Annotated in this window: 41 protein-coding genes and 2 pseudogenes (1 of these 43 cut by a window edge); 30 read left to right on the top strand and 13 right to left on the bottom strand. The window is 71.8% G+C overall.

Annotation, left to right across the window (positions count from 1 at the left end; all coding sequences use genetic code 11):
* From ACIRQ9_RS23955 to ACIRQ9_RS23940, 4 genes are all read left to right on the top strand, one after another.
* Nucleotides 1-1,698 (top strand): ATP-binding protein (locus ACIRQ9_RS23955; protein ID WP_404176914.1); only part of this gene is annotated, 1,698 nt, incomplete at its 5' end.
* Nucleotides 1,695-2,381 carry a response regulator gene (locus ACIRQ9_RS23950; RefSeq protein ID WP_404176911.1) on the top strand — a complete coding sequence of 229 codons (687 nt, stop codon included), beginning with the start codon at nt 1,695-1,697 and terminating at the stop codon, nt 2,379-2,381. The genes ACIRQ9_RS23955 and ACIRQ9_RS23950, both read left to right, overlap by 4 nt.
* Before the next feature lie 56 nt (nt 2,382-2,437).
* On the top strand, nt 2,438-2,836 hold the full coding sequence (locus ACIRQ9_RS23945; protein WP_404176908.1) for an OB-fold nucleic acid binding domain-containing protein: 399 nt from the start codon (nt 2,438-2,440) through the stop codon (nt 2,834-2,836).
* A 3-nt stretch (nt 2,837-2,839) separates the two neighbouring features.
* Nucleotides 2,840-3,595 (top strand): DUF3159 domain-containing protein, encoded by a 756-nt coding sequence (locus ACIRQ9_RS23940; RefSeq protein ID WP_404176905.1) that lies wholly within the window; start codon nt 2,840-2,842, stop codon nt 3,593-3,595.
* A 233-nt stretch (nt 3,596-3,828) separates the two neighbouring features.
* On the opposite strand, the gene ACIRQ9_RS23935 is transcribed toward ACIRQ9_RS23940, so the two are convergent.
* Nucleotides 3,829-4,500 carry a potassium channel family protein gene (locus ACIRQ9_RS23935; protein ID WP_404176902.1) on the bottom strand — a complete coding sequence of 224 codons (672 nt, stop codon included), beginning with the start codon at nt 4,498-4,500 and terminating at the stop codon, nt 3,829-3,831.
* Entirely contained in the window at nt 4,500-5,171 is a 672-nt protein-coding gene (locus ACIRQ9_RS23930; RefSeq protein ID WP_351325777.1) for a TrkA family potassium uptake protein, read from the bottom strand. Before ACIRQ9_RS23930 ends, ACIRQ9_RS23935 begins: the two co-directional genes overlap by 1 nt.
* A 363-nt stretch (nt 5,172-5,534) precedes the next feature.
* Between ACIRQ9_RS23930 and ACIRQ9_RS23925 the strand changes: the two genes are divergently transcribed.
* The 6 genes and pseudogenes from ACIRQ9_RS23925 to ACIRQ9_RS23900 all read left to right on the top strand — a co-directional run bounded on the left by ACIRQ9_RS23925 (nt 5,535) and on the right by ACIRQ9_RS23900 (nt 13,910).
* Nucleotides 5,535-7,580, top strand: a complete 2,046-nt coding sequence (locus ACIRQ9_RS23925) for an APC family permease (protein WP_404176899.1) — start codon at nt 5,535-5,537, stop codon at nt 7,578-7,580.
* 116 nt (nt 7,581-7,696) lie between these two features.
* Nucleotides 7,697-9,025 carry a class I SAM-dependent RNA methyltransferase gene (locus tag ACIRQ9_RS23920; protein WP_404176896.1) on the top strand — a complete coding sequence of 443 codons (1,329 nt, stop codon included), beginning with the start codon at nt 7,697-7,699 and terminating at the stop codon, nt 9,023-9,025.
* Nucleotides 9,026-10,729: 1,704 nt separating this feature from the next.
* Complete coding sequence (locus tag ACIRQ9_RS23915) at nt 10,730-12,154, top strand: RHS repeat-associated core domain-containing protein (RefSeq protein WP_404176893.1); 1,425 nt, start codon at nt 10,730-10,732, stop codon at nt 12,152-12,154.
* Between the two features lie 435 nt (nt 12,155-12,589).
* The gene (locus ACIRQ9_RS23910; RefSeq protein ID WP_404176890.1) at nt 12,590-12,955 is read left to right on the top strand and encodes a hypothetical protein; all 366 of its coding nucleotides are present in this window, start codon (nt 12,590-12,592) and stop codon (nt 12,953-12,955) included.
* Nucleotides 12,880-13,392: pseudogene (locus tag ACIRQ9_RS23905) on the top strand (phosphopantetheine-binding protein); the annotation flags it as partial. The gene ACIRQ9_RS23910 and the pseudogene ACIRQ9_RS23905, both read left to right, overlap by 76 nt.
* 158 nt (nt 13,393-13,550) lie before the next feature.
* Nucleotides 13,551-13,910 (top strand): hypothetical protein, encoded by a 360-nt coding sequence (locus tag ACIRQ9_RS23900; RefSeq protein ID WP_404176944.1) that lies wholly within the window; start codon nt 13,551-13,553, stop codon nt 13,908-13,910.
* Between the two features lie 366 nt (nt 13,911-14,276).
* On the opposite strand, the gene ACIRQ9_RS23895 is transcribed toward ACIRQ9_RS23900, so the two are convergent.
* The 3 genes from ACIRQ9_RS23895 to ACIRQ9_RS23885 form a co-directional block, all read right to left on the bottom strand.
* Entirely contained in the window at nt 14,277-16,406 is a 2,130-nt protein-coding gene (locus tag ACIRQ9_RS23895) for a xanthine dehydrogenase family protein molybdopterin-binding subunit (protein WP_404176887.1), read from the bottom strand.
* 63 nt (nt 16,407-16,469) lie between these two features.
* Nucleotides 16,470-17,459 carry an FAD binding domain-containing protein gene (locus ACIRQ9_RS23890; protein WP_404176884.1) on the bottom strand — a complete coding sequence of 330 codons (990 nt, stop codon included), beginning with the start codon at nt 17,457-17,459 and terminating at the stop codon, nt 16,470-16,472.
* Nucleotides 17,456-17,998, bottom strand: a complete 543-nt coding sequence (locus tag ACIRQ9_RS23885) for a (2Fe-2S)-binding protein (RefSeq protein ID WP_404176882.1) — start codon at nt 17,996-17,998, stop codon at nt 17,456-17,458. The genes ACIRQ9_RS23890 and ACIRQ9_RS23885 overlap by 4 nt, the downstream gene beginning before the upstream one ends.
* 195 nt (nt 17,999-18,193) lie before the next feature.
* Here ACIRQ9_RS23885 and ACIRQ9_RS23880 point away from each other — a divergent pair, with 195 nt between their 5' ends.
* A complete protein-coding gene (locus tag ACIRQ9_RS23880; protein ID WP_404176941.1) occupies nt 18,194-19,084 on the top strand; it encodes an AraC family transcriptional regulator N-terminal domain-containing protein in 891 nt (296 codons plus the stop codon).
* Here the strand turns inward: ACIRQ9_RS23880 and ACIRQ9_RS23875 are convergent.
* The gene (locus ACIRQ9_RS23875) at nt 19,036-19,677 is read right to left on the bottom strand and encodes a class I SAM-dependent methyltransferase (protein WP_404176879.1); all 642 of its coding nucleotides are present in this window, start codon (nt 19,675-19,677) and stop codon (nt 19,036-19,038) included. The two genes, ACIRQ9_RS23880 and ACIRQ9_RS23875, sit on opposite strands and share 49 nt — an antisense overlap.
* 270 nt (nt 19,678-19,947) lie before the next feature.
* On the opposite strand from ACIRQ9_RS23875, the gene ACIRQ9_RS23870 reads away from it, so the two are divergent.
* The 7 genes from ACIRQ9_RS23870 (at nt 19,948) to ACIRQ9_RS23840 (ending at nt 25,136) form a co-directional block, all read left to right on the top strand.
* Nucleotides 19,948-20,265, top strand: coding sequence for a putative quinol monooxygenase (locus ACIRQ9_RS23870; protein ID WP_234538805.1), 318 nt, complete (start codon nt 19,948-19,950; stop codon nt 20,263-20,265).
* A 104-nt stretch (nt 20,266-20,369) separates the two neighbouring features.
* Nucleotides 20,370-21,338, top strand: coding sequence for an alpha/beta hydrolase (locus ACIRQ9_RS23865; RefSeq protein WP_404176876.1), 969 nt, complete (start codon nt 20,370-20,372; stop codon nt 21,336-21,338).
* Nucleotides 21,339-21,394: 56 nt separating this feature from the next.
* Nucleotides 21,395-21,532 (top strand): hypothetical protein, encoded by a 138-nt coding sequence (locus ACIRQ9_RS23860; protein WP_404176873.1) that lies wholly within the window; start codon nt 21,395-21,397, stop codon nt 21,530-21,532.
* A 720-nt stretch (nt 21,533-22,252) separates the two neighbouring features.
* A complete protein-coding gene (locus ACIRQ9_RS23855; protein WP_014145516.1) occupies nt 22,253-22,456 on the top strand; it encodes a cold-shock protein in 204 nt (67 codons plus the stop codon).
* 347 nt (nt 22,457-22,803) lie between these two features.
* A complete protein-coding gene (locus ACIRQ9_RS23850) occupies nt 22,804-24,312 on the top strand; it encodes a DEAD/DEAH box helicase (protein WP_404176870.1) in 1,509 nt (502 codons plus the stop codon).
* A gap of 46 nt (nt 24,313-24,358) precedes the next feature.
* Nucleotides 24,359-24,760, top strand: a complete 402-nt coding sequence (locus ACIRQ9_RS23845; protein ID WP_404176867.1) for a CBS domain-containing protein — start codon at nt 24,359-24,361, stop codon at nt 24,758-24,760.
* A gap of 49 nt (nt 24,761-24,809) precedes the next feature.
* Nucleotides 24,810-25,136, top strand: a complete 327-nt coding sequence (locus ACIRQ9_RS23840) for an SCO5918 family protein (RefSeq protein WP_404176864.1) — start codon at nt 24,810-24,812, stop codon at nt 25,134-25,136.
* 840 nt (nt 25,137-25,976) lie between these two features.
* On the opposite strand, the gene ACIRQ9_RS23835 is transcribed toward ACIRQ9_RS23840, so the two are convergent.
* The gene (locus ACIRQ9_RS23835; RefSeq protein WP_404176861.1) at nt 25,977-26,336 is read right to left on the bottom strand and encodes a hypothetical protein; all 360 of its coding nucleotides are present in this window, start codon (nt 26,334-26,336) and stop codon (nt 25,977-25,979) included.
* Nucleotides 26,337-27,170: 834 nt separating this feature from the next.
* Here ACIRQ9_RS23835 and ACIRQ9_RS23830 point away from each other — a divergent pair.
* Nucleotides 27,171-27,509, top strand: a complete 339-nt coding sequence (locus ACIRQ9_RS23830; RefSeq protein WP_184971319.1) for a MerR family transcriptional regulator — start codon at nt 27,171-27,173, stop codon at nt 27,507-27,509.
* Nucleotides 27,510-27,837: 328 nt separating this feature from the next.
* Here ACIRQ9_RS23830 and ACIRQ9_RS23825 read toward each other — a convergent pair whose 3' ends face one another.
* Nucleotides 27,838-28,314 carry a MarR family winged helix-turn-helix transcriptional regulator gene (locus ACIRQ9_RS23825; RefSeq protein ID WP_404176856.1) on the bottom strand — a complete coding sequence of 159 codons (477 nt, stop codon included), beginning with the start codon at nt 28,312-28,314 and terminating at the stop codon, nt 27,838-27,840.
* Nucleotides 28,315-28,381: 67 nt separating this feature from the next.
* Here ACIRQ9_RS23825 and ACIRQ9_RS23820 point away from each other — a divergent pair, with 67 nt between their 5' ends.
* From ACIRQ9_RS23820 to ACIRQ9_RS23805, 4 genes and pseudogenes are all read left to right on the top strand, one after another.
* Nucleotides 28,382-29,305 (top strand): alpha/beta hydrolase, encoded by a 924-nt coding sequence (locus ACIRQ9_RS23820; RefSeq protein WP_404176853.1) that lies wholly within the window; start codon nt 28,382-28,384, stop codon nt 29,303-29,305.
* Nucleotides 29,306-29,470: 165 nt separating this feature from the next.
* Nucleotides 29,471-29,910 (top strand): annotated as a pseudogene (locus ACIRQ9_RS23815) (transposase); the annotation flags it as partial.
* 280 nt (nt 29,911-30,190) lie between these two features.
* On the top strand, nt 30,191-30,751 hold the full coding sequence (locus ACIRQ9_RS23810) for a hypothetical protein (RefSeq protein ID WP_404176850.1): 561 nt from the start codon (nt 30,191-30,193) through the stop codon (nt 30,749-30,751).
* A 621-nt stretch (nt 30,752-31,372) separates the two neighbouring features.
* Nucleotides 31,373-33,058, top strand: a complete 1,686-nt coding sequence (locus tag ACIRQ9_RS23805) for a ribonuclease J (RefSeq protein ID WP_404176847.1) — start codon at nt 31,373-31,375, stop codon at nt 33,056-33,058.
* A gap of 95 nt (nt 33,059-33,153) precedes the next feature.
* On the opposite strand, the gene ACIRQ9_RS23800 is transcribed toward ACIRQ9_RS23805, so the two are convergent.
* On the bottom strand, nt 33,154-34,398 hold the full coding sequence (locus ACIRQ9_RS23800; RefSeq protein WP_404176845.1) for an NADH:flavin oxidoreductase/NADH oxidase family protein: 1,245 nt from the start codon (nt 34,396-34,398) through the stop codon (nt 33,154-33,156).
* Nucleotides 34,399-34,493: 95 nt separating this feature from the next.
* On the opposite strand from ACIRQ9_RS23800, the gene ACIRQ9_RS23795 reads away from it, so the two are divergent.
* Nucleotides 34,494-35,105: a TetR/AcrR family transcriptional regulator gene (locus tag ACIRQ9_RS23795; RefSeq protein ID WP_404176842.1), complete on the top strand. Its 612-nt coding sequence runs from the start codon at nt 34,494-34,496 to the stop codon at nt 35,103-35,105.
* Nucleotides 35,106-35,141: 36 nt separating this feature from the next.
* Here the strand turns inward: ACIRQ9_RS23795 and ACIRQ9_RS23790 are convergent, their stop codons facing one another.
* Nucleotides 35,142-37,508 carry a SpoIIE family protein phosphatase gene (locus ACIRQ9_RS23790; protein WP_404176840.1) on the bottom strand — a complete coding sequence of 789 codons (2,367 nt, stop codon included), beginning with the start codon at nt 37,506-37,508 and terminating at the stop codon, nt 35,142-35,144.
* 132 nt (nt 37,509-37,640) lie between these two features.
* Nucleotides 37,641-40,424 carry an AAA family ATPase gene (locus ACIRQ9_RS23785; RefSeq protein WP_404176837.1) on the bottom strand — a complete coding sequence of 928 codons (2,784 nt, stop codon included), beginning with the start codon at nt 40,422-40,424 and terminating at the stop codon, nt 37,641-37,643.
* 260 nt (nt 40,425-40,684) lie between these two features.
* Between ACIRQ9_RS23785 and ACIRQ9_RS23780 the strand changes: the two genes are divergently transcribed.
* The 5 genes from ACIRQ9_RS23780 to ACIRQ9_RS23760 all read left to right on the top strand — a co-directional run bounded on the left by ACIRQ9_RS23780 (nt 40,685) and on the right by ACIRQ9_RS23760 (nt 47,215).
* Complete coding sequence (locus tag ACIRQ9_RS23780; RefSeq protein ID WP_404176834.1) at nt 40,685-43,627, top strand: AAA family ATPase; 2,943 nt, start codon at nt 40,685-40,687, stop codon at nt 43,625-43,627.
* Entirely contained in the window at nt 43,624-44,625 is a 1,002-nt protein-coding gene (locus ACIRQ9_RS23775; protein WP_404176831.1) for an alpha/beta hydrolase, read from the top strand. The genes ACIRQ9_RS23780 and ACIRQ9_RS23775 overlap by 4 nt, the downstream gene beginning before the upstream one ends.
* 72 nt (nt 44,626-44,697) lie before the next feature.
* Nucleotides 44,698-45,729 (top strand): helix-turn-helix domain-containing protein, encoded by a 1,032-nt coding sequence (locus ACIRQ9_RS23770; protein WP_404176828.1) that lies wholly within the window; start codon nt 44,698-44,700, stop codon nt 45,727-45,729.
* Nucleotides 45,723-46,754, top strand: coding sequence for a helix-turn-helix domain-containing protein (locus ACIRQ9_RS23765; RefSeq protein ID WP_404176825.1), 1,032 nt, complete (start codon nt 45,723-45,725; stop codon nt 46,752-46,754). The genes ACIRQ9_RS23770 and ACIRQ9_RS23765 overlap by 7 nt, the downstream gene beginning before the upstream one ends.
* Nucleotides 46,751-47,215 (top strand): DUF5709 domain-containing protein, encoded by a 465-nt coding sequence (locus ACIRQ9_RS23760; RefSeq protein WP_404176822.1) that lies wholly within the window; start codon nt 46,751-46,753, stop codon nt 47,213-47,215. The genes ACIRQ9_RS23765 and ACIRQ9_RS23760 overlap by 4 nt, the downstream gene beginning before the upstream one ends.
* A gap of 18 nt (nt 47,216-47,233) precedes the next feature.
* Here ACIRQ9_RS23760 and ACIRQ9_RS23755 read toward each other — a convergent pair whose 3' ends face one another.
* The gene (locus ACIRQ9_RS23755) at nt 47,234-48,088 is read right to left on the bottom strand and encodes a LysR family transcriptional regulator (RefSeq protein ID WP_404176819.1); all 855 of its coding nucleotides are present in this window, start codon (nt 48,086-48,088) and stop codon (nt 47,234-47,236) included.
* Nucleotides 48,089-48,249: 161 nt separating this feature from the next.
* On the bottom strand, nt 48,250-49,482 hold the full coding sequence (locus ACIRQ9_RS23750) for an MFS transporter (protein ID WP_404176816.1): 1,233 nt from the start codon (nt 49,480-49,482) through the stop codon (nt 48,250-48,252).
* A 252-nt stretch (nt 49,483-49,734) separates the two neighbouring features.
* On the opposite strand from ACIRQ9_RS23750, the gene ACIRQ9_RS23745 reads away from it, so the two are divergent.
* A protein-coding gene (locus ACIRQ9_RS23745) for an alpha/beta hydrolase (protein WP_404176813.1) crosses the window boundary here: on the top strand, nt 49,735-50,629 show its 5' portion. 77 nt of this gene lie beyond the right edge of the window; 895 of the gene's 972 nt are visible here — the first part of the coding sequence; its start codon is at nt 49,735-49,737; its stop codon lies beyond the right edge, outside the window.

The following is a 50,629-nucleotide window of genomic DNA, read 5'->3' as shown; positions in this document are numbered from 1 at the left end:
GACCTCGGCGGCACCTTCCACCAGGTCGTCGGCGAGGACGTCCCGGCGGCCCTGCTCGACTTCGCACGCGGCGTCAACGCCACCCAGATCGTGCTCGGCTCCTCCCGCCGCAAGGCCTGGCAGTACGTCCTGGGCCCCGGTGTCGGCGCCACCGTCGCCCGCGAGTCGGGCCCCGACCTCGACGTCCACATCGTCACCCACGGCGAGGTCGCCAAGGGACGCGGCCTGCCGGTGGCCCGCGGCGCCCGGCTCGGCCGCGGCCGGATCATCGCCGGCTGGCTGTTCGGCCTGGTCGGCCCGGCCGTCATGGCGGTGGTCCTGAACACCGTCGACCTCGGCCTCGCCAACGACATGCTGATCTTCCTGACCTTCACGGTCGCGGCGGCGCTGCTCGGCGGCCTCTTCCCGGCGCTCGCCTCGGCCGCCTTCGGGTCCCTGCTGCTGAACTACTTCTACACCCCGCCCCTGCACCGGCTGACCATCGCCGACCCGAAGAACATCGTGGCCATCGTGGTCTTCTTCGGGGTGGCGCTGTCCGTCGCCTCCGTCGTGGACCTCGCCGCCCGCCGCACCCACCAGGCCGCCCGGCTGCGCGCCGAGTCCGAGATCCTCTCCTTCCTCGCCGGCAACGTGCTGAGAGGCGAGACGGGCCTCGAAGAACTCCTGGAGCGGGTGCGGGAGACCTTCGGCATGGAGTCCGCCGCCCTCCTGGAGCGGGCCGGCGACGTCGAGCCGTGGAGCTGCGCGGGCCGGGCCGGCACCGGACCCGCACTGGCGCGGCCCGAGGACGCCGACGTCGACGTGCCCATAGGCGACCACATGGCCCTCGCGCTGACCGGCCGGGTGCTGCCCGCCTCCGACCGCCGGGTGCTCGCCGCCTTCGCCGCCCAGGCGGCCGTCGTCCTGGACCGCAGGCGGCTCCAGGAGGAGGCCGAGCGGGCCCGCGCGCTCGCCGAGGGCAACCGGATCCGCACCGCCCTGCTGGCCGCCGTCAGCCACGACCTGCGCACCCCGCTCGCCGGGATCAAGGCGGCGGTGTCCTCGCTGCGCTCGGACGACGTCGAGTGGTCCGAGGAGGACAAGGCCGAGCTGCTGGCGGGCATCGAGGAGGGCGCCGACCGGCTGGACCACCTGGTGGGCAACCTGCTCGACATGTCCCGCCTGCAGACCGGCACCGTCACCCCGATCGTCCGGGAGACCGACCTCGACGAGGTGGTCCCGATGGCCCTGGTCGGGGTGCCCGAGGGCAGCGTGGAACTGGACGTCCCCGAGACCCTGCCGATGGTCGAGGCCGACGCCGGGCTCCTGGAACGGTCGGTGGCCAACCTGGTCGAGAACGCCGTCAAGTACAGCCCGGCCGACCGGCCCGGCCACGTCGTCGCCGTCTCCGCCAGCGCCATCGCCGACCGCGTGGAGCTGCGGATCGTGGACCGCGGGCCCGGCGTGCCCGACGACGCCAAAGAACGCATCTTCGAGCCCTTCCAGCGCTACGGTGACGCTCCGCGCGGCGCCGGTGTCGGCCTGGGGCTCGCGGTCGCCCGGGGCTTCGCCGAGGCGATGGGCGGCACCCTCAACGCCGAGGACACGCCCGGTGGCGGCCTGACCATGGTCCTCACCCTCCGCGCGGCAGGACCGGCCGGCGCGGCAGCACGACCCGTGGCGCGAGCCGTGGCAGAACCGGAAAGGCAGGCCTCATGACCCGTGTGCTCGTGGTCGACGACGAGCCGCAGATCGTGCGCGCCCTCGTGATCAACCTCAAGGCGCGCAAGTACGACGTCGACGCGGCCCCCGACGGCCGTACCGCCCTGGAACTGGCCGCCTCCCGCCATCCCGACGTGGTCGTCCTCGACCTCGGCCTGCCCGACATGGACGGCGTCGAGGTGATCAAGGGGCTGCGCGGCTGGACCCGGGTGCCGATCCTGGTGCTGTCCGCCCGGCACTCCTCCGACGAGAAGGTCGAGGCCCTCGACGCGGGCGCCGACGACTACGTCACCAAGCCCTTCGGCATGGACGAACTGCTGGCCCGCCTGCGGGCCGCCGTCCGCCGCGCCGAGCCGGTCGCCGGAGGCGGCGAGGACGACGTGCTGGTGGAGACCGAGGGGTTCACCGTCGACCTGGCCGCCAAGAAGGTCAACCGGGCCGGCAAGGACGTCCGGCTGACCCCCACCGAGTGGCATCTGCTGGAGGTGCTGGTCCGCAACACCGGCCGGCTGGTCAGCCAGAAGCAGCTGCTGCAGGAGGTGTGGGGGCCGTCGTACGGGACGGAGACCAACTACCTTCGGGTGTACATGGCGCAGCTGCGCCGCAAGCTGGAGACGGATCCCTCGCACCCCGAGCACTTCATCACCGAACCGGGGATGGGTTACCGCTTCGAGAAGTGAGCCGGGACGTGAGCTGGGCTACGGCGCTGTCGGCGGGCCCCGGTAGGCTTTCAGACATGAGTGCTGTCCCTCGTTCCGAAAAGCCGGCCGGCCGGTTCCGGCGCATGCTGGGCCGGCTGTCCTCGTCGCAGGAGGACCTGGAGTCCGAGGAGCTTCGCGAGGACGCCGACACGGCGGGCTGTGTCCGGATCGGCGACTGCCGGGACCGGCAGATCGTCACCGTTACTGGTACCTTGCGCACGGTCACCCTGCGACCGCGCGCCGGAGTCCCGGCCCTGGAGGCCGAGCTGTTCGACGGCTCCGCGGCGCTGGACGTGGTGTGGCTCGGCAGGCGCTCCATCGTGGGCATAGAACCGGGGCGCAGGCTGATCGCGTCGGGCCGGATCTCGCTGAGCCGGGGCCGCCGGGTGCTGTTCAACCCCAAGTACGAACTGAGACCCCTCGGTAGGGAGTAGCCGGTGACGTCGCTCGACAAGCCGACCGAAGACACCCAGGCCACGGACGATGCGCGGGCGGTGACCGAGGCCGCGCTGTTCGAGGCCTTCGGCGGCGTGCGCGGCATGGTCGAGACGGTGCTGCCCGGCCTGCTGTTCGTCACGATCTTCACCATCAACAAGGACCTGCACTGGTCGGCCATCGCCGCCCTCGCGGTCTCGGTGGTGCTGGTCGTGGTCCGCCTGGTCATGAAGGACACCGTCAAGCACGCCTTCAGCGGCGTCTTCGGCGTGGCCTTCGGTGTCGTCTTCGCGATGATGACCGGCAACGCCAAGGACTTCTACCTGCCCGGCATGCTCTACACGCTGGGTCTGGCGGTGGCCTACATCGTCACCACGCTGTGCGGGGTGCCGCTGATCGGCCTGATCCTCGGCCCGGTCTTCAAGGAGAACCTCTCCTGGCGCACCCGCAACCCCGGCCGCAAGAAGGCGTACGCCAAGGCCAGCTGGGCCTGGGGCCTGATCCTGCTCGCCAAGTGCGCGGTCCTCTTCCCGCTGTACTGGTGGGCCGACACCGCCCAGCTCGGCTGGGGGCTGGTCGCGCTGAAGATCCCGCCGTTCCTGCTCGCGGTCTGGCTCACCTGGGTCTTCCTCGCCAAGGCGCCGCCGCCGATCGACGTCTTCGCCGAGATGGAGGCGGAGGAGAAGGCCGAGGAGGAGCGCAAGGCCGCCCTGGCCGCGGAGAGCGGCGAGCCCTCCGCCGGACGCCACCGCAGGTAGCGCACCGGGCTTCGTACGGGAGAAGGGGGGCCCCCCGCCGCGGGGGGCGCCCCTCACCCCGACACGGCCCGGGCGACGAGTTACCCCCGCCCCCCCCCCAGGTGCACCCCCGCCGGGGCGGGGGCGCGGGGCGCCCCCCCCGCCGCCCCCCCCCGCTGGTCGCCCCCGGGGCTTCGTCGGGGTTAGGGGCCCCCCCGGGCCGGGGGGGCCCCCCTTCTCCCGTACAGGCCCTGTCAGACGTCTTCCCGCCGCACCGACAGCAGGTCCTCCAGCTGCTCCTCGCGGGCCTGGGCCGCCACGAACAGCAGTTCGTCGCCCGCCTCCAGGGAGTCCTCACGGGACGGGGTCAGGACCCGGGTACCGCGGATGATCGTGACCAGCGAGGTGTCCTCGGGCCACTCCACGTCACCGACCTGGGTGCCGGCCAGGGCCGACTCCTCGGGCAGCGTCAGCTCCACCAGGTTCGCGTCACCGTGGCTGAAGCGCAGCAGCCGCACCAGGTCGCCGACGCTCACCGCCTCCTCGACCAGGGCGGACATCAGACGCGGGGTGGAGACGGCGACGTCCACGCCCCACGCCTCGTTGAACAGCCATTCGTTCTTCGGGTTGTTGACCCGGGCGACGACGCGCGGAACGCCGTACTCCGTCTTCGCCAGGAGCGAGACGACCAGGTTCACCTTGTCGTCGCCCGTCGCGGCGATCACGACGTTGCAGCGCTGCAGCGCCGCCTCGTCCAGGGAGGTGATCTCACAGGCGTCGGCGAGCAGCCACTCCGCCTGCGGGACCCGCTCCACCGAGATGGCGGTGGGGGCCTTGTCGATCAGCAGGATCTCGTGGCCGTTCTCCAGCAGCTCGCCCGCGATCGAGCGGCCGACGGCGCCGGCTCCGGCAATGGCGACCCTCATCAGTGACCGCTCTCCTCTTCCGGACCCCCGGCGAAGGCGGCCTCGACCTTGTCGACGTCGTCCGTGCGCATCATCACGTGCACGAGGTCGCCCTCCTGCAGCACCGTCTGCGAGGTCGGCAGCATCGCCTCGCCGAGCCGGGTCAGGAACGCGACCCGGACGCCGGTCTCCTCCTGGAGCGTGCTGATCTTGTGGCCGACCCACTTCGGGGACGCGTGCACCTCGGCGAGCTGCACACCCCCGGTGGGGTCGCGCCACAGCGGCTCCGCGCCCGAGGGCAGCAGCCGGCGCAGCATCTGGTCGGCGGTCCAGCGGACCGTGGCGACGGTCGGGATGCCGAGGCGCTGGTAGACCTCGGCGCGGCGCGGGTCGTAGATACGGGCCGCGACGTTCTCCACGCCGAACATCTCGCGGGCCACCCGGGCCGAGATGATGTTCGAGTTGTCACCGCTGGAGACGGCCGCGAAGGCGCCGGCCTCCTCGATGCCCGCTTCGCGCAGGGTGTCCTGGTCGAAGCCGACCCCGGTGACCCGGCGGCCGCCGAATCCCGGGCCCAGCCTGCGGAAGGCGGTGGGGTCCTGGTCGATCACGGCGACCGTGTGCCCCTGTTGCTCCAGGGTCTGGGCGAGAGCGGAACCCACTCTTCCGCAGCCCATGATGACGATGTGCACGACCGTCCTTCCGGTGTCCAAAAGTTACTGCTCAGCCCCATCAGGGTCTCAGACCGACGCCCAAGCTACACACGCACCGTCCCGGCCGTGCACCCCTCGGCCAAGGTCATCGCCGAGTGATGCTGCGCACGCTCCAGGCGGTGAGGATTCCGAGGCCGAGCAGGGTCACCGCCGCACCGATCAGTTCTGCGGTCGCGGGCATGGGACCTCCGAAGTGCGATGACAGGCGGGATCTGTCATCTAGGCACGGATCGGGCGTAAGCTGCGGAATCCGCAGTTCCAGCCGTCACCTTTTTCACTCAAGAGGCAGATCCCGCCCCGCGGCTGGAGACCTGGCAGGTGAAAGGCCTACGATCCTCTCTCGTGTCCAAACTGACCGACGTGCCCAAACGGATCCTGATCGGGCGCGCTCTGCGCAGTGACCGGCTGGGCGAAACGCTCCTGCCGAAGCGCATCGCCCTCCCCGTCTTCGCCTCCGACCCGCTGTCCTCCGTCGCCTACGCGCCGGGGGAGGTCCTGCTGGTCCTGTCCATCGCGGGTGTGTCGGCCTACCACTTCAGCCCGTGGATCGCGCTCGCGGTCATCGTGCTGATGTTCACCGTCGTCGCCTCCTACCGGCAGAACGTGCACGCCTACCCGAGCGGCGGCGGCGACTACGAGGTCGCCACCACCAACCTCGGCAACAAGGCCGGCCTCACCGTGGCGAGCGCCCTGCTCGTCGACTACGTCCTGACCGTCGCCGTCTCCATCGCCTCCGGCATCGAGAACCTCGGCTCGGCGATCCCCTTCGTCGTGGAGCACAAGGTCTTCTGCGCGGTCACCGTGATCGTGCTGCTGACCCTGATGAACCTGCGCGGCGTGAAGGAGTCCGGAAAGCTCTTCGCGATCCCGACGTACGTGTTCGTCGGCGGCGTCTTCATCATGATCGCGTGGGGCGCGTTCCGGGGCCTGGTCCTCGGGGACACCATGCGGGCACCGACCGCCGCCTTCCACATCAAGGCCGAGCACCAGGGCCTGGCGGGCTTCGCGCTCGTCTTCCTCCTGCTGCGCGCCTTCTCCTCCGGCTGTGCCGCCCTGACCGGCGTCGAGGCGATCTCCAACGGCGTGCCGGCCTTCCGCAAGCCCAAGTCGAAGAACGCGGCGACCACCCTGGCCATGATGGGCCTGCTGGCGGTCACCATGTTCTGCGGCATCATCGCGCTCGCCATGGTCACCAAGGTCCGCATGGCCGAGAACCCGGCCACCGACCTGATCCACAACGGCGTCGGGGTCGGCTCCGGCTACGTCCAGAACCCGGTGATCTCCCAGGTCGCCGAGGCCGTGTTCGGCAAGGGCAGCTTCCTGTTCATCGTCCTCGCCGCCGCCACCGCCCTGGTCCTGTTCCTGGCCGCGAACACCGCGTACAACGGCTTCCCGCTCCTCGGCTCGATCCTCGCCCAGGACCGCTACCTGCCCCGTCAGCTGCACACCCGCGGCGACCGCCTCGCCTTCTCCAACGGCATCGTGCTGCTCGCCGGCACCGCCGCCCTGCTGGTGGTCATCTACGGCGCCGACTCGACCCGCCTCATCCAGCTGTACATCGTCGGCGTGTTCGTGTCCTTCACGCTCAGCCAGACCGGCATGGTCCGGCACTGGAACCGCCACCTGGCGACCGAGAAGGACCCGGCCAAGCGCAGCCACATGACGCGCTCCCGCGCGATCAACGCGTTCGGAGCCTTTTTCACCGGCCTGGTGCTGGTCGTCGTCCTGGTCACCAAGTTCACGCACGGCGCCTGGGTGGCCCTGCTCGGCATGTGCATCTTCTACGCCACGATGACCGCGATCCGGAAGCACTACGACCGGGTGTCCGAGGAGATCTCCGCCCCCCAGGAGCCCGACGACGACCTGGTCCGGCCCTCCCGCGTGCACTCGGTCGTCCTGATCTCCAAGATCCACCGCCCCACCCTGCGCGCCCTCGCCTACGCCAAGCTGATGCGCTCGGACACCCTGGAGGCGCTCACCGTCAACGTCGACCCGGCAGAGACGAAGGCGCTGCGCGAGGAGTGGGAGCGGCGCGGCATAGACGTACCGCTGAAGGTCCTGGACTCGCCCTACCGCGAGATCACCCGGCCCATCATCGAGTACGTCAAGGGCCTGCGCGCCAAGTCCCCGCGGGACGCGGTCTCCGTGATCATCCCTGAGTACGTGGTCGGCCACTGGTACGAGCACCTGCTGCACAACCAGAGCGCCCTGCGCCTCAAGGGCCGGCTGCTGTTCACCCCCGGCGTCATGGTGACCTCGGTGCCCTACCAGCTGGCGTCCTCGGAGGCCGCGAGGAACCGGGCCCGCAGGCGTCAGGACTGGAACGCCCCGGGCGCCGTACGGCGCGGTCCCGCGGAACACCGGGCCAAGGAGCACAGCGGCGGCTGAACCGGGCGGGGCGCCCGCGCCGGGGCCGGCGCGCTCCGCGAGCACGTAGACTGGTGGGCTGTTGTCGGCCCGCGCGGCCGTACCCCCCTCTCTCGCTGATCTGGAGTCACCCCGCCATGCAGGCAGAACCGAAGAAATCTCTGGTGGGGACGGAGTACGAGGTCGAGGTGGGGCCGGTCGCGCACGGCGGCCACTGCATCGCCAGGACCGCCGAGGGCCAGGTGCTCTTCGTCCGGCACGCGCTGCCCGGCGAGCGGGTGGTGGCCCGGGTGACCGAGGGCGAGGAGGGGGCCCGCTTCCTGCGCGCCGACGCGGTCGACATCGTGGACGCCTCCAAGGACCGCGTCCAGGCCCCCTGCCCCTACGCGGGCCCCGGCCGGTGCGGCGGCTGCGACTGGCAGCACGCCAAGCCGGGCGCCCAGCGCCGCCTCAAGGGCGAGGTGATCGCCGAGCAGTTGCAGCGGCTGGCCGGCCTGACCCCGGAGGAGGCGGGCTGGGACGGCACGGTGATGCCCGCCGAGGGCGACAAGCTGCCCGCAGGCGAGGTGCCGCAGTGGCGCACGCGCGTGCAGTACGCGGTCGACGCCGACGGCAACGCGGGGCTGCGCCGGCACCGCTCGCACGAGGTGGAGCCGATCGAGCACTGCATGATCGCGGCGCCGGGCGTGACAGAACTCGGCATCGAGGAGCGCGACTGGTCGGGGATGGCGTCGGTGGACGCGATCGCGGCGACCGGCTCGCAGGACCGCATGGTGATCCTGGAGCCCCGCCCCGGCGCCCGCCTGCCCCTGGTCGAGCTCGACCGGCCGGTCTCCGTCATGCGGGTCGACGAGAACGACGGCGGCATCCACCGTGTCCACGGCCGCGGCTTCGTGCGCGAGCGCGCCGACGGCCGCACCCACCGGGTCGGCAGCGGCGGCTTCTGGCAGGTCCACCCGAAGGCCGCGGACACCCTGGTCACCGCGGTCATGCAGGGCCTCCTGCCGCGCAAGGGCGAGATGGCCCTCGACCTCTACTGCGGGGTCGGCCTGTTCGCCGGCGCCCTCGCCGACCGCCTCGGCGAGAAGGGCGCGGTGCTCGGCATCGAGTCCGGCAAGCGAGCGGTGGAGGACGCCCGCCACAACCTCGCGGGCTTCCCGCGGGTCCGCGTCGAACAGGGCAAGGTCGAGTCGGTCCTGCCGCGCACCGGCATCACCGAGGTCGACCTCATCGTCCTCGACCCGCCCCGCGCGGGCGCCGGCCGCCAGACGGTGGCCCACCTGACGTCCCTGAGCGCCCGCCGCATCGCCTACGTGGCCTGCGACCCGGCGGCACTCGCCCGGGACCTCGGGTACTTCCGCGAGGGTGGCTACCGGGTGCGGACGCTGCGGGCGTTCGATCTGTTTCCGATGACGCATCACGTGGAGTGTGTCGCCATCCTCGAACCGGCAGCGAAGGGCTCCTGACCTGCGGTTTTGTGCGTGCGTGTTATGTGCGGTGTGGGCGTTACGGGCGATATCTTGTCGCTGAAATGACGTTCGTGACGCTCATTTGACGCTCGTTCTGATGGAGTGTCAGGCGGCTTTTGGGCACGTCGGTCTCTAGCCATGTGGCGACTGCCGGTGGGGTGTTGAGATCTGGTGACGCTCTCGGCGATGCAGCCGGAAGTCCCAGAGCGGCCCGCGAGGAACTTCTGTGGCAGGGAGCCGCCCTTTCGGGTCTATACAGGGCGGGCCCGCGCGGTGTGGGCTGGATGCCGTGGAACGACGGCCTGCTCCGAATGAACGGCAGCGCGCGCTTCTTGAGCTGCTCGCGGCCGGTGAGGAACCCGGAGCTTGGGCGCCGGGGGATTGGTGCTCGGCGTACGTCCTGCGTGACCGTGGCCTCTTGACGATGGACAGGGGCAGCAGCGGTGCTGTCCGGGCGGAGGTCACTGAGTCCGGACGGTTCTACCTCCGCCATGGCCGCCATCCTGACGACGTAGACCCTGCCGACTGTGGTGAGCCGTCGGCGCCGTATGGCGAGCGTCCCGTCCCACGCGCATGGCCGGCGAAAGCTCGCGAGTTGGTCGAACGGCGCCTCGCTGAAGGACGCGTCCGCTTCGCCCATGCCGATGATGAGGAGATCGCGGAATGGCGACGGGTCGTCAATTACGCGAAGCGGCATGGCATGGAGCCGGAGGGGAAGCGCATCGAGAAGGTGCCATACGGTCTGGCCGGGCTGGAGTTCTTCCTCGCAGAGGGCCCCCCCATCAATGCCCGGAGCCAGAGGCCAGAGGCGGATGTCCCAGCCGTTCGGGTCCCCACGCGACTGGCGTCCCTTCATCCAGTTGTGGCTGCTCTCAAGGATGACGCGAGGCGGCTGGTGATGCCGCCTGAGCTGCGCCGCAGATCACTTCTGATGCTCCAAGGGATGGCTGTCGAAGCGGCGCGACGAGGGCACGCGGTGCGGAAGGTCGGGTCGTCTTACTGTCCGCGCGAGGGTGGGATGGACGCCTGAGGTGCGCTGGCCCGCCGCTGTGGAGGAAGCGAAGGAGCAGGCCGTCCGAGAACAGTTCGCCGAGGTGCTCCGCGAGGAGGCCGGGCGATGGCGGGAGGCTGTCGTGATCGGTGAGTACTGCGATGCCCTGGAGCACCGTCTCGCTGAGTTGGACGGGGACTTGGGCGAGCAGACCCTGCAATCGTCCCGGCTATGGCTGGAGTGGGCACGTTCGTATGCGCGGGGGACCGACCCACTGGTTAACCCCCCCCGGGGATGCCGACTCCGCGTGATCCGGAGCCGGATGAACTTCAGCCGTATCTGAAGGGCTGGAGTCCGCACCGGCCCGCGCGGCAGGCTGAGTACTGAGGCTGAAATCGTTCATGGGCGCTCGCTTGAATGAGTGCCGTGGCCTCGGCCGAGCAAGGGATCGCAGCCGTGGTTGTGGCCGACGACCAGGTGTGAACAACTGCCAGATTCCTCGCACTCTGTATCAGAGATGGTACGCATAGATACTATTGCGCCGTGCCGGGTGAAGAAGAGCACTTTCAGTATGAACTTTTTTGCTGCAGCCAGTAATTTGAGCGCGGCGATTCGGGGATGAAGGTGGGCTCGCCGTCTCCTCCGTCAAGACGCCCACCGGAACCGACAGTTACGGCTACGACAACGCCGGCCAGATGAGGTCTCGGACGGTGAAGTGGGCGAGTACCACGCTGATCTGGAACGAGTTGGGACAGCTCGTCCAGACCACGGGCGCTTCGGCCACGTCGTACGTCTACGACGCTGACGGCAGCCTGCTGCTCCGCACGGGCAGCGCGGCCACGGTCCTCTACCTGGGTGGCCAGGAGATCCGCAAGGTCGGCAGTACCATCACCGGCACGCGGTACTACGCGGACGGCGCCAGCACGGTCGCGATGCGCACCTCAGGGACGGGCGCGGCCGTCACCAGGCTGATGTCCGACTCCCAGGCGTCGACGTCGGTGGCCGTGGACTCCACGACCAACACCGTCACCCGCCGCCGCTACCTGCCCTTCGGCGCCCAGCGCAGCGGAAGCCTGCCGAGCGGCACCGACCACGGCTTCCTTGGCAAGAGCGAGGACTCCGACACCGGACTGTCCGTCCTGGGCGCCCGGATGTACGACAACAAGCTGGGCCGATTCATCTCCACGGACCCGCTGAGAACGCCGTACACACCGCAGAACATGAACCTGTACAGCTACGCGATGAACAACCCGATCGCCTACAGCGACCCGACCGGCCTGGAGCCGCACGGCGACCCGTGCCTGTACGACCTCTCCGACTGCCCGAGCAGCGTGCAGGAGTCGGTGGGCTACGACCCCGGCTCCGGCAAGGTCTACCCGGAGAAGGGCACCGCGGTCGGCGACGGGTCGATCAACGAGTGGATCGCCAGCGGCAAGAAGCAGGACACGTCGAAGAAGCTCAGCGAGAAGACTTTCGACTGGCTGAAGAAGAATCTCGGCTACACCGGGTCGCAATATATGAGCCGGGGCGAGGCGGCGGCGTGGCTGGACAACGCGAAGGACGAGTGGAAAGGAGCGATCAACGCGTTCGCGGGCTGCTACGTCCTCTCGACGCAGAGTTCCGACCAGTGCAAGAAGGCCGTGCAGAAAGACTACAAGGATGTCTTCGAGAAGGACGAGGACAAGCCCTGGTGGTCGACCGCATGGGATCACGCAAAGGAACACATCGGAGACGTAGTCGCCATCGGCCTGACCATCGGCTGCACGGCTGGCATCGCCTTTGCGACCGGAGGCGTGGGCGTCGTCGCCGCTACTGGCTGTGCGACGGTTGCAGCTGCCATCGGAGGCGCCATCAACTACGGGATGTCTGATGACAAGAAGACCCTGGGCGGGTATGTAGAAGCCACCGCTTGGCCGGCTGCTACCAGCCTTGTCACCGTCGGCACTGCGGGAACGGCGACGAGTTTGACTGCCCGGTCAGCACTCAGCGGGGCCGCGTTCCGTACGATGCTGGGTTTCTGGCGCAGGCGAGAGTCATGGTCTGGCCTGGGCCTCCGGGCTCGGGTCAGGCCATATATCGCGAGGAGAGAACAAGAGAACAATGGACCGAATCAAACGGATATTCTTCGCGCTTGACCGAGCCTTCAACGGGCACCTTCCCCCGTCCGAAGGTCGTAAGCGCGCCGTTCGGCATCCGCTGGGCTTCGGCCTAGTCGGTGCCGTGTTTTTCGGCGGTGTGGCCGCGTGGGCCATCGGGCGGATTGATCTCCCGATCGTGCTGTACTCGCTGGTCATGGGTGTAGTCGTCAGCCTTGCCGTTATCGTCGAACGCAAACGGATGGTGCACTACGGCTTTCTGCCCCGGCCGGACAGGTCCGCTAGGCGTCGCTAGGCTGCCCGGTTCGCGACTGACAGGTCGGTCGCACCGGTGACCTCGGCCGCCGGCTGCCGGACGGGCAGGCGGAGTTCCTCGGCAGGTCCGACCACCAGGTCAAGATCAATGGTTACCGGGTCGAACCGGGCGAGGTCGAGGCCGCCCTCGTCGCGGCGCCCGGCGTCCGCCAGGCCCTCGTGGTCACCGCCGACACGCCCGCCGGCGCCCCCGCCCGGGTCGCCCACGTCGTGCCGGACCCGGGCAGTGCCTTCGACGCCGTCGCCCTGCGCGCCGAACTCGCCCGCACTCTGCCCGCGCATCTCGTGCCCGCTCGGATCCTGGAGCTCGCAGCAATTCCGCTCAACGCCAACGGCAAGGTCTACCGGGCAGCTCTGCCCGAGCCCGAGTGGGGCGCCGGGGCCACCGGCGAACCCGGGGCCCGCGCACGCCCGCCGAGGAAGCCGTCACCCGGGCGTGGGCGGAGGTCCTGGGCCTGGCCCCCGACGCGTTCGGCCCGGACGACAACTTCTTCGGCCTCGGCCGCAACTCCCTGCTCGTCCTGACCGTGGTCGCCCGCCTGCGCGGCCTGCGCGGCCTGCGCGGCCTGCTCGGCGCCCAGCTCACCTTCGCCCGCTTCCTCCAGGACCCGACGGTCGCCGGGATCGCCGCCGCGCTCGGCGAGACCGCGCAGCCGTCCGGCGGCGGCCGCAGCCTGGCGCCGCTCGCCCCCGACGGCGACGGCGTGCCCACGGTGTTCGTCCACCCCCTGGGCGGCACGGTCTCCTGCTACCCCCACATCTCCGAGATCCTGCGCGGCGAGGGCCCGCTGTACGGGCTCAGCCTCGGGGCACTGCGTGGCGAGGACCCCGACGGCGACGACCGCCTGGAGGACACCGCCCGCCCGCTACGCCGCGGAGATCCACGACACGTGTCCGGTCCGGTCAACGTGGTCGGCTGGTCGACGGGCGGCGTCACCGCGTTCGAGACCGTCCGGCAACTCCGCGCGCTCGGCGGGGACGTCGCCCACCTGGTGTTGTTCGACCCCCTTCCACCCCGCACGAGAACACCCGCTGGCGCGGCTATGTACGCCAACTGCGCCGTATCCGGACCAGGCTGGGTCTGGCCGACGACGAGGAGCGGGAGGCGGAGTTTCAGGCGGTGCTGCGCGGCGACCTGTTCCAGGCCATGGGCATCGACCCCGCCACCTGCCGCGACTACTCCCTCTTCCCCCAGGACGTGCTGCTCATCTGGCAGCGCCGGCTCGAAACGCTCGGCGGTGACGAAGTCGGCTTCTACGACGGCCCGATGACCGTCCTGACCTCCGAGGAGAAAGGCGGCGACGACCAGATCCTCCTCGTGGCGCAGTGGCAGGAGCCCGCCGGGGGACCGGTCAAGCACATCCAGGTGGGCGGCGACCACCTGCACATGATGCAACTGCCCGCCGCGGGCTCATCGGCGGCGGCGCTGCGGGAACTGATCGCCCGGGGAGGGAAGGCACGCGATGACCACGCACGCTGACAGGGCCGCCGGCACGGACGCCGAACAGATCATCGGCGAGTTCTACTCCGAGTTCCCCTACCCCTGGCACGCCACCCGTCTCACCGCACCCGACGACCCGTCTCTCCATCCCGTCCTCCTCGCACAGGAGTTGGGTGACCTCACCCACCGGTGCCTCCCGCCTGACGCCCGCGTGTGGGTGCCCGGCTGCGGCGTCAACCAGGCGCTGATCGTCGCCCTGCGCTTCCCCGCCGCCCAGGTCGTCGGCAGCGACGTCTCCACGGACTCCCTGGACCTGTGCCGCACCGCACGCGACCAGATCGGCTGTTCCAGTCCCGGGCCGGGGTTGCGACGGCAGCGGTCCCAGCGCTCCTTCTCGCGGACGGTTCACGACGTCGGCTGTTCCTCGATCACGCGGTCCGGACGGATGGGCAGGGTCCGCTGGCGGCGGCCGGTGGCGTGCCAGACGGCGTTCGTGATCGCGGCCGCCGTGCCGACGGTGCCGATTTCGCCGACGCCCTTGAGGCCTGACGGGTCGCCGGGTTCGTAGTCGGGTACGAAGTCGGCTTCGATGTCGGGTATGTCGGCGTGCGCGGCGATGTGGTAGCCGGCGAGGTCGGTGGTGATGTGCCGTCCCGTCGCCGGATCGCGGGCGCCTTCTTCGTGCAGGGCTGTCGACAGCCCCATGACCATGCCCCCGACCAGTTGACTTCGCGCGAGGAGCGGGTTGATGACGCGGCCCACGGCGAACATGCCCAGGAGCCGCCGCACGCGTACCTCGCCGGTGGCCGGGTCGACGGTCACTTGGCAGAACACGGCGCTGTAGGAGTGCCGTTCCATGGGTGGCAGCGCACCGATCGACTCGGTGGTGTCGCACGAGACGGTCAGTGGCAGCGTGGCGTCGCCCAGCTGGGAGCGCAGCCTCGCCGCGGCCTCGGTGATCGCCCAGGACCAGGACGTCGTCCCCCGGGATCCGCCGGCGCTCCAGGTGGGGCCGAGATCGCTGTCCGCGATCAGGAGCCGTATCCGTTCGGGATCCACGCGGAGAGCATCTGCCGCCACGGCGGTCAGTGCGGTGCGTGCGCCAGTGCCGATGTCGCTGGCACCAATGGCCACGGTGAACGCGCCGTCGGTCTCGGCGGTGATCGAGGCCGAGGCGGGCAGGGCCCCCGCGCTGAAGGACGTGGCGGCCATCCCGGTGCCGACCAGCAGGCATCCCTCCGTCCGCGTCCGCGGCCGGTGGTCGCGTGTGGCCCAGCCGAACCGGCGGGCGCCCTCGTGCAGACATGCGACGAGGTTGCGGCGGCTGAAGGGCAGGCCGGACACCGGGCCGACAGTGGGCTCGTTGCGCAGCCGAAGCTCGACCGGATCCATGCCGAGCCGCTCCGCCAGCTCGTCCATGGCGGATTCGAGCGCGAACGATCCGGGTGCCGTGCCGGGTCCGCGTACCGAGTACGGCGGCAGGATGTCGATGGGGACCGCGGTGCGCCGGGTACGGATCGCCGTCGCCGCGTAGAGCGTGTTGGTGAGCTCCGTGCAGTTCTCGAGGTAGTCCGCGAGCTTCGAGACCTCAAAGGCCGACTCGTGGTCGATCGCCCGCAGACTGCCGTCGGTGTCGGCGCCTATCCGGACCCGCTGGTCGGTCGCCGGCCGCATCGATACCGTCAGGAACACCTGATTCCGGCTCAGGGTGACGCGCACGGGGCGGCCGAGCACCGTGGTGGCCATCACCGCCAGAACCAGTTGGGGGCCGCACCCGCCCGACTTGGACCCGAAGCCGCCACCGACGTGCTGAGAGCGGACTCGTACCTGTCCGGGGTTGAGGGAGAAGAGCGTGGCCACCGTCATGGCGACCAGGAAGGGTCCCTGATTGGAGTCGATGATCTGCAGCCGCTCGTCCTCCCACCAGGCGGTCGCGGAGTGCGGCTCCATGGCGGCGCCGTGCTGCTCGGGCGTGACATAGCGCTCGTCGACGGCCACCGCGCTCGCGGCCAGCTCCGCCTCCACGTCACCGACGGTGGCGTCCTCTCCGAAGAACGACGTCGCCGGCCGCGCGGCCGGGTGCTCGAGTGAGAAGTCGGCGTCGTACGGTTCCTCGTCGTAGGTAACCCGCAGCGCCGCGGCCGCGGACCGGGCCTGCTCCATCGTCTCCGCCACCACCAGTGCGACCGGCCGGCCGGAGTGGGGGACTTCGTCGTTCTGCAGCAGGTGCATGCCGCCGTCGGGGCCGAAGAAGGATCCTGCCTCCAGGTTGAGCCGGGGAGCGTTGTGGTGGTCGATCACACCGAGTACGCCGGGCATGCCGTGCACGGCGGAGGCGTCGATGGCGCGGATGCGTCCGCGGGACACTGTGGAGGTGACGACCCAGCCGTAGGCCAACTCGGTCATCGGCTCGTCCGCCGCGTAGCGCACGCTGCCGGTGACCTTGCCCGGCCCCTCGACACGGGGACGGGCCACCCCCATCGCGCCCGGGTGCGCGGCGGTTGCCGGGGCTGCTCTGGTCGAGGACGTGTTCATGTGCTGATCTCCTTCACGGCGACGGCGACGGCGACGGCGACGGCGGGCGGCGGGATCGGTGCGTCACTCGGCCCTGTGGGCGAGGTCGGTCAGGATTGCCTCGATGAGGTTGCGGGCCAGGCCGACCTTGTACGCGTTGTCGCGCAACGGCCGCGCGGCGGACAGCTCCGCGTCGGCGGCGGCCCGGAAGCTGCCGGTCGTGGCGGGGGCCTCCCGCAGGGCGGACTCGGCGGCGTGGGCGCGCCAGGGCCGGGAGGCAAGGCCGCCGAGCGCGATCCGGGCCCCCTTGACGATGCCCTCGTCGACGTCCAGCGCGGCGGCGACGGAGACGTTCGCGAAGGCGTAGGACGCGCGCTCGCGAACCTTGCGGTAGCGCGAACGAGGGGACGCCGCGGCGGCAGGCAGGGCGACCGCGGTGATCAGGGCGCCCGGGGGAAGCGCCGTCTCCCGGTGCGGACTCTCGCCGACCGGTAGGTAGAACCGGGACAGCGGGATCTCGTGGGAACCGTCCAGGGTCTCGTAGTGCACGACCGCGTCGAACGCGGCCAAGGCCACGGTCATGTCCGAGGGATGGGTGGCCACACAGTGGTCGGTCCATTCGAGGATCGCGTGGTTGCGGTGCTCTCCGGCGATCGCGGAACACCCGCTGCCGGGGCTGCGCTTGTTGCACGGCTGCGAGGCGTCGGCGAAGTAGCCGCACCGGGTTCGCTGCAGCAGGTTGCCGCCCAGCGTGGCCATGTTGCGCAGTTGCCCCGACGCGCCCGCCAGCACGGCCTGGCTGAGTGCCGGATACCGCCGGCGCATCTCGGGATGGGCCGCCAGGTCGCTGTTGGTCGTCGTCGCGCCGATGACGAGTCCGCCGTCGGGCGCGTCGTCGATGCCGTCCAGCGGCAGCCGACGGACGTCCACCAGCCGGGTCGGCGTCTCGATTCCGTCCTTCATCAGGTCGACGAGGTTCGTTCCGCCGCCGAGGAACCGGGCGCCGTCCTCGTCGGCGACCAGAGAGAGGGCGTCTCGGACCCGGCTCGGCCGCTGGTAGCTGAACTCCTTCATCCCGCCACCTCCTCGCGGGCCGCCGTCTCGAGCACGGCCCGCACGATCGACGGGTACGCGCCACAGCGACACAGGTTGCCGCTCAGGCGTTCGCGCACCTCCTCGGCGTCCAACTCGCGCGCCGGCGCGTCGGGTGAGACATCGGCGGTGACCGCGCTGGGCCAGCCCGCCGCGTGTTCGGCCAGCATGCCGACCGCGGAACAGAGCTGCCCGGGCGTGCAGTAGCCACACTGAAGGCCGTCGAGCTGCACGAACGACTGCTGCAACGGTCGCAGTTCACCCTCGTGCGCCAGCCCCTCGACCGTTGTGATGTCCGAGCCGTCGACGGCGACCGCCAGCGTCAGGCACGACACCACACGCCGGCCGTCCAGCAGCACAGTGCAGGCGCCGCACTGCCCACGGTCGCAGCCCTTTTTCGGCCCTGTGTGGCCGGTGTCCTCACGCAGCGCGTCGAGCAGTGTCCTGCGATTGTCGACGTCCAGGCGGTGCGTCTCGCCGTTGACGTGAAGTCGTATCTCACTGCGGGTACTTTCCGCCATTCCGCTTGCCCTTCCTCAATACCGTCGACCGTCGATCGGCAAGCCCCAGAGCCTTCAGTTATTCAAGCAGCTCCTCCGCGGAATTGATTTGCTCGATAGTGGCAAGCCCTTGCCTGATCCTCTTGATGATTTCGCGTCAGCCGGAGCCGGAACGGATGGCTGGACCGTTCCGCGGTGGCGGTGTTCAATCGGTCCATGCCGCTTGACGAACTCCGCACTCTGCTGGCGCGTCACGCCAGACCCGACGGAACGACCGCCATCGAGAACGTGAGGATCGGCCGGGAGGAGTCGGACGAACACCACGCCTCCATGAGCGGAACGGTCATGGCACTGATCGCCCAAGGCGCCAAGCGTCTCGCGCTGGGCGACCGCGTGTACGAGTACGGCCCCGGGTATTACCTGGTCGCATCCGTCGACGTGCCCGTCACCGGCCGCTTCCTCGCTGTCACCCCGGAGCAGCCGGCGCTCGGACTCGGCCTGCTCCTGCATCCGTCGGACGTCGCCGAGATGATGTTGCAGACGGCGCCCGGCACTTTTCCGCCGCCCGGCACGGCACCAGCCGCCATCGCCGTCAGCGACGCCTCCGACGAGTTCCTGGACGCCGTCGTGCGACTGGTGCGCCTGCTCGACCGGCCGCGGGACAGGGACATGCTCGCCCCCCTCGTCAAACGCGAGATCCTGTGGCGCCTGATCACCGACGAGCAGGGCGCGACGGTCCGTCAATTAGGTCTTGCCGACAGCAAGCTCTCTCATATCGCCAGAGCCGTGCACTGGATTCGCGAGAACTACCGGACACCGTTTCGGGTGGACGACGTGGCAGAGCTTGTCGGAATGAGTGCGTCCTCCTTCTACCGGAACTTCCAGGCCGTCACCCGCATGAGCCCCATCCAGTTCCAGAAGAACATCAGACTCCATCAGGCCCGGCTCCTGCTGACGGAACACCCGAAAGACATCGCGTACATCGGATACCGCGTGGGGTACGACAGCCCGTCACAATTCAGCCGGGAATACCGACGCCTTTTCGGTGCGCCACCCAGTCAGGACGCGGTGAGATTGGCGATGGGCGCGGCCGGCGGCGCGGGCTGACCGGCCGGAACGCGCGGCCTGCGCGCGGAGTACACCAGGGCGGGAGGCAGGTTGCGGTACACCGTCCTGCTCGCGACCACTTCTTCGAACGCCCGGCGCAACTGGGCGAGCCTGCGGCGGCTCGGCGGGGCCCAGTGGGCGAAAGTGTAGGCGAACTGCGTGTACACCCCGGTCTCGGACAGCACCGACGCGATGGCCGGTACGAGGTCCTGGCCTTGCGGACCGGTGAACGCCGACCAGGGGAGGCTGCTCACCACGACGTCCGCCGCGCCAAGGCCCCGGTCGGCGAGGATGCGGGGCAGTTCCCAGGCGGACTCGGCGACGGTCTCGGCGCCCGGGAACCGCTCGACCAGATGTGCGGCGAGCCGTTCGTTCAGTTCGACCGCGATGTGGCGTCCGCGGCCTGCCAGCTTGTGTTGGATCGCCGCGGTGGCGGGTCCGGTGCCCGGACCGAGCTCCACCACCACGGGCTCGCCCCGCTCCGGTACGGCGGCGACAAGCCGCTCGACCAGCCGGGACGAACTCGGCATCAGGGAGGCCGTACGGAGCGGGCTGCGCAGGAACTCGCGGGCGAAAACCGCTGTTTCACTCATGCTGTGATCCTTGCGGTGCGGTGGGATCCGCGGTCGGCCGGACGAGATCAGGACGCCGTCGATGGCAGTGGTCCAGTCGGGCCGGGCATGCCGGGTCAGCAGGCTGCGGAGCTCTTCGAGGTGCATGCGTCCATTGCAGCGCCATTCCGGACCCGGGCTCCCATGACCACGAGGATCGTGCAAGTGCGAGCGAGCATCGTTCTAACGTTTTCGCAGGTCACCTCGGTTGAATGGAATCACCTCACTCCACCACCGAGAAGAAGGCACTCAATGATCGCCAACTACGGCTTCAACGCCACCTTGACCGCCAAGCCCGGTATGGGCGACCGACTGGTCGACCTGCTGTTGACCGGTCTGGACGAGGGCAGCCCCGGCGCGAGCGAACTCTGCGTCGTCTACCTCGTCTCCCGTTCCGCGTCCGACCCCGACGTCGTCCACGTCACCGAGGGCTGGACCAGCGAGGAGGACCACCACCGGATCTTCGCCGGCGAGGCTGCCCAAGCCATCGTGGCGCAGATCGACGGACTGCTGGCCAAGGAGTCCGAATACACCGACTACGTGCCGGTCCGAGGCAAGGCCGCCTTCTGACCTGCCGATCGCCCCACACCCCAGCCTCTGCCGCCTCGGTGCCCACCGAGGCGGCCCCCGTCCTCGCCCGACCGTCCCGCCACCACCCACGAGAGGCAACGACCATGACCACAGCACGCCCCTCCGTCGACCCCGAACTGCAGGAACTCCTGGCCGACATGCCGCTGATGTCCCAGCTCAGCCCGGAAGTGCTGGCGCAGGTACGCCCCTTCTCCTCGATGCCCGTCGAACCCCTCCTCGAAGGCCGCGCCATCGACCGGCGCGAGGTCACCGTTGCGAGTCCGGACGGCACCCCGATCCCCTTGTCCGTCTTCAGCCCCGCGAACAGCGATCGCACCGCTGCCGCACCCTGCGTCTACTGGATGCACGGCGGCGGGATGGTCATGGGCGACCGCTTCGCACAGATCGACATCCCGCTGGAGTGGCTCGACGAGTTCGGCGCCGTCGTGGTCTCCGTCGACTACCGGCTCGCGCCCGAGTCCACCGGCACCATCCCGGTCGACGACTGCTACCAGGGACTGCTCTGGATCGCCGACCACGCCGCCGAACTGGGCATCGACCCCACCCGGATCATCGTCGCAGGCGCCAGCGCGGGCGGCGGCCTCGCCGCCGGCGTCACCCTGCTGGCCCGCGACCTCGGCACCCCGGCGATCGCCGCCCAGGTCCTGATCGGCCCCATGCTCGACCACCGCAACACCACCACCTCCAGCCTCCAGTACTCGAACGGGCCCGGCGTCTGGACCCGCGAGATGAACGGATTCGGATGGCGCTGCCTCCTCGGCGACCTCACCGACGACGAGGTACCCGCATACGTCTCACCCGCCCTGGCCGACGACCTCTCGGGCCTGCCGACCACCTACATCGACACCGGCTCCGCCGAAGTCTTCCGCGACGAGGACACCGACTACGCCACCCGCATCTGGGCGGCCGGCGGCCAGGCCGAACTCCATGTCTGGGCAGGCGGCTTCCACGGATTCGACGCCCTGTACCCGCAGGCACACATCTCGGCCACAGCCCGCCGGGTACGCACAGACTGGCTCGCCCGAGTCCTGCCCCCGAACTCCGCCGTCTAGCGCAGCTCGCGCAGTCACACCCACCCCACGCCTGACCGCATCCCAGGACGAACACCATGAAGGTCGCCATCGTCACGGGCGCCGGCTCCGGCATCGGACGAAGCGCAGCGATCCAGATCGCCAAGCGTGGAAATCGGCTGTTCGCAGGCGGGGCGGTGTCGGGTCCGAAGGCAGAGCCAGGCCACGGGCGGTGACCGGCCGGGCGCTGCCGTCGTCAGCCGACAGGACAGGCCGGGGAGGCTGGACTCGCACCGTCCCAGCTGCACGGCCTGCCGCCGCGTGTCCTGTGGTCAGGGCATCGATCGGGATCCGCGCGCTCCTGACCTGCGGCTTCGACTCCTCGCCGTCCGGGCCTGACGCTCGTACGGCGGGCCACAGCGACCGTCTCTCCCGCAGGCATGGCTGAAGACCAGCCGCAGCCTCTGCTGCAGAACGCGTTGCTTCCACCGAGCTGATCGACGGTCCGGTCCTTGGTCGTCTTCGACATGGACGCGCCCGCGCGTGCGCCGGAGACGGGTCGTGACGCTTGCCGGTTCACTCCGATCTGCCCGCCCCCCGCCGTCCCGTGGGGAGCAGCCCCTGCGTTGGGCGCGCCACAAAAATTCCCGAAACGTTACGCTCCGGCTGGGTCAATATCTGTGCCCGCGAGCTGAGATTTCAACGGAACAGGCAAGCAGATTCTCTGTCGTATTAAGTGGGGTGGGATTCTTCACCGTATGCACGCGGCTGCGGCGTGCTACTGTCGGTGTCAGTTGCAATTGTGGTTCCCAAACTTCGAGTGCCTTCCGGGCGGCGCCTGCGCCACTGGAAGCACTTTCGTTATCCGGCTCTTTTTCCGGGAGGGGCGATCATCGCTGCGACACGGGGTCCGCAAGTGCGGATCTCGTATGCACTGTCCCACAAGGAGAAATGACATGGCTGCTGGTACCGTGAAGTGGTTCAACGCGGAAAAGGGCTTCGGCTTCATCGAGCAGGACGGTGGCGGCGCTGATGTGTTCGCCCACTACTCGAACATTGCCGCCCAGGGCTTCCGCGAGCTGCTGGAGGGCCAGAAGGTGACCTTCGACATCGCGCAGGGCCAGAAGGGCCCGACGGCCGAGAACATCGTTCTCGCCTGACGCTGACTGTCGCGTACTTGTAGCTGGGGCCCGCGTCCTTCGGGGTGCGGGCCCCAGCTACTCGCATTTTCCCGCAGTGGTTTCGCCTGCGGACGACAACCAGGAAGCCCGTAGGCTCACCGCATACGGAGCATCCTTCAGGGGCGCACGCCTCCCTTCATGGCTTCATCGCGGTGGACCCCGGACATTGCGTCCGCTTCGCGCCACTCATTCCAGCTCCGCTGCCCGTACGGATGTTTCGTCGGTCAGATTCGCTTTCGCATTCCACCGGTCCATTCTTGCAATTCTCTGTGCTGTTGATCGCCGCGGGAATTCCTTGATATGTGCCGCATCGAGGAAGGTTCCGCATGAACCGCACACGCACGAACGACCGCTCGAACGACCGCTTCACCCGCACCCGTAACGGCAGTGCCGAATCCGGAAGGGGTGGCAGCCGACTCGGTTCGTCGGCCAGGAGCCGCTCCGCCGGGTCGAGCGGTTCCGGTGGTTACGGCCGCCGGCCCGCCGCGGTCCAGGGGGAGTTCGCGCTGCCCAGGACGATCACTCCCGCGCTCCCCGCCGTGGAGGGCTTCGCCGATCTCGACATGCCCAGGGCGCTGCTGGACGCGCTCGGTGCGCAAGGCGTGACCGTGCCCTTCCCGATCCAGGCCGCGACCCTGCCGAATTCCCTCGCCGGCCGCGACGTACTGGGCCGTGGCCGCACCGGCTCCGGCAAGACCCTGGCTTTCGGGCTGGCGATGCTGGCGCGTACCGCCGGGCAGCGCGCCGAGGCCAGGCAGCCGCTGGGACTGATCCTCGTACCCACGCGTGAGCTGGCGCAGCAGGTCACCGACGCGCTCGCCCCGTACGCCCGCTCCGTGAGGCTGCGGCTGGCCACGGTGGTGGGCGGAATGCCGATCGGCCGCCAGGCGAGCGCGCTGCGCGGTGGCGCCGAGGTCGTCGTCGCCACACCGGGACGCCTCAAAGACCTCATCGACCGCGGCGACTGCCGACTGGACCAGGTTTCCACCACCGTCCTCGACGAGGCCGACCAGATGGCCGACATGGGCTTCATGCCGCAGGTCACCGCTCTTCTCGACCAGGTCCGCCCCGAAGGCCAGCGCATGCTGTTCTCCGCAACCCTCGACCGCAACGTCGACCTGCTCGTGCGCCGCTACCTCAGCGACCCCGTCGTGCACTCCGTCGACCCCTCGGCCGGCGCGGTCACGACGATGGAGCACCACGTGCTCCACGTTCACGGCGCCGACAAGCACATGGCAACCACCCAGATCGCCGCACGCGACGGCCGCGTGATCATGTTCCTCGACACCAAGCACGCCGTCGACGGCCTCACCGAGCACCTCCTGAACAGCGGGGTACGGGCCGCCGCCCTGCACGGCGGGAAGTCACAGCCACAGCGCACCCGCACGCTGGCACAGTTCAAGACCGGACACGTCAACGTGCTGGTGGCGACCAATGTCGCGGCGCGCGGCATCCACGTCGACAACCTCGACCTCGTCGTCAACGTCGACCCGCCGACCGACCACAAGGACTATCTCCACCGCGGCGGCCGTACCGCCCGCGCAGGAGAGTCCGGCCGTGTCGTCACCCTCATCACCCCCAGCCAGCGCCGCAGCATGACCCGTCTCATGGCAGCGGCCGGCATCGTCCCGCAGACCACTCAGGTCCGCGTCGGCGAAGAGGCCCTGCACCGCATCACCGGCGCCCAGGCTCCCTCCGGGATCCCGGTCGTCATCACCGCACCGGTCGTCGAACGCCCCAAGAAGCGCGGCGCCACCTCACGCGGCCGTCGCCGCCCCGTCTCGGCGGCCCGCCGCGCGCCCGCACGGCAGTCCACCGCCGGTGCGGCGGCATAGAACCGTGGTGATCAGGAAGCCGGCCCAACTCCGCAGGAGGCACCCTTTGACACTGGACCAGACGCAGTTCCGCCCGGCGAGCGCCCGCCCCGTGCACTGTGCCGCGGTGGCCGACACCGTGGACGCGGCCGGACCGCAGGTCTGGGAGGACATGACCGTGGAGGTGGTGCTGTCCGTGATGGCCGCCGCCCGTACAGGTCATCTGGTCGTCTGCGACGAGGACGGTATGCGCACCGGCCTGGTCACCCGGGACCGGCTCACGGCCGTTCGTGACGGTTCCGGATACACGGACCGGATCCGCCTGCGTGACATCGCCGACGTCATCGGGCCCTTCGCCTCGCCGCTGACCACGTGGGTCGAAGCCGAACGTGCGATGCACTGCCGCCGGCTCGGTGAGCCGCCCGTGGTCGGCGAACACGGCACCGCCCTGGGCGCCCTCTCCCGATGAACCGCTCTCACCCCACCCGGCCCCGTCCTCTCGTCGCCACGGAGGCATCATGCGCTGTGTCATCGCCCGCTTCCCGTTCGATCTGACCAAGAGCGGTGTGGTGGAATCGATGAAGGGCGTCAAACCTGAGCTGGTCACCGCTGAGTTCGTCATCATCGGACGCCGCCGCTACCCCGCCAAGCAGGTCGGTCAGGTCGTCACCCGTCAGGACCGGCGCGACTTCAGCGCCGGCGAAGTCCTCAGGGCCATGACCCAACTCGGCTTCACCTGCCGCACCCGCCCTCCCGCCGCATCCGCGCCCCTGGCCGGCCCGTACGGGCCGGCTTCCGCGATGCTCGGCACTCTGTCTGTCCGCCTGACTTACGGCCAGGTGTGACCCGCATGGAGCAGTGAGGACCCACCGGCGTGGGCGAATTCCAGGGGCGTAGCGACACTGCGGTGAGTTGATCAAGCCGCGAGCAGTCTGAACAGACGCTCGGCTGGGCGGTGCGGGACAGCCCGGCCGACGGCATCGGCGGTATCGGCGGCATCTGCGGCATCTGCGGTATCGGCAGGTCGTCGGGGAAGCGTGCCCGTAGAGCGTGGCGGACCTGCACCGGGCACCACCGCCGGGGCAGGTGGTTCTGGGGGGCGTCCCGCAGCCCTGTGCTCACGGATCTTGCCGGGCTTGGGGCGCGGCTTGCGGGCGTCCGAGCGGTGGCGGGCGGCGTGGGGACGGCAGCACCGGCCGCCGTCGCACATGAGCGTGCGGTTGCGGCGGATCGCCCGGCCTACGGTGGGTGGAGGGACTGCGGCCGAGCCCGGCCGCGATGGCCCGGACGGACGCCTTCTCTCGGATCCGTTCAGCGATGTGGTGAGGTTGCGCGACGGGCCGACGGGTTCCTCAGGGCGAGCCGGGGGTCATGGTGTTTGCCAGGGCAGCCCCGTCTCCACGATGGGTGGGACGGGGCTGCCTTGTACCTCCCGGATGTCGGCTGCCCGTAGAGCCAACGCCTGCCAGTGCGGCGGTTGATGCCGATGATCCGACAGGCTTCCGTGTTCCCTGTTCCGGGCTCCACGAGCCGAAGGTGTTCCTCCCGCTCACGGTCCACCTTCCTGGGCCCCTGAGGCCGCCGATCCTTCCGGATCTCCAAGTCCATCGCACCCCTCGAACTGGGGTGTTGCGACGGCCACTGGAACGGAAGCGCGCCGGTTGGGCCTCACGGTGTGCCGTGGGTCAGTGGTCGGAGTAGCTGAAGTCGCCCACGGTCCAGGCACTGACGTCCTCGATCGCGACGCGGTACATCCCGCCCGTCTCCGGGATCCCCACCGTACCCTGCAGGATCCGGGCGACGTGGAAATGCAGATGCGTGGGCAGTCCGTCCCTCCTCGCGAGGGTGTCGAAGACGGCGGAGAACTCGCCCAGGTCGGCGGAGTCCGTCAGCACCTCGGACACCCTCTGCCTCCACATGGCTTCCGGAGCCAGCCGACCGGTGATGACAGCACCACTGGTGACCACGGTCAGGGACATCTGATTGCTCTGCCCGGATTCCACGAGGGCGGCTATCGCAACGAGCAGCTCGTCAGGTTTCGACATGGGATCGGATTCTATGCACAGGCCCGCCCGGGCGGCTTGCACGGTGGCGCAACCGAGCGAGACGGGCGCATGCGGCTCGCCTTCGAGGCGCGCTGTGCCCCGCCCGCCAACCCGCCCGATCCACCGTGCCCGCCGGAGGGGCTGGGAATCGCGGTCGACGCGCCGTGCCGGTCGGCGCCGCCGCGGGAAGCTCCGTGGGCGGCTCTGGGTTTCACCCGTGCGTCGGACCTGCGCTGCGGACCGCCCCCAGTATCCGCAGATCGGCTCAGCGGGAGACCTCCTCGTCGAGCCGCAGCAAATCTGTGCTTGCTGGAGTAGACATTCGATGTCTTCGTGGTTATGGTTTCTTTCGTAGCCGAGATCGAGCAGGGCCCGGCAGACACGAACTGCCGGGCAGCAGTGCACGTATGACGGTGCGGTGGTGGAGTTTCGAAGCCAGGAAGTTCTACGACGGTGACGGGACTGACGACCGGACCGGGTGGCCTGAAGTGACGAGGGGCCGCCGTGAGCAGGACCGCAGTTGACGCGGTTGCAGTACCAGCAGTACGCAGTCCCTGTTTGCAAGTGATTGGTTCCGAGGGAAGAACGGAGGAGTCGAGCACCATCAGGATCGCCCGGGCGGAAGAAGCGAGCCCGGGTACCGCAGGACATCGATAGGTAGGTGGTCTCCGGTCACGCATCCGCGATCCCCGCACCCCCGTCGGAGTTTCGGGCGGCTGGGCGGAAACAGAAGGCCGACGCAGCACTAAGGTCGGTAGATGGTGTTGCATTTCCTTCGGGGCCTTGGTGCCAAACGGCACCAAGGCCCCTCCACGCGTTCCACAGAGAGGTGAGATGACAGCAGACGAGTCGCTCAGCCGCCTTGACGACGACGACTACCCCGCCTTCACGATGGGCCGGGCTGCCGAGTTGCTCGGTACCACTCCCGGCTTTCTCCGCGCCATCGGCGAAGCGCGCCTGATCACACCACTGCGCTCCGAGGGCGGACACCGCCGCTACTCCCGCTACCAACTGCGCATCGCGGCCCGAGCGCGTGAGCTCGTCGACCAGGGCACCCCGATCGAGGCCGCATGCCGGATCATCATCCTCGAGGACCAGCTCGAAGAAGCCCAGCGCATCAACGCCGAATACCGGCGCACCGGCGGATCGTCCAGCCCGTCGGCCGCAGCCTGAGGTGAGCGAGCCCGCCGGTATCGGCGGGCTGTCACACCCGCGCGTGACCGGGCTGTGGCGCGCAGAGATGGTGCTCGTGTCCTGACGGCTCCGCCGGCACGTCGCTCACCTCCGGCCCCGGTTGCGGCGCCGCCACGAAAAGGTGAGGCGGCTGGCACGCTCCCTGCCCCGGGCGCCGCCGCCACCCCTCCAGGCACCCCCACACGGCCCCAGTCGTTGATCCGGCCGGTAGGGCGCGTATCGAGTCGTGATCAATCCGCGGGATTCACCCTCGCGGCGAACGCCTGATCACGCGGCTACGAACAGTCGCACGGGATGCGCATGCCGGTCAGCCTGTGGGCCGGCCGATCTGGTCGCGTTCGAGTACAGAGCGCAACTCCGAGAAGATCTGTGCGGCGGCCTGTCCCGAGGGACCGCCCAGGACGTCTGCGGTCAGCTCGGTCAGTGTTTTGGTGAAGGTCGCCTCCGCCGCCTCGACGAGGTGCAGGCCTCCGGCGGTCAGGTCCAGCAGTGATGAGCGGCGATCCGATGGATTGGTTCGCCGTACGACCCATGCCTGCTTCTCCAGGCGGTCGATGCCCTTGCTGGTCGCGCCGACCCCGATGGCGAATTCGGTGGCGAGGTCCGCGACCCGGGACCCGGGGTGGTCGCGCAGGAAGCGCAGGAACTCGAACTGCGAGGTGACGATCCCGTGCCGCTCGTGAAGGCGGTCGTTCAGCGCGTTGTAGAGGCGTGTCTCGCAGCGGACGAGATCGGCGAAGAAGCCCGGGAGGTCGATCGGGTCACGGCGTGACTTAGATGCCATGGCATATATTCTAACCTAGATGCCTGGGCATATAGTTCTTTGGCATGCACTCGCGATGGAGGCGACAATGAGCAGGCAGCAGCGCGCGGAGATCGACGCGATGGTCCGACGGCCACGGTCGGAGGGCCCTCCGTCGGTGGAGGAGCTCCGCGCCGGGTTCAGGGCGATGATGGGGGAAATGATCGTCCCGGCTGGGATCCGCACCACGACTGCGACGCTCGGCGATCGGCCCGCGCTGCTCGTCGAGCCGGCCGGCACTCCGAAGGCCGGGACGATCCTCTATTTTCACGGCGGTTCTTACGTGGTCGGTTCGCCGGAGACGGCGATGTCGCTGACGGGGAACCTGGTGGCCAAAACAGGGTTCAGGGCGTTCTCCCTGGACTACCGGCTCGCCCCTGAGCATCCGTTCCCGGCCGCGATCGAGGATGGAGTGAGCGCCTACCGCGCCCTTCTCGACAGCGGCGTGGACCCTTCGGCGATCGCGTTCGCCGGGGACTCCGCCGGCGGCGGCCTCACCGTCACCACCTGCCTCGCCGCCCGCGACGCGGGCCAGCCCATGCCCGCCGCAATCGTGGCGTTCTCCCCCGGACTCGACCTGACCCGGACAGGCGAGAGCATGGACGCCAAGGCGGGCATCGACCCGTTCTTCACGCGTAGGGGCCTGGAACACACCGGGACCATGTACCTCGCGGGACAGGATCCGCGTCAGCCCATGCTCAGCCCCGCCACCCTCGCCGATCTGACCGGCTTCCCTCCGATGCTTCTGCAGGCGGGCACCAACGAAATGCTCCTGGACGACTCCACACGCATGGCCACGCGCGCGAGGGAAGCCGGAGTGGACGTCATCCTGGACATCACGGCTGACGTTCCCCATGTCTTCCAGGCGTTCGCCGGCGTCCTGGACGAAGCCGACGAGGCACTGGACCGCGCCGCTCTCTTTCTCAGTCAGCACGTCCGGACCAGGGGCGCGGCACGCACGTCCGCAGGCTGAAGGGCCCCAGGCGGTCTCATTCGGACCACGGTCCGAACCCCAGGCACTGGCTCGCCGTTCCTGTTTCTGGCGGCCGGCATCCCACCTCGCTCCGAGGGCCGTTCGAGACCCCGGGGGTGCGTTCTCCGTGGGCTGTGGCTCACGCGGGATGCTAGGTCTTCTTACGTGACGCGAGTTCAACTGGGCGACAAAGAAGGGGAGTTCGTCGGGCCGTACCTGCCGATCGGCGCGTACGGCCCGTACCCCGAGCGGCTGCGGCAACAGTTCGAGGGCGTGATCTGGCGGTTCAAGACGGGCGGGCAGGCCAGCAAGGTCCACCTCGTCGCCGACCGGAATGCCGCCCCCTGGTGTTCGTGTTCGTCCTGACCGCAGGCCAGGCCGCGGACAGCCCGCAGTTCATCCCCGTGGTCACGAAGACACGGGTCCGCGGGCCCGTCGGCCGCCCCCCGTACTCGGCCGGGCGCTGTCGCCGGGGATAGGCCTACTCGTCCCGCGGCAACCGGTCCCACCTGCGCAAACGCCACATCAAGGCCGTCATCCCGGAGGAGAAGGACCAGGCCGCCAACCGGAAGAAGAAGGGCTCCCGTGGTGGTCGGCCATTCGACCAGGTCGGCAACCGGGTGAAAATCCTCCCCGGCATTGCCATGACGTGATCCGCCGGGGAGACCTGCTACGGCGTCCCAGACACGACTTCCCGTCCTGTCTCGTTCCTCCGGGCATCATCGGCAACCATCCGATCATGCTGAGAGCCTGCCCGTGACAGCGTTGCTCAAGGTCGGTCTCGCCGCCAACTGGGCCTGCGGAAGCCGTGTAAGCCGCCTGGCCATGGGAAGGACCAAGGTTCCCGAGCGCGCATCTCCGCCCGCCTACGCCCAAGGACCGCCGATGCTTCCCGAGTTCCCCTCCCACGCATCCGCCCCCCTCGCTGATCAGCTGGAACAAAGGTTGGGGCTGACCTCACAGTACGAAGTGGGCCCTTTCGACGTGGAGCGCGTCGCCGGCATCGCGGTCCTCGCGGCGGCCCACTCCGATGGCTACGCGGCCACCGCGCATCTCCTCGGACTGCTGGCCGCGCTCCCGGCCCCCACCGAGGCAGGAGAACGCTTCTGGTCGAACCTGTGGAGATCCTCGGGCACCGCCTACCTGCTGCCGGCCAATATCAAGGACATGGTGCTGCGTTCGCTGGCCGGAGAGGGAACCGGTCTGGCCGGACAGATCCTCTCGGCCGTAGACGAGATGACGCCTCCCCAGCGCGTCGCGGCCGCAGAGGTGATCGGCCAGGCGCTCGCCGAGTCAGACCACCTCCCTGATCTCAAAACACAGGTCATCGGCGACCTTTGGCTCCGGGACCTGGAACTCACGGCCTGGCGCGTCCTTCACGCGGACCACAAGTCGCCCGATGCGGCCGGACGTATCGCCTTCGTCGAAGCATGGACGAGTGTCTGACCCCGGCCCAGTCGGCACGCACAGGCAACCGGGCCATGCGGGACGTTCGAGCAGTGACCTTTGATCGAACGAATCCGGGCACGACTCGGACGGTGAGGCCGTCTCGGTACCGCCGGCACCTCGGTCTCGCCGCACCCGAGGAGACCCACACGCCCGGCTGCCTGGTCACCTTGGCCGTGGACGTCATGGAGTCGCGTGGCAGCGCGCCTCACGGACGCCGTGATCGCCGCCCAGCCGGGGGACGGCGGGCCCCCGGGGCACGATCGGGCGCACTTCCGGCACAGCGCCGACCGCATTCGGGCACTGCTGTACACCGAGTGGCCCAACGGCGGGGCGCACCGGGAGGCCGCGGAGGCCGGCCACCACGACAAGGGCACGAGATCTGCGCCGACACCACCGGGCGCACGGCTGCCCCGGAGCCCGCGCGGCCGGGCCTCCGCCGCCCACTGCTCCGGGCACGACCTCCAGCCGCTGCCGGCGGCACGCCGTACCCCCTCCCGGTCCGGCCGCCGACGTCAGCGGATCCTCCCGGACACCCGCATGGTGCCGCCACCCTGTCGGCAGGAAGAGATCGCACAGGCAGTGGATCACCCTGTCCCGCTCTCCGGGTACCGTCAGGGTATGAGTCATCCGCACCCCGAACTGAAAGCCGCCCCGCCCCTTCCCGAAGGAGGGCTGCGGGTCACCGCCCTGGGCGGTCTGGGTGAGATCGGCCGCAACATGACCGTCTTCGAGCACGCGGGCAAGCTGCTCATCGTCGACTGCGGCGTGCTGTTCCCCGAAGAGACCCAGCCCGGCGTGGACGTGATCCTGCCGGACTTCACCTCGATCCGAGACCGGCTGGACGACATCGTCGCCGTGGTCCTCACCCACGGCCACGAGGACCACATCGGCGGCGTGCCGTACCTGCTGCGCGAGCGGCGCGACATTCCCGTCGTCGGCTCCAAGCTGACGCTGGCGTTCCTGGAGGCCAAGCTCAAGGAACACGGCATCCGGCCGCGCACGGTGCGGGTGAGGGAGGGCGACCGGCGTGGCTTCGGGCCCTTCGACTGCGAGTTCGTGGCGGTCAACCACTCCATCCCCGACAGCCTCGCGGTCGCGATCCGCACCCGGGCCGGCATGGTGCTGCACACCGGCGACTTCAAGATGGACCAGTTCCCGCTCGACGACCGCATCACCGATCTGCGCGCCTTCGCCCGCCTCGGCGAGGAGGGCGTGGACCTGTTCCTCACCGACTCCACCAACGCCGAAGTACCCGGCTTCACCACCTCCGAGCGTGAGCTGAACCCGGCGATCGAGCAGGTGCTGCGCACCGCGCCGCGCCGGGTCATCGTCTCCAGCTTCGCCAGCCACGTGCACCGCATTCAGCAGGTCCTGGACGCCGCCCACCAGCACGGCCGCAAGGTCGCCTTCGTCGGCCGGTCGATGGTCCGCAACATGGGCATCGCCCGTGACCTGGGCTACCTGAAGGTCCCCTCCGGTCTGGTCGTGAGCACCAAGGAGCTGGAGAAGCTCCCGGACCACAAGATCACTCTGGTCTGCACCGGCTCCCAGGGCGAACCGATGGCCGCGCTGTCCCGGATGGCGAACCGCGACCACATGATCCGCGTCGGCGAGGGCGACACCGTCCTGCTCGCCAGCTCCCTCATCCCCGGCAACGAGAACGCCATCTACCGGGTGATCAACGGACTCACCCGCTGGGGCGCCCACGTGGTCCACAAGGGCAACGCCAAGGTGCACGTCTCCGGGCATGCCAGCGCCGGTGAACTCGTCTACTGCTACAACATCGTCAAGCCCCGCAACGTCATGCCCGTCCACGGCGAATGGCGCCACCTGCGGGCCAACGCCGACCTCGCCATCCGTACCGGTGTCGACCCCGAACGGGTCGTCATCGCCGAGGACGGCGTCGTCGTCGACCTGGTCGACGGGCGCGCATCCGTTACCGGCAAGGTCCCCGCCGGCAATGTCTACGTGGACGGCATGGAAGTCGGCGGCGCCACCGAGGCGTCCCTCAAGGACCGCCTCACCCTCGCCGCCGAAGGCGTGGTCACGGTGGTGGCGATCGTCGACGCGGACACCGGCGCCCTCGCCGAGGCCCCCGACTTCCTGGCCCGTGGCTTCGTCCACGACGACGCCACCTTCGAACCGGTCATCCCCGTCATCGAGAAGACCCTGTCCACCGCGGCCGAGGAGGGCGTCGGGGACGCGCGCCAACTCGAACAACTCGTCGCCCGCGCCGTGGCGAACTGGGCGTTCCGCACCTACCGCCGCAGGCCTCTCATCATCCCCGTCATCATCGACGCCTGAGCCACACCCGGACAGGCGTCCGGGGGGGGCGACGGCCGCCCTGCCGTGCGTTCGCGCGGCCGCGTCGTGGCGCGGTGCCGGGAGGGGCGGTTCGGCTACACCGGTCGGCGGGTGGTCGAGAGCCAGGTGCGGTAGCGGCGCAGGGCCCTGCGGTGCGCGTGGCGTTCGGTGAGGAGGGCCGTCGCCGGGTGGGTGTGCGGGGTGGGGCGGCTGCCGCGGGCGATGCGGCGCAGCTGGTGGCGGACCTGGGCCATGCCGGCCGCCGCGGCGAGGGACTTGTCGGACCAGGGCACCGGGCGGAGCCGGGCGTCCGCCTCGCGCCCCTGGCGCCAGCGGTCGGGCAGGTCGGGGGTGACGGCGAGGGCCGTGCCCATCCCGACGATCGCCACGCCGTCGGCGAGGACCCGCTCGGCGGTGGGGCGCCGGGTGATGCCGCCGGTGAGCATCAGCGGCAGCGGGCTGGTCGCGGCCAGGTCCCGCGCGAGGTCGAGGAAGTAGGCCTCGCGGGCCTGGGTGCGGGTGTCGGCGGGGCGGCCGGACATCGCCGGGCTCTCGTAGCTGCCGCCGGACAGTTCGACCAGGTCGACACCGAGCGGGGCGAGCATCTCGATCACCTGGCGGGCGTCGTCGGCGTCGAACCCGCCGCGCTGGAAGTCGGCGGAGTTCAGCTTCACGGCGACCGCGAACGACGGGGAGACGGCGGCGCGCACCGCGCGGACGACGTCCAGCAGCATCCGGGCCCGGTTCTCCAGCGCGCCGCCCCACTCGTCGGTCCGCCGGTTGACCAGCGGAGAGAGGAACTGCGAGAGCAGGTAGCCGTGCGCGGCGTGGATCTCCACGCCGTCAAAGCCCGCCTGCTCGGCGCGCCGGGCGGTGACCGCGTACCTGGTCACGGTGGCCCGGATCTGCTCCGGGGTCATCGCGGCGGGCTTGCCGAAGCGGCCGCTGTGCCTGCCGACGTCGACGGCGACCGCGGACGGTCCCCACACGACGCCGGGCATGTCGGAGCCGATCTGCCGGCCCGGGTGGTTGATCTGCATCCACACCGCCGCGCCGCCGGACTTGGCGGCCGCGGCCCACTCGGTGAACGGCTCCAGCGGCGCGGCATCGTCGAGCACCACGCCCGCGGGGCCGGTCAGGGCCTCGGCGTGGACCATGACATTGCCGGTGATCAGGAGTCCGGCGCCGCCGGCGGCCCAGCGCCGGTACAGCCCGAACAGCGCCTCGTCGGGGAGCTGGCCGTCACCGGCCATGTTCTCCTCCATGGCCGCCTTGGCGATCCGGTTGTCCAGCACCTGCCCGGAGCGCAGGGACAACGGCGAGAACAACTCGCTGGTCATCCGGGTCCCCCTCTCGATCTCGATCCCGTAGAATGTGTGCGGCGTTCACATTAGAGGGGTGATGTGAGCGATGCAAACACGAGGGAGTGTGACGTATGACGCAGGCGGGCAGCACCTATCACCACGGCGACCTGCGCGCCGCCTGTCTGCGCGCGGCCCGGGAGCTGCTGGAGGAGGACGGCAGCGCCGGACTCTCGCTGCGGGCGGTGGCACGGCGGGCCGGCGTCTCGGCGACGGCCCCCTACCGCCACTACGCGGACCGGGACGCGCTGGTCTCCGCGGTCGCCGCGCAGGGCTACCGCGAACTCGCCGGCCACCTGCTCGCCGCGCACCCCTCGCCCACGACCCCCGACGAACTGGCGGCGGTCGCCGTCGCCTACGTCCGCTTCGCCCTGGACCACCCGGCCCTGTTCCGGGTGATGTTCGCCGAGCCCTGCGACCCGAACAGCGAGGAACGGGTCGCCGCGACCGCCGCGATCTCCGAGTACGTCCACGGCATCGTGCGCGGCGCCTTCCCGAACGCCGACGTGGACGCGCTGTCCACCACCGTGTGGGCGCTCGTCCACGGCCTGGCGTTCCTGCACCTCGACGGCAAGCTCGACGCCTCCGCCCCCGACCTGGTCACCGCCCAGGTGCGCGCGGCCGTCCGCGCCCTGTTCGTCGCCCCCGTGACGTCGGGCGCGCGGGACGGACGGGTCGGCGGCTAGCGGGCGGAAGCAGGCGGCGGCCGACGTCCGGCCCCGTCAGGGGATGGCCAGCTCCGCCCAGATGGTCTTTCCGGACGCGGTGTAGCGGGTGCCCCAGCGCTGGGAGACCTGCGCGACGAGGAACAGGCCGCGGCCGCCTTCGTCGTCACGGCGGGCCCGTCGCAGATGGGGCGCCGTGTGCGCGTTGTCGGAGACCTCGCAGAGCAGGCTGCGGTCCCTGATCAGCCGCAGCATCACCGGACCGGTCGCGTACCGGATGCTGTTGGTGACCAGCTCGCTGACCACCAGCGCGGCGGTGAAGGACAGGTCGGACAGCCCCCAGACGTCCAGCTGGCGCTCGGTGTCCGTGCGGGCGTCCGCGACCGTGGCCGGATCCGGCGGCAGTTCCAGGTCCGCCACGTGGTCGGGGCCGAGCCGCCGGGTGCGCACCAGCAGCAGCGTGGCGTCGTCCGCCTGCGGTCCCGGCGGCAGCGTCGACATCGCCCGGTCGCACAGCTCCTCCAGCGGGCAGCGCTGCCAGGTGAGCACATGGGCGAGCCGTTCGATGCCGCTGTCGATGTCGGTGCGCCGGTCCTCCACGACACCGTCGGTGAAGAACGCCACCACGCTGCCGTCGGACAGGCTCAGCTCGATGTTCTCGTACGGCAGGCTGCCCAGGCCCAGGGGGGGACCCGGCGCCGGCGCGGACAGCGGCACCGAGCCGCTCGCGTCGGCCACGATCGGCGGGGGATGGCCCGCGCTGGCCCACACGCAGCGCCCGCCGACCGGGTCGTAGATCGCGTAGAGGCAGGTCACACCGAGCGCCTCGTCGCTCATCGTGTCGCCCGCGCCGGGTTCGCAGTCCTGCGCCACCAGGCCGTCCAGTCTGGTCAGCAGCTCGGCCGGGTCCAGGTCCAGCAGCGCCAGGGTCCGTACGGTGGCGCGCAGCCGGCCCATGGTCGCGGCCGCGTGCACCCCGTGGCCGACCACGTCGCCGACCGTCAGCCCCACCCGGGCCCCCGACAGCGGGATCAGGTCGAACCAGTCGCCGCCCACCCCCACCCGGCTGTCGGCGGGCAGGTAGCGGTACGCCACCTCGACCGCGCTCTGCTCGGGCAGCCGCCGGGGCAGCAGGCTGCGCTGCAGCACCAGGGCGGCCGCGTGCTGGCTGGTGTAGCGGCGGGCGTTGTCGATGCCGACGGCGGCGCGCTCGGCCAGCTCCACGGCGAGCGTCTGCTCCTCCGGCCCGAAGGGGTCCGGGTTGTCGACGCGACGGAAGGTGACCAGGCCGAGGACCGCGTCACGGGCGAGCAGCGGCACGAAGAGGTCCGCGTGCCGGGCGGCCGTGACCTGCTCGCCCGGTGCCGGCGAGGTGTCCACGACCGGCCGGTTGGTGGTCAGGCTCAGTGCCTGCGGCGACGACGGCGGATAGGAGACCGGGCTGGTCCCGAACTCCTCCGGGGTACGGCCGTGCATCCGCAGCAGGCTGTGCCCGGGCGCCGACCGGGTCGGCGGCTGCCGTCCCTCGATGACCGCGGGCGGCAGGTCCACCAGCACCTCGTCGGCCAGCTGCGGCACCGCCACGTCGGCCAGCTCTGCGGCGGTGCGCCGCACGTCCAGCGAGGCGCCGATCCGCTTTCCCGCCCGTACCAGCAGCGACAGCCGTTCCTGGGCGCGGTAGCGCTCGGTGATGTCCAGGGACTCCTCGAACAGCCCCAGCGGTTCGCCCCGGGCGTCCACCAGCCGGTAGTACGAGCAGGACCAGACGTGCTCGCGCACCGGGTCGGCGGGGGCGCGGCCGCGGTAGTGCATGCCGAGGATCGGTTCGCCCGTCTTCAGCACCTGCTCCATGACCTGGTCCTCGTCCGGAGGGTGGTGGCGGGAGATGAACTCGCCCTCGGGGAAGAGGTCCGCCGCGGGCCGGCCGACGTACTGGGCGATCCCGTCCAGCTCCAGGTCGGTGGAGACGTTTCCCCAGACCACCCGCATGTCGGTGTCGAAGATGGTCAGCCCCACCGAGGACTCGGTCGCCAGCCCCTCCAGCATCGCCAGCTGGGCCTCCCAGCCGCGCAGGGCCGCCAGCTCCGCCGCGACCACCACGGTCGCGGCCGCACCCCGGTGGGTGAGCGGACTCAGCGTCACGGCGGCGCGCACGGTGCGGCCGTCCCCGCGGCGCAGGTCGAGGACCGCGGTGCGGGGCCGGTGCGCCCGGCAGAAGGCGGACAGCCGGGGACCGGGGTCCGCCGCCAGGAGCCGCGCGGCGGGCCGGCCGAGCACCTCGTGCGCCGCGAGGCCGAGAAGCCGCTCGGCGGTGGCGCTCCAGCCGGAGACGCGGCCGTCCTCGTCCAGCACCGCGGCCGCGGCCCTGGTGAGGTCCAGGGGGCTGTGGAATTCGACGTCGGCAGCATTCGGAAAACGATCCATGGGCACCGCTTCCCTTCGTGCTCAATCAGCATCCCGTGCCGCACGGAGGACTACAACCGCACGCGTCGGCGCCGCCGGTTCGCGGCGCCGGACGTCGCGCCCCGCAGCGAACGGATCACGACGGGTGGACGGTCACCGTGGTGTCTCCGGCTCCGTGGTGAGGGCGTCACGGAGCTGGGCCCTGGCGGTGATGCCCAGCTTCGGGAAGACCTTGTGCAGGTGGTAGCCGACCGTGCGCGGCGACAGGTAGAGCCGGGCCGCGATGTCGCGGTTGGTCAGGCCCTGGGCGGCCAGTTCGGCGATCTGGCGTTCCTGCGGGGTGAGTTCACCGGCCGGTGCGCCGGCCCCCGCGGTACCCGCCGCCCGCAGTTCCGCCGCCGCCCGCTCGGTCCAGGGGCGGGCGTCCAGCCGCTCGAAGCACTCCAGCGCCGCCGTGAGATGACGGCGGGCCTCGGCCTGGCGGCGGCGCCTGCGCAGCCACTCGCCGAGGTCCAGATGGGCGAGCGCCTTCTCGAACGGCCAGCAGTCGGTTGCGGGGCCGTCGACGGCGGCCAGGAAACTCCGCTCGGCGGCGTCGCCGTCGGCCAGCAGGGCGGTGGCCCGGTGCAGGACGGCGGCGAAGCGCGGCGAGGGGTCGGGCGCCAGGTCCCGGGTCACGGCCTCGACGACGGTGCGGGCGTCGTCCGACCGCCCGGCGCGCACCGCGGCGGCCGCCAGGTCGCCCAGGTAGTAGAGGGACGCGTGGTAGTGGACGGGGGCGGGCCGGAAGTCGCGGGTGAACGCGGCCCGCAGCTGCTCGTAGGCGCCCGCGTGGTCACCCGCCACGAACGCGGCCATGCCCACGGCGTGCCGGTGCCGGACCTGCAGACTCAGGGACCTGCGCAGATCCACTCCGCGGACCGCCTCGGCCGCCCGGGTCCTGGCCGCCACCGGGTCGCCGCGCAGCGCGCACAGCGTGGCCCGCAGGACGCGGGCGCCCACCGTCACGTTGTCGGCGCCCGCCTCCGTCGCCATCCAGAACGCCTCGTCGGCCGCCTCCTCGGCCGCCGCCCACGCACCGTTCTCGAACAGGGCGAGCGCCAGTGCCTGCGTCACGGTCGCGTTCGTACCGGCGCCGCCCGCGCGGCGCAGGACGTCGATGGTCCGTCCGAGGACGCGCACCGCCTGCTCGGTCTCGTCCAGGATCCAGGCCGTGCCGCCCACCGCGGTGAGGTTCCCGAGGCTCTCGTCCCGGCCCAGTTCCGCCGAAGCGTTCGCCAAGTGACGCATGAGAAGCGGCCGTTCACGGTAGGGGTCGGCGACCGCCAGGGCCCAGGCGCGGGCCGCCGGATCACCGTCGCCCTCGATCAGCCCGCCGATCCGGCTCAGTTCGGCGCGGTAGTAGGACGTACCGGTGTTGTAGACGGACGTCGCGGCCGTGCTCAGGGCGCCCACGGCCAGGCCAGGAGCCGAGCCGGCGGTGGCCTCGGCGACGCCCAGCAGCAGCGCCAGCGCGTCCTCGTGGCGGAGCGTGACCCCGAGGGCCCAGCCGCCCAGCAGCGAGGCCTCGGCGCGCAGCCGGGGATCGTCGGTCATCTCGCCGACCCGGCCGCTCATCTCACCGACCCACTGCGGGTGCCCGGCGAACATCGCCGACTGCGCGGCCGTCAGCAGCCGCCGCGCCCGCAGCTCCGGATCCGGGGTCAGCTCGGCGGCGCGTTCCAGCGCGGTGGCCGCCGCGGCGTGCCCGCCCCGGCCCTGGGCCCGTCCGGCGCTCTCCGCCAGGGCGTCGGCGACCTCCGCGTCCTGGCCGGTCGCCGCGGCCGCCAGGTGCCAGGCGCGGCGGTCCGGCTCCCCGGTGACCGCGGCGGCCAGGGCCAGATGGGCCTGCCTGCGCTCGTGGAAGGAGGCCGCGTGGTAGACAGCCGAGCGGACCAGCGGGTGGCGCGGCAGCACCCGGCCGTCGGCCACCCGGACCAGGCCGGCCCGCTCGGCCGGGTCCAGGGCCCGGACCACGTCCAGCTCCGGCGCGGCCCGGATGAGGTCGGTCAGCTCCGCCGTACCCGCGGCCGCCACCAGCAGCAGGGCCCGCCGGGTGGGCGCGGGCAGGCCGGCCAGGTCGGCGGCGAACAGGTTCTCCAGCCGGGCGGTGAGCGGAAGAGCCGCGCCCGCGGCGCCCGCCGCGGCGTCCACGGCACCCGCGGCTCGGCCCCGGGCCAGCGCCCGCGGCAGCTCGATCAGAGCCAGCGGATTGCCGGCCGCCTGCCGGAGGATCTCGGCACGCGCCTTGCCGCGGGGCGGGTCCGGCTGCGCGTCCAGCAGCTGCCCGGCCGCGGTCCGGCTCAGCGGCCCCACCGTCAGCTGCGGGAAGTCCCGGTCGAAGCGGGCCGGCACACCGTCCTCGCGGGCGGCCAGCAGCAGCACCACCGGCCTGCCCTCCAGCCGCCGGGCGAGGAAGGCCAGCACGTCCACCGAGCCGAGGTCCAGCCACTGGGCGTCGTCCACCAGCAGGAGCCGCGGCCGCTCCGCCGCGGCCGCGCCGATCAGCGCCAGCACCCCGACGCACAGCGACAACTGGTCGAGCCTCAGCTCGTGCTCCGCGGCACCGGGGCCGAACGCCCGGTCCAGGACGTCCCGGTGGGCCGCGGGCAGACCGTCGCCGGGCAGCAGCGGGTGCAGCAGCTGGTGCACGCCCGAGAGGCCGAGGCCGCTCTCGCCCTCGCTGCCGCGCACCCGCAGGACGCCGAAGCCCAGCTCCCGCCCGCGCCCAGCCGCCCGGTCCACGAGGGTGCTCTTGCCCGCCCCCGGCTCCCCGGTGAGCACCAGCACCTGCGGCCCGCCGCCGTCCACGGCCCCGAGGAGCCCGTCGATCCGGGCCAGTTCGGCGGCGCGGCCCAGGACGACCGGATCGGCGGGGCGGTCGGTGGCGGTGTGCATGAGCGGTGCGTGTCCTTGTCGTCGGTGTCGTCGGTGTCGTCCCGGGCGTCGGTGCCGCCGGGCGCAAGGGTGGCCGGAGGCCTCGGCACAGGGGGGCCGCCGAGGCCGCCTGGCCGGGGTTCCGGTACGGCCATCCTGCCAGCGGTCGCTTCGGCGGCCGCGACCGCGGGTGACTGGTCATGTGACAGAAGCGTGGCCGTCCGGTGTCGGCGATGATGGCTCTGGCCAGGGAGAACGTCCATCATCGCGGGAGTATGTGCATGCCGGTCCAGTCACCCCAGCAGTCCGCGGTCACCGCCGAGGCCTCCGTCGTGGGCCGGGACGGCGAGATCGAGCGGATCCTGCGGTGCGTGACCCGAGACCCCGGCACACCCCAGACCCTGCTGGTCCTCGGCGAGGAGGGCATCGGGCGCACCGCCCTGCTGCGGCGCGTCCGCGAACTGGCCGCCGGCCAGTGCGTGTCGGTGCTCTCCACGGAGGGCTGGGCCGGTGATCCGCGGGACGCGCGGGCCTGCCTGCAACAGCTGCTGGCGCCGCTGACGCCGGACGTGACGGCCGCCCTGCCCGAGGCGTCCCGGCAGGTCCTCTCGGCCGTGCTCCACGGAGCCGGGCGGCCGGACGAGGACGCGCTGCGCACCGCGCTCACCGCGCTGCTCGACCGGCTCGCCGCCGCCCGGCCGCTCCTGGTCTGCGTGGACGACGCCGACCTGTGCGACCGTGCCACCGTCGGCGCGCTGTTCGCCGCCGTCCGGCAGCTGGCCGGCCGGCCGCTGACGGTCCTGCTCGCCGCACGCCGGGAGAACGCCCTGCCCGCCCTGCCGCCCGGCGCCGAGATCCTGACCCTCGGCCCGCTGGACGACGCGTCGGCCGCCGCGCTCCTGGACCGGCAGCCCGTGCCGCCCACCGGCCGGCACCGCCTGGACGTCCTGACGGAGGCCGAGGGCAACCCGCTGGCCCTGGCCGAACTGGGCCGGGCCGTGCCCGGTCCCACGGGAACCGCGCGGCGCGCGCCCGCCGAGCCGGCCTTCGGCGTACGGCTGGACGCGCTGCCCGCCGGCACCCGGCGCGCCCTGCTGTACGCGGCCGCCGCCGGACCAGGCGAGACCATGGCCGCCGTCATGACCGCCCTGAGCACCGGCGAGCTGGCGGTGTGGGCCCCGGCGGAGGCCGCCGGACTCGTCTCGGTGACCGAGGACCGGCTCGTCTTCCGGCATCCGCTGGCACGGTCGGCCGCGTACGCACGGCACCCCGCGGGCGAGCGCCAGCGGGCCCACCGGGACCTCGCCCGGGTCGCCGTCCTGCCGGAGGCCAGGGCCCGGCACCTGGCCGCGGCCACCGTGGGGGCCGACGCGAACGTGGCCGCCGCACTGGAGGCCTCCGCCTGGCGGCGCGGCGACGCCGTACAGGCCGCCCGCGCCCTGGAACAGGCGGCCCGGCTCAGCCCCCGCCGCACGGACCAGGCCCGGCGGCTCGCCGAGGCACTCACGGCGGCGCGGGCGGTGGGCGACCCCGGCTGGGTCCGTGACCTGTACGGCCGCCTCCTCCAGGACTCCGCCGGGCCGGAGGCCGTCTGCACCGCGGCCGCGGCCCTGGCTTCCGTGCTGTGCCACGAGTCCGCCCAGCGCGAGGCCTTCGAGGTGCTGGCCGCCGCCTCGGAACACTGCGCGCGGGTCGGGCCGCCGCTCGCGCTCGACCTGGTCGCACTGGCGGCCGACGTCGCCGCCCAGTCCGGCCTCCCGGAGCACCGCACCGCCCTGCCGCTCCTCCTCGACCGGGCCCGCCGCTCCACCGCCCCCGAACCCCGGCAACCGGCCGGCCCGCCGGGTCCCGCGGCGGCGCCGGGCACCCGCGAGGCCGAGCCCGGGACCGCGGCACGGCCCGGGAGCCGTGGACCGGAGGGCTCGTGGGACGAGGGCCGAAGCACCGACGGGGACGGCGGCCCGGAGACCGCCGGGTGGGCGGAGCCGGCGGACGCCGCGGCCGGACGCGGAGCGGCCGGGACCCTCCATCGCCTGGACGCGCCCGGCGCGTGGCGGGCGGTGGAGGCGCTGGTCGCCGTGGTCGTGCGGCCGGAGACCGCCACGGGTGTGCTGCGCGGCCTCAACCGGCCGGGGCGGACACCGCTCGGCGGCAAGGACGCGCCGGCCGGGCCGGTGGCCCGGTACGCCGACGAGGCCGACCTGGACCTCGGACAGGCCCGCCTGGACGACGACCGGCTGCGGGCCGCCCGCGCCTTCGGCCTGCGCGGCCGGTCGGTGCTCGGCCTGGTGGACACCCTCCTGGCCGTCGGCCGGTTCACCGAGGCACGGACCGTGCTCCAGCACGCCATGACCGAGGCGGCGGTCCTGCGCCTGCCCCGCCTGCGCGCCGACCTGGAGACCCAGGCGCTGACCCTGCGGGCGCTGCGCGACACCCAGCCCGCCGGGACCGTGCTCACCCCGTCCGTCTGGCGCGCCGTCCCCCTGGACGAGAACCGGGCCACCCACGCCCGCCTGCTGCGCGCCCGCGGCCTCGCCGCCATGGCCCGCGGCGACTGGGACGACGGCTGGCGTCAGCTGCGCGGACTGTTCACCGCCGACGGCTCGCCGCTGCACCCCTTCCTGGCACCCCGGAGCATCGCCGAACTCGCCGTCACGGCCCAGCGGACCGGCCGGCCCGCCGAGGCCCTGCCGATCCTGGACCGGGTGCGCGCCGACCAGGGCGACCGGCCCAGCACGCGGATGACACTGCTGCTGCACCACGCGAGCGCCGTCCTCGGACCGGACGAGGAGGCCGAGGAACACTTCCGGCTCGCCCTGGTCAACCACGCCGCGAACCGCTGGCCCTGGGAGTGCGCCCACGTCCGCCTCAACTACGCGCACTGGCTGCGCCGTTGCCGCCGGACCCTGGAGGCGCGCGGCCAGCTGACCACCGTCCTGGAGACCGCCGAACGCCTCGGCGCGGGCCCCCTCGCGGCCGCCGCGGGCCGCGAACTGCGGGCCAGCGGAGCCGCACCCGCCCCGCGGACGGACGGCCCGCTCGCGGAACTGACCGCGCAGCAACGGCAGATCGTCCAGCTCGTGGCGAGCGGCCTGTCCAACCGGGAGATCGGGGAACGCCTCTTCCTCTCCCCGCGCACGGTCGGCTCGCACCTCTACAAGGTGTATCCCAAACTCGGCATCAGCAGCCGTCACCAGCTGCGCGACCTGGTGCAGGGCCGGTGAGGGGGCCCGGCCGGGAGGACGCCGGAGCATCCCCGAGGCCCGGGACCGCGGGCACCGCCGTCGTCCTCGACCGGGTGGTGCAGCGCCTGGTCACCGCGTCCGCCGCCCCACCCGCCCTCGACGACCTCGGGCCGGACGCGGCACGGCGGGCGCTGCGCGAGACCCAGGCCGACCGGTTCGCGGACTTCGACGTGGACGCGGTCTTCCAGGCGGCCCCCGTCGGCCCGTCCGGGCTGCTCGGCTTCTGGACCGTCCGCCCCGCGGCGGCCACCGGCCCGCTCCCGGCCCTCCTGTACGCGCACGGCGGCCGGTGGACGCTCGGCGACGCCCAGACCCACGCGCGCCTCATCAGCGACCTCGTCACCGGCACGGGCGTGTGCGCGCTGGTCCCCGAGTACAGCCGCACCCCCGAGGCCCGCTACCCGACGGCCCTGGAGGAGTGCTACGCCCTGCTCGGCTGGGCGGCCGGCCGGGCCGGCGAACTCGGCCTGGACCCGGACCGGCTGGCGGTGGCCGGAGACTGCGCGGGGGCCACCCTGGCGACCGCCGTCACGATGCTCGCCAAGGCCCGGCACGGGCCGCGGATCGCCGCTCAGCTGCTCTACTACCCGCTCGCCGACGCCCGCTGCGACAGCCCCTCGCAACACCAGTTCGGCGGCGGCTACCTGCTCACCCGCCGCGCCCTGCGCGCCTACTGGGCCCGCTACGTCCCCGACCCGGCCCGGCGCGCCGAGCCCACCGCCGCGCCGCTGCGGGCCCGCCGCGACCAACTGGCCGGACTGCCACCGGCCCTGGTCGTCACCGCCGAGGCCGACCCGGCCCGCGACGAGGGCGAACTGTACGCGCGACGGCTCGCCGAGGCCGGTGTCGACGCCCTGTCCGTGCGCTTCCTCGGCACGGTCCACGACTTCGTCGCGCTGCACGCCCTCGCCGACACCACGCCCACCAGGACCGCGGTCCTCGCGGGCTGCGCCTTCCTGCGGACCCGGCTGACCTGACCGTCGGCGACCGGCCGAGGACCAGTCGGCCGACTGATGCGCCGACGCGCCCCGCCGGGCGAAGCTGACGTCATGCCAACCGCGACCGGCTCCCACGAGGAGAGACGCCGGCGTCCGGCCGCCCCGTCGCCGGGCGCCCGGGCCAGGGTCCTGACCACCCGCTCGGTGCCCCCGCGCCAGAGCCTGGACTACTGGCACGACGCCGTCCTCGACACCCTGGTGGGGATGGACATCGCCACCGCGGGCGGCACCTACGACGCGACCCTGCGGACCGACCGGCTCGGGGACCTGCAGATCACCACCGTGGAGGCCGACCCCGGCCGGGTCCACCGGACGCCGCGCGCCATCGCCCGCGGCGACGGGCACCAGATCTTCGTCGCCGTCCAGAGCAGCGGCCGGGCCCACGTCGAACAGGACGGCCGCAGCACCGAGATGCGCACCGGGGACATCGGGTTCTTCGAGACCGTACGGCCGTTCCGCACCACCTTCCCGGAACGCTTCCGGCTGCGGATCTTCGCCGTCCCGCGTCTGCTGCTGCGACTCCCCGAGGCCGACCTGCGGCGGCTCACCGGCCGCGCGGTCCGCCCCGGCGACGGGCTCCCCGCCCTGCTCGCGCCGCTGCTGGAGCGGCTGGCGGACACCTCCGAGTCGTACGCCACACCGACCGCCGAGCGGCTGGCCGGGAGCGTCATCGACCTGATGGCCGCCACCGCGGCGGAGCTGCTGGGGGAGGACCCCGGCGAACCGCCGGGCGCCGACGGCATCCTGCTGCGGCGCGTCCGGACGTACATCCGCTGGCACCTGTCGGACCCGGACCTCACGCCGTCCGTCATCGCCGCCGCCCACGGCATCTCCGTGCGCGCCCTGCACCGGCTGTTCCAGGCCGAGGACACCACGGTGTGCCGCTGGATCCGCGCACAGCGCCTGCACGAGTGCCGCCGGGACCTCGCCGCCGGACCGTCCGGCACCGCCGACCTGGCCCAGGTCGCCCGCCGCTGGGGGTTCACCGGCTCCGCCGGGTTCGGCAAGGCCTTCCGGCAGGCCTTCGGGCTGTCACCGACCGACTGGCTGGAGCGGACACGGACGGAGGGAACGGCATGGTGACGCACGTGACCTGTGCGATCGGCGACCCGGCCGCCGGCGATCGGCCCCTCGCCTGGCAGCGGGCGCTGTCGGAGGCCTTCGTCGACCTGGAGGTCACGGCCGGCCGTGACCGCCCCTGGACCGCCGAACTCACCGCCCGGCGGCTGGGATCCCTGCAGATCGCCACCGAGGAGTCCGGGCCCGGCACCGTCCTGCGCAGCGCCCGCGCGGTCGCCGCCGACCCGCGCACCCATATCCTGGTCCGCCGCCAGCTGGCCGGCACCGCCCTGCTGCTCCAGGACGGCCGCACCGCCGAACTCCTGCCCGGCCGCACGGCCTTCCACGACGCCTGCCGCCCGTTCCGGATCGTGTTCCCGCACCACCAGCGGGCCCGGATCCTCATGGTGCCCCGCGCCTTGCTGCGCCTGGAGGAACGGCACCTGCGCGGGCTCACGGCCACCGTGGTGGACGAGACCGCGGGCGGCGTCGCCTCCCTGCTGCTGCCGCTCCTCGACGGGCTCGTCGAGGAGGTCGGCCGGGCCGGGGCCGCCCGGCGCGAGCAGCTGGCCAGGACCGCGGCGGAGATCCTGGCCACCGTCGCCCTCGACCAGGCCGGCCGGCAGCCGGAGCCGGCCCTGTGGGAGCGGATCACCGCGTCCCTGACGGCCCGGCTGGCGGAGCCGGGACTCACCCCGCGGGACATCGCGGGCGAGCACGCCATCTCGCCGCGCTACCTGCACCTCCTGTTCCAGCGCCACGGCACCACCGTCGGCGCCTGGCTGCGGAGCCGGCGCCTGGAGGCGGCCCGCGAGGAACTCGCCCGGCCCGGCCCGGACCACCGGACCGTCGCCGCGGTCGCGGCCCGCTGGGGCTTCACCAGCCCCTCCCATTTCAGCCGGGCCTTCCGGGAGACGTACGGCATGTCACCGGCGCAGTGGCGCAGGACCGCCGCGGGGAACGCCCGCGGGCCGCGGCCCGCACCTCCTACCCTTTCCGATGGCGGCCGGACCGAACGGACGGCCCGAACGACGATGGAGCACGTATGACCGACGAGGCGATGGGCGACGAGGTCTACCAGCCGGACGGTTCGGAGGTGCAGGACGACGCGGGTGTGCTGGACGCGTCGGACACCCTGGACTACCGGGCCGGAGAGGAGGCGCTGGACGAGGGCTACTCGCCACCGGAGCGGCCCTGGGCCGTGGAGCACACCGGCGTCACCGCGGCCGAGGGACAGCGCGGGGAGACACTCGACGAACGGCTCGCCGAGGAGGTCCCGGACCTCGCCGTCCCGGAGGGCGACGACCTCGGCGACGCCTGGGACACGGATGGCGAACTCCTCGACGACGAGGTCGGCGACGGCCGCGCCGGACGGCTCGTGGCACCGGACGAGGGCGCCCACGAGAACACCGAGACCGACCTGTTCGCCTCCGACCGGGGCCTGGACGGTGCCGGGGCGTCGGCGGAGGAGGCCGCCATGCACGTGATACCGGACGCCGACACCTTCTGACGGCCGCGCCCCCGGAGGTCAGGTCATGTGCCGCAGCAGCGCGGCGACCGCCGCCGGGGGCTCGCCGGGCGGACGCACCACCATCACCTTCCAGCTCGGCGCGCGGCCGGCGAAACGGTAGGAGGCCAGGTCCGGGAAGCGGCGGGCGATGGTCGGCGGCATGATGCAGACGCCGAGGTCGTTGCGGACCAGTTCGGAGGCGGCCACGATGTCGTTGACCTCGAACGTCGTGGCCCGTTCGACGCCCGCCGCCCGGAATGCCCGGTCGGCCGCGTCCCGGATCGCCCAGCCGGGCGTGAACTCCACCTGGGGCAGCTCGGCGACGTCGGCCAGGTCGACGGTGCCGCCGGGGTCCGCCCCGGCGATCATCCGGCGCGGGGACGCCACCAGGACCATCTCCTCCTGGGACAGCAGCCTGGTCACGAGACCGCGCTGCTGCCGGCGGTCCAGCGCCACCACCGCCAGGTCCACCGAGCCCTCCCGCAGCGCCTGACGGAGGTCGACGACCGCGGCCTGCCGCAACCGCACCACCACCCGCGGGTGTTCGGCCCGCAGCGCGGCCAGCGCCAGGTGCAGGTCCGCCCAGACCCCCTGCATCGTGCCGACCGTGACCCGGCCGCGCAGCTCCCCCTTGGCCGCGTCGACCGCCTCACGGGCCAGTTCGGCGGCGCGCAGTGTCTGCCGTGCCGCCGGGACGAACGCCTCGCCGGCCGGCGTGAGCCCGACCCGGTGGGTGGTCCGGGTGAACAGCGCGGTGCCCAGCTCGCGTTCGAGCGCGCGGACCGTGCCGGAGACCGCGGACTGGACCACGTGCAGCCGCCGCGCCGCCGCCGTGAACCCGCCCGCGTCCGCCACCGCGACGACGACTTCCATCTGCCGTAGGTCCATCATCCGCTCCCGCCGGCGCAGCGCCCCGCCTCGGCGGGGCGGCGATCTTCACTGCATCCTAGGCAGCCGCCCGGCTCCCGCCGGCGCGGACCGGCCGGGTGTCGAACCCGTGCCGCTCCCGCCCGGCGGGGCGGCGGCCTCCGGCGCTAGGCCGGGCTCTTCGTGCCCTGCCGCGACTCGGTCAGCCAGTACAGCAGCGCCAGCACTGGTAGGGCCGCGCCGAAGAGGCTGACCGCGCTCCAGCCGCCGGCCCGGTAGGCGATCGAGCCGACCTGCGAGCCGAGGGCGCCGCCGATGAAGAAGATCGCTATGAAGGCGCTGTTGAGCCGGGCACGGGCGAGCGGGTCGAGCTGGTAGACGGTGTGCTGGCCGAGGATGAGGCTGGTCTGGACGGCCGCGTCCAGCGCGACGGCTCCGAGCGCGATCAGGAGCACGCTGCGGCCGCCGAAGCCGGCCGCGCCGAAGGCCAGCGCGGCGAGCACGAGCGCGGCACCGGTCATCCGCCGCGTCAGACCGTGGTCGGCCCAGCGTCCGGCGAGCGGCGCCACGGCCGCGCCGGCGGCTCCGACCAGCGCGAACATCCCGACACCGACGGCCGAGTAGTGGAAACGCGGCCCGGTCAGGACGTACGAGACCGTGGTCCAGAAGGCGCTGAAGGCACCGAACATGGCCGCCTGGTAGAGGCCGCGGCGCCGCAGCGCGGGATGGGTGCGCACCAGCGCCACCGTGGAGCGCAGCACACGGGGGTACGGCACCGACGTGGTCGGCGCCTGCCGGGGCAGGGCCAGCCGCAGGGCCACGCCCAGCAGCGCCATCAGGACGGCGGAGCCGAGGTAGACGACCCGCCAGCCGGCGACGCTGGAGACCAGGCTGCTGAGCGTGCGGGACAGCAGGATGCCGGTGAGCAGGCCGCTCATCACCCGGCCGACGATCCGGCCGCGCGCGTGGTCGGGCGCCAGGCTCGCGGCGAACGGCACCAGGATCTGCGCGACCACCGAGGTGGCCCCGCTGACCAGGGAGGCGATCAGCAGCATCGGGAAGCCGGTGGAGAGCCCGGCCGCCAGCAGGGCGAGCGTGGTGACGGTCAGCAGCGCGGTGATCAGACCGCGCTTCTCCAGCCGGTCCCCGAGCGGGACCAGGAAGACCATGCCGATCACGTAGCCCACCTGGGTGAGCGTGATCAGCGCGCCGGCGGTGCCCTCGCCGATGTGGAAGACACCGCGCAGCTCGGACAGCAGGGGCTGGGCGTAGTACAGGTTGGCGACCGTCATGCCGGAGGCGACGGCGAACAGCGCGATCAGCCAGCCCGGCACCCCCTGGGCGGGACCGGCGGCGGGCTTCCGGCCCGGGGAACGGACTTCGGACGACGACTGGGACACGGGGACCTTCCTCACAGGAGGTGTGACTCTCACCCGGCACCAGCGCTCCGCGGCCCGTGATGCTTCCCCCGGCGGAGCGATGATCCGGGATGTCAGTCATCTCATCGGCAGATGACCACCCGCGTCCGCCGCGTGCGCTGCAGGGTGGCCGGAAGTGCGCTCGGGGGCAACTGCCCGGCCGCACCGGCTCCTACGGTGGGCCCGACGGCGCCGGAACCACCGGTGATCCGCACGCCATTCCAGGAGACTCGCATGTCCGAAGCCTTCCCGCCGGTCAAGCCGGTGCTCGAACCCGCCGCCCAGGCCTTCGTCGAGGCCACCGCCAACCCGCCCTACCTCTTCGACCTCGCCCCCGCGGAGGGCCGCAAGGCCGTCGACGAGGTGCAGTCCGGCGAGACAGCCAAGCCGGCCGTCGACGAGGAGTGGATCACCGTCTCCGGCGGTCCCACCGGTACCGTCCGCGCCCGCATCGTCAAGCCCGCCGGCGCCACCGGCACCCTGCCCGTGATCATCTACATCCACGGCGCCGGCTGGGTCTTCGGCAACGCGCACACCCACGACCGCCTGGTCCGCGAACTCGCCGTCGGCGCGAACGCCGCCGTGGTCTTCCCCGAGTACGACCTCTCGCCCGAGGTGCGCTATCCGGTCGCCATCGAGCAGAACTGGACCGTCGCCCGGTGGATCGTGGAGGAGGGCGCCACCAAGGGCCTGGACGCGACCCGGATCGCGGTGGCCGGCGACTCGGTCGGCGGCAACATGACGGCCGCGCTGACCCTGATGGCCAAGGAGCGCGGCGGCCTTCCGCTGCTCCAGCAGGTGCTGTTCTACCCGGTGACCGACGCGAACTTCGACACCCCGTCGTACCACCAGTTCGCCGAGGGCTACTTCCTGCGCCGCGACGGCATGTTCTGGTTCTGGGACCAGTATACGACCGACGAGGCCGAGCGCGCCCAGATCACCGCGTCCCCGCTGCGCGCCACCGTCGAGCAGCTCAAGGACCTGCCGCCGGCCCTGGTCGTCACCGGCGAGGCCGACGTGCTGCGCGACGAGGGCGAGGCGTACGCCAACAAGCTGCGCGAGGCCGGAGTGCCGGTCACCGCGGTCCGCTTCCAGGGCATCATCCACGACTTCGTGATGCTCAACGCCC

The sequence above is a fragment of the Streptomyces sp. NPDC101237 genome, from assembly GCF_044767465.1.
In the GTDB taxonomy this organism is placed as follows: domain Bacteria; phylum Actinomycetota; class Actinomycetes; order Streptomycetales; family Streptomycetaceae; genus Streptomyces; species Streptomyces gramineus.
Note: the sequence above shows the minus strand (reverse complement) of the source record. Positions and strands in the feature narration are given on the sequence as shown.

Excerpts from the sequence above, each read along its gene's own strand:
- ACIRQ9_RS23950 (WP_404176911.1), top strand. The coding sequence starts at position 1,695 with ATGACCCGTGTGCTCGTGGTCGACGACGAGCCGCAGATCGTGCGCGCC.
- ACIRQ9_RS23945 (WP_404176908.1), top strand. The coding sequence starts at position 2,438 with ATGAGTGCTGTCCCTCGTTCCGAAAAGCCGGCCGGCCGGTTCCGGCGC.
- ACIRQ9_RS23935 (WP_404176902.1), bottom strand. The coding sequence starts at position 4,500 with ATGAGGGTCGCCATTGCCGGAGCCGGCGCCGTCGGCCGCTCGATCGCG.
- ACIRQ9_RS23920 (WP_404176896.1), top strand. The coding sequence starts at position 7,697 with ATGCAGGCAGAACCGAAGAAATCTCTGGTGGGGACGGAGTACGAGGTC.
- ACIRQ9_RS23895 (WP_404176887.1), bottom strand. The coding sequence starts at position 16,406 with ATGAACACGTCCTCGACCAGAGCAGCCCCGGCAACCGCCGCGCACCCG.
- ACIRQ9_RS23890 (WP_404176884.1), bottom strand. The coding sequence starts at position 17,459 with ATGAAGGAGTTCAGCTACCAGCGGCCGAGCCGGGTCCGAGACGCCCTC.
- ACIRQ9_RS23885 (WP_404176882.1), bottom strand. The coding sequence starts at position 17,998 with ATGGCGGAAAGTACCCGCAGTGAGATACGACTTCACGTCAACGGCGAG.
- ACIRQ9_RS23880 (WP_404176941.1), top strand. The coding sequence starts at position 18,194 with ATGCCGCTTGACGAACTCCGCACTCTGCTGGCGCGTCACGCCAGACCC.
- ACIRQ9_RS23875 (WP_404176879.1), bottom strand. The coding sequence starts at position 19,677 with ATGAGTGAAACAGCGGTTTTCGCCCGCGAGTTCCTGCGCAGCCCGCTC.
- ACIRQ9_RS23870 (WP_234538805.1), top strand. The coding sequence starts at position 19,948 with ATGATCGCCAACTACGGCTTCAACGCCACCTTGACCGCCAAGCCCGGT.
- ACIRQ9_RS23865 (WP_404176876.1), top strand. The coding sequence starts at position 20,370 with ATGACCACAGCACGCCCCTCCGTCGACCCCGAACTGCAGGAACTCCTG.
- ACIRQ9_RS23860 (WP_404176873.1), top strand. The coding sequence starts at position 21,395 with ATGAAGGTCGCCATCGTCACGGGCGCCGGCTCCGGCATCGGACGAAGC.
- ACIRQ9_RS23855 (WP_014145516.1), top strand. The coding sequence starts at position 22,253 with ATGGCTGCTGGTACCGTGAAGTGGTTCAACGCGGAAAAGGGCTTCGGC.
- ACIRQ9_RS23850 (WP_404176870.1), top strand. The coding sequence starts at position 22,804 with ATGAACCGCACACGCACGAACGACCGCTCGAACGACCGCTTCACCCGC.
- ACIRQ9_RS23840 (WP_404176864.1), top strand. The coding sequence starts at position 24,810 with ATGCGCTGTGTCATCGCCCGCTTCCCGTTCGATCTGACCAAGAGCGGT.
- ACIRQ9_RS23835 (WP_404176861.1), bottom strand. The coding sequence starts at position 26,336 with ATGTCGAAACCTGACGAGCTGCTCGTTGCGATAGCCGCCCTCGTGGAA.
- ACIRQ9_RS23830 (WP_184971319.1), top strand. The coding sequence starts at position 27,171 with ATGACAGCAGACGAGTCGCTCAGCCGCCTTGACGACGACGACTACCCC.
- ACIRQ9_RS23825 (WP_404176856.1), bottom strand. The coding sequence starts at position 28,314 with ATGGCATCTAAGTCACGCCGTGACCCGATCGACCTCCCGGGCTTCTTC.
- ACIRQ9_RS23820 (WP_404176853.1), top strand. The coding sequence starts at position 28,382 with ATGAGCAGGCAGCAGCGCGCGGAGATCGACGCGATGGTCCGACGGCCA.
- ACIRQ9_RS23810 (WP_404176850.1), top strand. The coding sequence starts at position 30,191 with ATGCTTCCCGAGTTCCCCTCCCACGCATCCGCCCCCCTCGCTGATCAG.
- ACIRQ9_RS23805 (WP_404176847.1), top strand. The coding sequence starts at position 31,373 with ATGAGTCATCCGCACCCCGAACTGAAAGCCGCCCCGCCCCTTCCCGAA.
- ACIRQ9_RS23800 (WP_404176845.1), bottom strand. The coding sequence starts at position 34,398 with ATGACCAGCGAGTTGTTCTCGCCGTTGTCCCTGCGCTCCGGGCAGGTG.
- ACIRQ9_RS23795 (WP_404176842.1), top strand. The coding sequence starts at position 34,494 with ATGACGCAGGCGGGCAGCACCTATCACCACGGCGACCTGCGCGCCGCC.
- ACIRQ9_RS23790 (WP_404176840.1), bottom strand. The coding sequence starts at position 37,508 with ATGGATCGTTTTCCGAATGCTGCCGACGTCGAATTCCACAGCCCCCTG.
- ACIRQ9_RS23785 (WP_404176837.1), bottom strand. The coding sequence starts at position 40,424 with ATGCACACCGCCACCGACCGCCCCGCCGATCCGGTCGTCCTGGGCCGC.
- ACIRQ9_RS23780 (WP_404176834.1), top strand. The coding sequence starts at position 40,685 with ATGCCGGTCCAGTCACCCCAGCAGTCCGCGGTCACCGCCGAGGCCTCC.
- ACIRQ9_RS23770 (WP_404176828.1), top strand. The coding sequence starts at position 44,698 with ATGCCAACCGCGACCGGCTCCCACGAGGAGAGACGCCGGCGTCCGGCC.
- ACIRQ9_RS23765 (WP_404176825.1), top strand. The coding sequence starts at position 45,723 with ATGGTGACGCACGTGACCTGTGCGATCGGCGACCCGGCCGCCGGCGAT.
- ACIRQ9_RS23760 (WP_404176822.1), top strand. The coding sequence starts at position 46,751 with ATGACCGACGAGGCGATGGGCGACGAGGTCTACCAGCCGGACGGTTCG.
- ACIRQ9_RS23755 (WP_404176819.1), bottom strand. The coding sequence starts at position 48,088 with ATGGAAGTCGTCGTCGCGGTGGCGGACGCGGGCGGGTTCACGGCGGCG.